51 protein-coding genes and 3 pseudogenes (1 of these 54 running past the window's edge) are annotated in these 55832 nt (G+C 73.2%); 21 read left to right on the plus strand and 33 right to left on the minus strand.

What is annotated here, in order from left to right; all coding sequences use genetic code 11:
* The 11 genes and pseudogenes from ABZY20_RS20995 to ABZY20_RS21045 form a co-directional block, all read left to right on the plus strand.
* A pseudogene (locus ABZY20_RS20995) lies at positions 1 to 247 on the plus strand (IS200/IS605 family accessory protein TnpB-related protein); the annotation flags it as partial.
* A gap of 141 nt (positions 248 to 388) precedes the next feature.
* Positions 389 to 844 carry a fluoride efflux transporter CrcB gene (crcB, locus tag ABZY20_RS21000; protein ID WP_356443015.1) on the plus strand — a complete coding sequence of 152 codons (456 nt, stop codon included), beginning with the start codon at positions 389 to 391 and terminating at the stop codon, positions 842 to 844.
* A gap of 99 nt (positions 845 to 943) precedes the next feature.
* Positions 944 to 1327: a DUF190 domain-containing protein gene (locus ABZY20_RS21005; RefSeq protein WP_356443016.1), complete on the plus strand. Its 384-nt coding sequence runs from the start codon at positions 944 to 946 to the stop codon at positions 1325 to 1327.
* The gene (locus ABZY20_RS21010) at positions 1324 to 1671 is read left to right on the plus strand and encodes a CrcB family protein (RefSeq protein WP_356443017.1); all 348 of its coding nucleotides are present in this window, start codon (positions 1324 to 1326) and stop codon (positions 1669 to 1671) included. Before ABZY20_RS21005 ends, ABZY20_RS21010 begins: the two co-directional genes overlap by 4 nt.
* A gap of 236 nt (positions 1672 to 1907) precedes the next feature.
* Complete coding sequence (locus tag ABZY20_RS21015) at positions 1908 to 2585, plus strand: FadR/GntR family transcriptional regulator (RefSeq protein WP_356443250.1); 678 nt, start codon at positions 1908 to 1910, stop codon at positions 2583 to 2585.
* Positions 2582 to 4024 (plus strand): amino acid permease, encoded by a 1443-nt coding sequence (locus tag ABZY20_RS21020; protein WP_356443018.1) that lies wholly within the window; start codon positions 2582 to 2584, stop codon positions 4022 to 4024. The genes ABZY20_RS21015 and ABZY20_RS21020 overlap by 4 nt, the downstream gene beginning before the upstream one ends.
* A gap of 32 nt (positions 4025 to 4056) precedes the next feature.
* Positions 4057 to 5073, plus strand: a complete 1017-nt coding sequence (locus ABZY20_RS21025) for an asparaginase (RefSeq protein ID WP_356443251.1) — start codon at positions 4057 to 4059, stop codon at positions 5071 to 5073.
* Between the two features lie 121 nt (positions 5074 to 5194).
* Positions 5195 to 6604: an aspartate ammonia-lyase gene (aspA, locus tag ABZY20_RS21030; RefSeq protein ID WP_356443019.1), complete on the plus strand. Its 1410-nt coding sequence runs from the start codon at positions 5195 to 5197 to the stop codon at positions 6602 to 6604.
* 37 nt (positions 6605 to 6641) lie between these two features.
* Positions 6642 to 7574, plus strand: a complete 933-nt coding sequence (locus ABZY20_RS21035) for a glutaminase (protein WP_356443020.1) — start codon at positions 6642 to 6644, stop codon at positions 7572 to 7574.
* Positions 7575 to 7676: 102 nt separating this feature from the next.
* Positions 7677 to 9071 carry a polyprenol phosphomannose-dependent alpha 1,6 mannosyltransferase MptB gene (gene mptB, locus ABZY20_RS21040; protein ID WP_356443252.1) on the plus strand — a complete coding sequence of 465 codons (1395 nt, stop codon included), beginning with the start codon at positions 7677 to 7679 and terminating at the stop codon, positions 9069 to 9071.
* The gene (locus ABZY20_RS21045; RefSeq protein ID WP_356443021.1) at positions 9068 to 10429 is read left to right on the plus strand and encodes a glycosyltransferase 87 family protein; all 1362 of its coding nucleotides are present in this window, start codon (positions 9068 to 9070) and stop codon (positions 10427 to 10429) included. Before mptB ends, ABZY20_RS21045 begins: the two co-directional genes overlap by 4 nt.
* An 83-nt stretch (positions 10430 to 10512) precedes the next feature.
* Here ABZY20_RS21045 and ABZY20_RS21050 read toward each other — a convergent pair.
* The 4 genes and pseudogenes from ABZY20_RS21050 to ABZY20_RS21065 form a co-directional block, all read right to left on the minus strand.
* Positions 10513 to 11349, minus strand: a pseudogene (locus ABZY20_RS21050) (serine hydrolase); the annotation flags it as partial.
* Between the two features lie 133 nt (positions 11350 to 11482).
* Positions 11483 to 12625 (minus strand): transcription termination factor Rho, encoded by a 1143-nt coding sequence (gene rho / locus ABZY20_RS21055; RefSeq protein WP_356443022.1) that lies wholly within the window; start codon positions 12623 to 12625, stop codon positions 11483 to 11485.
* Positions 12626 to 12884: 259 nt separating this feature from the next.
* Entirely contained in the window at positions 12885 to 13712 is an 828-nt protein-coding gene (locus ABZY20_RS21060) for a class I SAM-dependent methyltransferase (RefSeq protein WP_356443023.1), read from the minus strand.
* Between the two features lie 69 nt (positions 13713 to 13781).
* Positions 13782 to 14180: a nuclear transport factor 2 family protein gene (locus ABZY20_RS21065; protein ID WP_356443024.1), complete on the minus strand. Its 399-nt coding sequence runs from the start codon at positions 14178 to 14180 to the stop codon at positions 13782 to 13784.
* 76 nt (positions 14181 to 14256) lie between these two features.
* On the opposite strand from ABZY20_RS21065, the gene ABZY20_RS21070 reads away from it, so the two are divergent.
* Both ABZY20_RS21070 and ABZY20_RS21075 read left to right on the plus strand, forming a co-directional pair.
* Positions 14257 to 14820 (plus strand): PadR family transcriptional regulator, encoded by a 564-nt coding sequence (locus ABZY20_RS21070; RefSeq protein ID WP_356443025.1) that lies wholly within the window; start codon positions 14257 to 14259, stop codon positions 14818 to 14820.
* 4 nt (positions 14821 to 14824) lie between these two features.
* A complete protein-coding gene (locus ABZY20_RS21075) occupies positions 14825 to 15550 on the plus strand; it encodes a class I SAM-dependent methyltransferase (protein WP_356443026.1) in 726 nt (241 codons plus the stop codon).
* Here ABZY20_RS21075 and ABZY20_RS21080 read toward each other — a convergent pair whose 3' ends face one another.
* The 7 genes from ABZY20_RS21080 to ABZY20_RS21110 all read right to left on the minus strand — a co-directional run bounded on the left by ABZY20_RS21080 (position 15551) and on the right by ABZY20_RS21110 (position 22076).
* Positions 15551 to 16372, minus strand: a complete 822-nt coding sequence (locus ABZY20_RS21080) for an alpha/beta hydrolase (protein ID WP_356443027.1) — start codon at positions 16370 to 16372, stop codon at positions 15551 to 15553.
* A gap of 173 nt (positions 16373 to 16545) precedes the next feature.
* Positions 16546 to 17727: a serine hydrolase domain-containing protein gene (locus ABZY20_RS21085; RefSeq protein ID WP_356443028.1), complete on the minus strand. Its 1182-nt coding sequence runs from the start codon at positions 17725 to 17727 to the stop codon at positions 16546 to 16548.
* Between the two features lie 239 nt (positions 17728 to 17966).
* Positions 17967 to 18935 carry an acetylxylan esterase gene (locus ABZY20_RS21090; RefSeq protein WP_356443029.1) on the minus strand — a complete coding sequence of 323 codons (969 nt, stop codon included), beginning with the start codon at positions 18933 to 18935 and terminating at the stop codon, positions 17967 to 17969.
* Between the two features lie 252 nt (positions 18936 to 19187).
* Complete coding sequence (locus ABZY20_RS21095; protein ID WP_356443030.1) at positions 19188 to 19772, minus strand: hypothetical protein; 585 nt, start codon at positions 19770 to 19772, stop codon at positions 19188 to 19190.
* A gap of 424 nt (positions 19773 to 20196) precedes the next feature.
* The gene (locus tag ABZY20_RS21100; protein ID WP_356443031.1) at positions 20197 to 20952 is read right to left on the minus strand and encodes a ferredoxin reductase; all 756 of its coding nucleotides are present in this window, start codon (positions 20950 to 20952) and stop codon (positions 20197 to 20199) included.
* The gene (locus ABZY20_RS21105) at positions 20945 to 21550 is read right to left on the minus strand and encodes a sulfite oxidase-like oxidoreductase (protein WP_356443032.1); all 606 of its coding nucleotides are present in this window, start codon (positions 21548 to 21550) and stop codon (positions 20945 to 20947) included. The genes ABZY20_RS21100 and ABZY20_RS21105 overlap by 8 nt, the downstream gene beginning before the upstream one ends.
* Before the next feature lie 88 nt (positions 21551 to 21638).
* Positions 21639 to 22076 carry a MarR family winged helix-turn-helix transcriptional regulator gene (locus ABZY20_RS21110; protein ID WP_356443033.1) on the minus strand — a complete coding sequence of 146 codons (438 nt, stop codon included), beginning with the start codon at positions 22074 to 22076 and terminating at the stop codon, positions 21639 to 21641.
* A gap of 272 nt (positions 22077 to 22348) precedes the next feature.
* Here ABZY20_RS21110 and ABZY20_RS21115 point away from each other — a divergent pair, with 272 nt between their 5' ends.
* Positions 22349 to 23152, plus strand: a complete 804-nt coding sequence (locus ABZY20_RS21115) for a putative protein N(5)-glutamine methyltransferase (RefSeq protein WP_356443034.1) — start codon at positions 22349 to 22351, stop codon at positions 23150 to 23152.
* Positions 23153 to 23431: 279 nt separating this feature from the next.
* Here the strand turns inward: ABZY20_RS21115 and ABZY20_RS21120 are convergent, their stop codons facing one another.
* The 3 genes from ABZY20_RS21120 to ABZY20_RS21130 form a co-directional block, all read right to left on the minus strand.
* Positions 23432 to 25606 carry an FUSC family protein gene (locus ABZY20_RS21120; protein ID WP_356443035.1) on the minus strand — a complete coding sequence of 725 codons (2175 nt, stop codon included), beginning with the start codon at positions 25604 to 25606 and terminating at the stop codon, positions 23432 to 23434.
* Between the two features lie 319 nt (positions 25607 to 25925).
* Positions 25926 to 27101 carry a glutathione-independent formaldehyde dehydrogenase gene (locus ABZY20_RS21125; RefSeq protein ID WP_356443036.1) on the minus strand — a complete coding sequence of 392 codons (1176 nt, stop codon included), beginning with the start codon at positions 27099 to 27101 and terminating at the stop codon, positions 25926 to 25928.
* 309 nt (positions 27102 to 27410) lie between these two features.
* Positions 27411 to 28502 carry a hypothetical protein gene (locus tag ABZY20_RS21130; protein ID WP_356443037.1) on the minus strand — a complete coding sequence of 364 codons (1092 nt, stop codon included), beginning with the start codon at positions 28500 to 28502 and terminating at the stop codon, positions 27411 to 27413.
* 395 nt (positions 28503 to 28897) lie between these two features.
* Between ABZY20_RS21130 and ABZY20_RS21135 the strand changes: the two genes are divergently transcribed.
* Positions 28898 to 29347 carry a DUF1931 family protein gene (locus tag ABZY20_RS21135; protein WP_356443038.1) on the plus strand — a complete coding sequence of 150 codons (450 nt, stop codon included), beginning with the start codon at positions 28898 to 28900 and terminating at the stop codon, positions 29345 to 29347.
* A gap of 202 nt (positions 29348 to 29549) precedes the next feature.
* Positions 29550 to 29878, plus strand: a pseudogene (locus ABZY20_RS21140) (SpoIIE family protein phosphatase); the annotation flags it as partial.
* 503 nt (positions 29879 to 30381) lie between these two features.
* Here ABZY20_RS21140 and ABZY20_RS21145 read toward each other — a convergent pair.
* From ABZY20_RS21145 to ABZY20_RS21185, 9 genes are read right to left on the minus strand one after another with little or no spacing between them, the layout of a single operon-like run.
* Positions 30382 to 32163, minus strand: coding sequence for an FAD-dependent oxidoreductase (locus ABZY20_RS21145; protein ID WP_356443039.1), 1782 nt, complete (start codon positions 32161 to 32163; stop codon positions 30382 to 30384).
* Complete coding sequence (locus ABZY20_RS21150) at positions 32163 to 32426, minus strand: UBP-type zinc finger domain-containing protein (RefSeq protein WP_356443040.1); 264 nt, start codon at positions 32424 to 32426, stop codon at positions 32163 to 32165. The genes ABZY20_RS21145 and ABZY20_RS21150 overlap by 1 nt, the downstream gene beginning before the upstream one ends.
* Before the next feature lie 6 nt (positions 32427 to 32432).
* Positions 32433 to 32891 (minus strand): thioredoxin, encoded by a 459-nt coding sequence (trxA, locus tag ABZY20_RS21155; protein ID WP_356443041.1) that lies wholly within the window; start codon positions 32889 to 32891, stop codon positions 32433 to 32435.
* Positions 32888 to 35527: an ATP-dependent chaperone ClpB gene (gene clpB / locus ABZY20_RS21160; protein WP_356443042.1), complete on the minus strand. Its 2640-nt coding sequence runs from the start codon at positions 35525 to 35527 to the stop codon at positions 32888 to 32890. The genes trxA and clpB overlap by 4 nt, the downstream gene beginning before the upstream one ends.
* Positions 35518 to 35925: a chaperone modulator CbpM gene (locus tag ABZY20_RS21165; RefSeq protein ID WP_356443043.1), complete on the minus strand. Its 408-nt coding sequence runs from the start codon at positions 35923 to 35925 to the stop codon at positions 35518 to 35520. Before ABZY20_RS21165 ends, clpB begins: the two co-directional genes overlap by 10 nt.
* On the minus strand, positions 35922 to 36878 hold the full coding sequence (locus tag ABZY20_RS21170; RefSeq protein WP_356443044.1) for a J domain-containing protein: 957 nt from the start codon (positions 36876 to 36878) through the stop codon (positions 35922 to 35924). The genes ABZY20_RS21165 and ABZY20_RS21170 overlap by 4 nt, the downstream gene beginning before the upstream one ends.
* A 6-nt stretch (positions 36879 to 36884) precedes the next feature.
* Positions 36885 to 37502 carry a nucleotide exchange factor GrpE gene (gene grpE, locus ABZY20_RS21175; RefSeq protein WP_356443045.1) on the minus strand — a complete coding sequence of 206 codons (618 nt, stop codon included), beginning with the start codon at positions 37500 to 37502 and terminating at the stop codon, positions 36885 to 36887.
* Between the two features lie 9 nt (positions 37503 to 37511).
* Positions 37512 to 39422 (minus strand): molecular chaperone DnaK, encoded by a 1911-nt coding sequence (gene dnaK / locus ABZY20_RS21180; RefSeq protein WP_356443046.1) that lies wholly within the window; start codon positions 39420 to 39422, stop codon positions 37512 to 37514.
* Between the two features lie 52 nt (positions 39423 to 39474).
* The gene (locus tag ABZY20_RS21185; RefSeq protein WP_356443047.1) at positions 39475 to 39783 is read right to left on the minus strand and encodes a general stress protein; all 309 of its coding nucleotides are present in this window, start codon (positions 39781 to 39783) and stop codon (positions 39475 to 39477) included.
* 430 nt (positions 39784 to 40213) lie between these two features.
* Between ABZY20_RS21185 and ABZY20_RS21190 the strand changes: the two genes are divergently transcribed.
* Complete coding sequence (locus ABZY20_RS21190; protein ID WP_356443048.1) at positions 40214 to 41782, plus strand: helix-turn-helix domain-containing protein; 1569 nt, start codon at positions 40214 to 40216, stop codon at positions 41780 to 41782.
* A 66-nt stretch (positions 41783 to 41848) separates the two neighbouring features.
* On the opposite strand, the gene ABZY20_RS21195 is transcribed toward ABZY20_RS21190, so the two are convergent.
* Positions 41849 to 43927 carry a SpoIIE family protein phosphatase gene (locus ABZY20_RS21195; RefSeq protein WP_356443049.1) on the minus strand — a complete coding sequence of 693 codons (2079 nt, stop codon included), beginning with the start codon at positions 43925 to 43927 and terminating at the stop codon, positions 41849 to 41851.
* 248 nt (positions 43928 to 44175) lie between these two features.
* Here ABZY20_RS21195 and ABZY20_RS21200 point away from each other — a divergent pair, with 248 nt between their 5' ends.
* The 3 genes from ABZY20_RS21200 to ABZY20_RS21210 all read left to right on the plus strand — a co-directional run bounded on the left by ABZY20_RS21200 (position 44176) and on the right by ABZY20_RS21210 (position 47510).
* A complete protein-coding gene (locus tag ABZY20_RS21200; protein ID WP_356443253.1) occupies positions 44176 to 44547 on the plus strand; it encodes a hypothetical protein in 372 nt (123 codons plus the stop codon).
* A 343-nt stretch (positions 44548 to 44890) separates the two neighbouring features.
* A complete protein-coding gene (locus ABZY20_RS21205; protein WP_356443050.1) occupies positions 44891 to 46906 on the plus strand; it encodes an NADPH-dependent 2,4-dienoyl-CoA reductase in 2016 nt (671 codons plus the stop codon).
* Between the two features lie 31 nt (positions 46907 to 46937).
* Positions 46938 to 47510: a PadR family transcriptional regulator gene (locus ABZY20_RS21210; RefSeq protein WP_356443051.1), complete on the plus strand. Its 573-nt coding sequence runs from the start codon at positions 46938 to 46940 to the stop codon at positions 47508 to 47510.
* Between the two features lie 82 nt (positions 47511 to 47592).
* On the opposite strand, the gene ABZY20_RS21215 is transcribed toward ABZY20_RS21210, so the two are convergent.
* Both ABZY20_RS21215 and ABZY20_RS21220 read right to left on the minus strand, forming a co-directional pair.
* Positions 47593 to 48135: a hypothetical protein gene (locus ABZY20_RS21215; protein WP_356443052.1), complete on the minus strand. Its 543-nt coding sequence runs from the start codon at positions 48133 to 48135 to the stop codon at positions 47593 to 47595.
* A 169-nt stretch (positions 48136 to 48304) separates the two neighbouring features.
* Positions 48305 to 49282, minus strand: coding sequence for a fibronectin type III domain-containing protein (locus ABZY20_RS21220; protein ID WP_356443053.1), 978 nt, complete (start codon positions 49280 to 49282; stop codon positions 48305 to 48307).
* 406 nt (positions 49283 to 49688) lie between these two features.
* Here ABZY20_RS21220 and ABZY20_RS21225 point away from each other — a divergent pair, with 406 nt between their 5' ends.
* Complete coding sequence (locus ABZY20_RS21225) at positions 49689 to 50408, plus strand: glycoside hydrolase family 75 protein (protein WP_356443054.1); 720 nt, start codon at positions 49689 to 49691, stop codon at positions 50406 to 50408.
* 75 nt (positions 50409 to 50483) lie between these two features.
* Here ABZY20_RS21225 and ABZY20_RS21230 read toward each other — a convergent pair whose 3' ends face one another.
* The 7 genes from ABZY20_RS21230 to ABZY20_RS21260 all read right to left on the minus strand — a co-directional run.
* On the minus strand, positions 50484 to 50894 hold the full coding sequence (locus ABZY20_RS21230) for a PTS fructose transporter subunit IIA (RefSeq protein WP_356443055.1): 411 nt from the start codon (positions 50892 to 50894) through the stop codon (positions 50484 to 50486).
* Positions 50887 to 51486: a dihydroxyacetone kinase subunit DhaL gene (dhaL, locus tag ABZY20_RS21235; RefSeq protein WP_356443056.1), complete on the minus strand. Its 600-nt coding sequence runs from the start codon at positions 51484 to 51486 to the stop codon at positions 50887 to 50889. The genes ABZY20_RS21230 and dhaL overlap by 8 nt, the downstream gene beginning before the upstream one ends.
* A gap of 49 nt (positions 51487 to 51535) precedes the next feature.
* Positions 51536 to 52528 (minus strand): dihydroxyacetone kinase subunit DhaK, encoded by a 993-nt coding sequence (dhaK, locus tag ABZY20_RS21240; protein ID WP_356443057.1) that lies wholly within the window; start codon positions 52526 to 52528, stop codon positions 51536 to 51538.
* Between the two features lie 276 nt (positions 52529 to 52804).
* A complete protein-coding gene (locus tag ABZY20_RS21245; RefSeq protein ID WP_356443254.1) occupies positions 52805 to 53887 on the minus strand; it encodes an ABC transporter ATP-binding protein in 1083 nt (360 codons plus the stop codon).
* A 38-nt stretch (positions 53888 to 53925) separates the two neighbouring features.
* The gene (modB, locus tag ABZY20_RS21250) at positions 53926 to 54777 is read right to left on the minus strand and encodes a molybdate ABC transporter permease subunit (RefSeq protein WP_356443058.1); all 852 of its coding nucleotides are present in this window, start codon (positions 54775 to 54777) and stop codon (positions 53926 to 53928) included.
* Positions 54774 to 55583, minus strand: coding sequence for a molybdate ABC transporter substrate-binding protein (gene modA / locus ABZY20_RS21255; RefSeq protein ID WP_356443059.1), 810 nt, complete (start codon positions 55581 to 55583; stop codon positions 54774 to 54776). Before modA ends, modB begins: the two co-directional genes overlap by 4 nt.
* Before the next feature lie 158 nt (positions 55584 to 55741).
* On the minus strand, positions 55742 to 55832 hold the end of the coding sequence (locus tag ABZY20_RS21260) for a helix-turn-helix transcriptional regulator (protein WP_356443060.1). The gene runs 305 nt beyond the window's last position; 91 of the gene's 396 nt are visible here — the last part of the coding sequence; its start codon lies beyond the right edge, outside the window; it ends in the stop codon at positions 55742 to 55744.

Genomic DNA, 55832 nt, shown 5'->3' on the forward strand with positions numbered 1-55832 from the left:
GACGGCACCGCCCCCTGCACACCGGAGTGATGAGCAGGGGCATCGGACCGTCCAGGCCGGCCCGGCGGTCCCGGGGCGTGAGGAACCCCGCCCCCTCATCCCCGGACCACGGACACGATCCGTGCGTGCCGGACGCGGAGTGAAAGTGGGCAACCAGGACACCCAACACCGTTCGGGATGTCCGGCTGAGCATGAGCCCTGGCAACAGGACTCACTCCCGCTCAGTCTTCAGGAACGGTTAGCCTGAAACCCGGCCGCGGACGACGCCGCGGCGCGGCGGTGGGGCCCGCCGTACCCGAACCGCTGCACCGGCGCCGCCAACGGTCCCTACTTGCGACGGCACGCGCCCGCACGACCCCGGGCCCCGGCGAGTAGGAGTCGTACCACCATGGCGGTCCCCGAGAACCTCCGCGTCCAGGCCCCCGCCCCGCGCCTCACCACCTGGCGCGACCAGGCGCCCGTGGTCGCGGCCGTGTCGCTCGGCGGGGGAGCGGGGGCGGCCGCCCGCTACGCGGCGTCCCTGTGGTGGCCCGCGGCCGCAGGCCACTTCCCCTGGACGACTTTCGCGGTCAACGTCGTGGGCTGCGCCGTCATCGGCGTGTTCCTGGTGGTCGTCACCGAGGTCCGCACCGCCCACCCCCTGGTCCGCCCCTTCTTCGGCACCGGCGTCCTCGGCGGCTTCACCACCTTCTCGACGTACGCGGTCGACATCCGGTACCTGCTCGGCCACGGCCACGCCGGCACCGCTGTGGCCTACCTCGCGGCGACGCCGCTCGCGGCCCTCACAGCGGTGTGGCTCGCGGCCGGCGCGACCCGCCGCGTCCTGAACAGGAGGCAGCCATGACCAGGCCGAGGAAGGCAGTTGGAGGCAGCCATGACCAGGCCGAGGAAGGCACTTGGAGGCAGCCGTGACCGGGCGGAGGAACGGCACTCGGAGGCAGTCATGACGAGACCGGCCGGCAGAGCGCTGCGCCTGACCGTCATCGTCGGTGAGAGTGACACCTGGCACCACCGGCCCGTGTACGCGGAGATCGTCCACCGCGCGCACGCGGCCGGCCTGGCGGGCGCCAGCGTCTTCCGCGGTATCGAGGGCTTCGGCGCGTCCTCGCTGATCCACACCGCGCGGCTGCTGTCCCTCAGCGAGGACCTCCCGGTCGCCGTGGTCGTCGTCGACACCGAGCCACGCGTCCGGGCCTTCCTGCCGCAGCTGGACGAACTCGTCACCGAGGGGCTGGTGACGCTCGACGACTGCGAGGTCGTCCGGTACACCGGCCGCCCGTCCCGGCCGGCCGGCGGAACGGACGGGGAGGGTGAGAAGTCGCCGTGAACTGGCTGCTGGTCATCGGCGGCGCGATGGTCGGCGCCCCGCTCCGCTACCTCACCGATCGCGCGGTCCAGGCCCGGCACGACTCGGTCTTCCCCTGGGGCACCCTCGCGGTGAACGTCACCGGCTGCCTGCTCCTCGGCCTGCTCACCGGAGCCGCCGCCCACCTGCAGCTCCTGCTCGGCACCGGCCTGTGCGGCGCCCTGACGACGTACTCGACGTTCTCCTACGAGACGCTGCGGCTGGCGGAGACGGGAGCCCGCCTCCACGCCGCCGCGAACGTGGCGGCGAGTGTGACGGCCGGGGTCACGGCGGCCTTCGCGGGGGCCGCGCTCGCGGGCCTGTGAGGCGCGGGGAGGGCCGCGTCGGTGAGAACCGCACGTGCCCGCGCGCAGCAGAGGGTTTCCTCCGCGCGGTCGACCGCCGGTCCTCGTCAAGGGGCCGCAACACCGACCGCGGGTGTCCGGCTCCCCGTCCGCCCTCCCGCCACCCTTGACAGCCGCCTCCCGCGCCCCGCAGGATCACTCCCGTGAACCTGTCAGACAGCCGGACAGCCGGACAGCCCGTGCGGCGCATCAGCGCCATGGAAGCGGTGCTGGCGCACCTGCGCGGCGCCATCGAGCGCGGCGAGTACGCCATCGGCGACAAGCTCCCCTCCGAGGCGGAGCTGTGCCGCACCCTGGAGGTCTCCCGGCCCGTGCTCCGCGAGGCGCTGCGGGCGCTGCAGACCATGGGCCTGACCGTGTCCCGGACCGGCAAGGGCACCTTCGTGGTCGCCAGCGCCGTCGAGGACCCCACCTTCGGCGACTACTCGGCCAGCGACCTGCTGGAGGTGCGCCGCCACGTCGAGATCCCGGTCGCCGGGTACGCCGCCCGGCGCCGCACCCCGGAGAACCTCGACCACCTGGCCCACCTGCTGGACCGGATGGAGCGGGAGACGGACACGACCGCCTGGGTCGCCATGGACACGCTTTTCCACCTCGCGGTGGCCGAAGCCGCCCAGAACCCGGTCTTCCGCCGGGTCATCGAGGAGATCCGGGACGCGCTGGCCCGCCAGTCCGCCTTCCTCAACGAGCTGGGCGGACGCCGTGAGCAGTCCAACCGCGAGCACCGGGCGATCGTCGAGGCGCTGGTCGACGGTTCCGGGAACGACGCGGAGGAGGCCATGGCCCACCATCTCGACCGCGTCGAGACGACTCTCACCGACATCGTGCGCTCCGCGCGTACGGACACCCCCACGGAAGGCGGAACCGAGGCGTGAGCGAGCAGTCCCTGCACGAGGATGTGCAGAAACGTTCCGGCCATGTCGACGCCGGAGACGCGGGCTACAGCAAGTCCCTGAAGTCACGGCACGTCAACATGATCGCCATCGGCGGGGCCATAGGCACCGGCCTCTTCCTGGGCGCCGGCGGCCGCCTCGCCGAGGCCGGGCCGTCCCTCTTCCTCGCCTACGCGGTCTGCGGCCTGTTCGCCTTCCTCGTGGTCCGCGCCCTCGGCGAACTGGTGCTCTACCGGCCCTCCTCCGGCGCCTTCGTGTCGTACGCCCGCGAGTTCATGGGGGAGAAGGGCGCCTACACCGCCGGCTGGATGTACTTCCTCAACTGGGCGACCACCGGCATCGCCGACATCACCGCCGTCGCCACCTACACCCACTACTGGGGCATGTTCTCCGACATCCCGCAGTGGGTGATCGCGCTGATCGCGCTGGCGGTGGTGCTCACCGTGAACCTGATCTCGGTGAAGATCTTCGGCGAGCTGGAGTTCTGGTTCGCGATCGTCAAGGTCGGCGCGCTCGTCCTCTTCATGTGCATCGGCATCTTCCTGCTGGTCACCCAGCACCCCGTCGACGGCCACAGCCCCGGCCCGTCCCTGATCGGCGACAACGGCGGCGTCTTCCCGCACGGCCTGCTGCCCATGCTGCTGATCATCCAGGGCGTCGTCTTCGCCTACGCCTCCGTCGAACTGGTCGGCGTCGCGGCTGGCGAGACCGAGAACCCCGAGAAGATCATGCCGAAGGCGATCAACTCGATCATGTGGCGCGTCGGCCTGTTCTACGTCGGCTCGGTCGTCCTGCTGTCGATGCTGCTGCCCTGGAACAAGTACACCGCCGGTGAGAGCCCGTTCGTGACGGTGCTGTCCAACATCGGCGTCCCCGCGGCCGGCGGCGTGATGAACCTCGTCGTCCTCACCGCCGCCATGTCCTCGCTCAACTCCGGCCTTTACTCCACCGGACGCATCCTGCGCTCCATGGCCATGGCCGGGTCCGCCCCCCGGTTCACGTCCGTGATGAGCCGCAGCCAGGTCCCCTACGGCGGCATCCTGCTCACCAGCGGCGTCTGCGTCCTGGGCGTCGGCCTCAACTTCGTCGTGCCCGCCGAGGCGTTCGAGATCGTGCTGAACTTCGCCGCGATCGGCATCCTCGCCACCTGGGGCATGATCATGGTCTGTCACCTCCTGTTCTGGCAGAGGACCCAGAGGGGCGAGCTGACCCGCCCCGGCTACCGGCTGCCGGGCTCCCCCTGGACCGAACTCGTGACGCTGGCGTTCCTCGCCTCCGTCCTGGTCCTCATGTACGCCGACGGCGGCGCCGGACGCACCACCGTGCTGTGCCTGCCGCTGATCGCCGGGGCACTGGTCGCCGGATGGTTCGCCGTCCGCCGCCGTGTCGCCCACCAGTCCACCACCGGTGCCGGCGCGTGACCGACGCGCCGCTCCAGAAGAAGCAGGCAGTGATGTACAGCAGTTCCCTCGCGGACGCACCCCCTGTCCGTGAACCCGTCCACGCCCCCGTCGCCCACCTCGTCCGCGGCGGAATCGTCGAAGGCACCCACTACGGCTCCGTCGTCGTCCTCGACGCCGGCGGAGAGGTCCGGCTCCGGATCGGAGACACCGAGGCCGCCTTCTACCCGCGCTCCGCGCTCAAGCCCGTGCAGGCCGTGGCCATGGTGCGGGCCGGGCTCCCGCTCGACGGCGAGCTGCTGTCGCTCACCGCGGCCAGCCACTCCGGCGAGGAACGCCACCTCGCCGGCGCCCGGCGCATCCTCGAACTCGCCGGGCTCACCGAGGGCCGGCTGCGCAACGTCCCGGACATGCCGTTCGACCCGGTGGTGCGCGACAGCTGGGTGCGCGAGGGCCGGCTGCCCTCACGCCTCGCCCAGAACTGCTCCGGCAAGCACGCCGCCATGCTCTACACCTGCGCCCTGAACGGCTGGCCGCTGGACAGCTACCTCGACCCGGCCCACCCGCTCCAGCAGGCCATCGCCGAGATCGTCGAGGACCTCACCGGGCAGCGCATCGCCCGGGTCACGGTCGACGGCTGCGGCGCGCCCCTGTTCGCGGTCTCGCTGCACGGCCTGGCCCGCGCGACCGCCCGGATCACCACCGCGGCCCCGGGCACCCCCGAGGCCCGGGTCGCCGACGCGATGCGCGAGCACGCGGAGATGGCCTCCGGCTCCGGCCGCGACGTCGCCGCGCTGATGCGGGCCGTGCCGGGGCTGCTCACCAAGGACGGCTTCGAGGGCGTGCAGGTCGCCGCGCTGCCCGACGGGCGGGCCGTGGCGGTGAAGATCGCCGACGGGGCGAACCGGGCGCGGGTGCCGGTGGCCGCCGCCGCGCTGGCCCGGGCGGGAGTCGACCCGGAGCCGCTCACCGAGTTCGCGGGCGAGCCGCTGCTCGGGGGCGGCCGGGAGGTCGGGCGGGTGCGGCCCGCTCCCTCGCTGGAACCCCTCGCCGGTGCCGCCCGCGCCTGAGCGGGTGCCGGATTCTCCCGTCCGGCGGCCGCGGGTCCTCCGTGGCCGGTCGCGCCGTTCCCCGCGCCCCTGACGGGGCGCTCATCCACCCTCGCTCCTCAGAAAAGGGACCCTCACCCTCATGACCGCCGCCACCCGCACCGAGCACGACCTGCTCGGCGACCGTGACGTTCCCGCCGACGCCTACTGGGGTGTGCACACCCTGCGCGCCACGGAGAACTTCCCCATCACGGGGACGCCGATCTCCGCCCACCCGCACCTCATCGACGCCCTGGCCGCCGTCAAGGAGGCCGCCGCCCTCGCCAACGAGGAGCTGGGACTGCTGGAGCCGCGCAAGGCCGCCGCCATCGTCGCCGCCTGCCGCGAGATACGGGACGGCAAGCTCCACGACCAGTTCGTCGTCGACGTCGTCCAGGGCGGTGCCGGCACCTCCACCAACATGAACGCCAACGAGGTCGTGGCGAACCGGGCGCTGGAACTGCTGGGCCACGCCAAGGGCGAGTACCGGTACCTGCACCCCAACGAGGACGTCAACCTCGGCCAGTCCACCAACGACGTCTACCCGACCGCGGTCAAGATCGCGACGGTGTTCGCGGTGCGCGGGCTCCTCGACGCGATGTCCGTGCTCCAGGACGCGTTCGCGGCCAAGGCCGTCGAGTTCCGCGACGTGCTCAAGATGGGCCGTACACAGTTGCAGGACGCGGTGCCGATGACACTCGGTCAGGAGTTCTCCGCCTACGCCGTCATGATCGACGAGGACCGGTCCCGTCTTGCCGAGGCCGTCCAGTTGATCCATGAGATCAACCTGGGCGCCACGGCCATCGGCACCGGCCTCAACGCCCCCGCCGGATACGCCGAGTCGGCCCGCCGCCACCTCGCGGCCCTCACCGGCCTGCCCCTGGTCACGGCGGCCGACCTGGTCGAGGCGACCCAGGACTGCGGCGCGTTCGTGCAGATGTCCGGCGTGCTCAAGCGCATCGCCGTCAAGTTGTCCAAGAGCTGCAACGACCTGCGCCTGCTGTCCTCCGGCCCGCGCGCGGGCCTCGGCGAGATCAACCTGCCGCCCGTACAGGCCGGTTCGTCGATCATGCCCGGCAAGGTCAACCCGGTCATCCCCGAGGTCGTCAACCAGGTCGCCTTCGAGGTCATCGGCAACGACGTCACCATCACCATGGCCGCCGAGGCCGGACAGCTCCAGCTCAACGCCTTCGAGCCGATCATCCTGCACTCCCTGTCCGAGTCGATCACGCACCTGCGGAGCGCCTGCGTGACGCTCGCCGAGCGCTGCGTCGCCGGGATCACCGCCAACACCGAGGCGCTGAGGACGACCGTGGAGAACTCCATCGGCCTGGTCACCGCCCTCAACCCGCACATCGGCTACACCGCCGCCACCGACATCGCCAAGGAGGCGCTCGCCACCGGCCGGGGCGTGGCCGAACTCGTCCTGGAAAAGGGCCTGCTCCCCGCCGACACCCTCGCCGGGCTGCTCCGTCCCGAGGTGCTGGCGGGCAGCGGCCCCGCCCCGGCCTGACCCACCGCGAGCGCACCGGGACCGGCACCGAGGGAGAATGGTGATCATGACATCGTCGACGGACTTCGCGCCGGTCCTGGAGCGCATCGCCGAGGAGATCGAACGGACCCCCGGCCGCGGCCGGCCCGCCGGCTACATCCCGGCGCTCGCCGCCTGCGACCCGCGCCGGTTCGGCATGGCCGTCGCCGAACCGGACGGCACGGTGTACGGGGTGGGGGACTGGCGGCAGCCGTTCTCCACCCAGTCGATCACCAAGGTCTTCACCCTCGCCCTGGACCTCGCCCGCGAGGGCGACGCCCTCTGGGAGCACGTGGGCCGCGAGCCCTCCGGCAACCCCTTCAACTCCCTGGTGCAGCTGGAGTACGAGAACGGCATCCCGCGCAACCCGTTCATCAACGCCGGCGCCCTCGTCGTCACGGACCGGCTGCACACCCGCACCGGCGACGCCTCGGGCGAACTGCTCGCGTTCCTGCGGGCGGAGAGCGGCAACGCGGACCTGTCCTTCGACCAGGAGGTCGCCGCCTCCGAGTCGGCCCACGGCAACCGCAACGCCGCCCTGGCGCACTTCATGGCCTCGTACGGCAACATCGACAACCCGGTGCCGACGCTCCTCGAGCAGTACTTCCGCCAGTGCTCGGTCACCGCGTCCTGCGCCGATCTCGCCCTGGCCACGACGTTCCTGGCCCGCCACGGCACGCGCGCCGACGGCAGCCGCCTGCTCACGCGCAGCCAGGCCAAGCAGATCAACGCGATCATGCTGACCTGCGGCACGTACGACGCGGCGGGCGACTTCGCCTACCGCGTGGGACTGCCCGGCAAGAGCGGTGTCGGCGGCGGCATCATCGCGGTGGTCCCGGGCCGCTGCGCGCTGTGCGTGTGGAGCCCCGGCCTGGACGAGCGGGGCAACTCGGTGGCGGGCGTGGCGGCACTCGACCGCTTCACGACCCTGACCGGCCTGTCGGTGTTCTGACCGCCCCCGCGATCACCGGCCGGTCACACGCAGGCCGCCCGGCGGAGAGGGAGGCGTCCCCTTCCGGCCACACGGCGTTGCCACGCTGCCCGAGTGCTGGCCATGGCTTTCCCCGCCGATCTCCGCCGCTGCCAGATCCTCGGTCTGGCCGGTTCCGCCGTCCTCGCCCTGGGCGGTGAGACGGCCGGAGCCCTGCCCGTACGGGATCTCCTCCACCCGGCCTCGGCGGGCGCCGCCCTCGGAATGGTCGGCGTGTACTTCGGTCTCGTCCTGCTGATCGCGGCCTGGGTGCTGCTGGGCCGCCTGGTGCGGGGCCCGCGGCCGCCCGCCCCGCGTGCCCTGCTGCCCGTCCTCGCCACCTGGTGCGCCCCGCTGCTGCTCGCGCCGCCGCTGTTCAGCCGGGACGTCTACAGCTACCTCGCCCAGGGCGCGATGGTCCAGGCGCACCTGGACGTCTACGCCCACGGCCCGTCCCGGCTCGGCGGCCCGCTCGCCGACGAGGTCGCCCCGCTCTGGCGGCACACCGGCGCCCCCTACGGCCCGGTGTTCCTCGCGGTCTCCGCGGCCCTGTCGGGCCTGACCGGCGGCGAACTGCCCGCAGGTCTGTTCGGGATGCGGCTCGTCGCGCTCGCCGGGGTCGCCCTGATGGCCGCCGCGCTGCCCCGCCTGGCCCGCCACGGCGGCGCCGACCCGGCCGCGGCGCTCTGGCTGGGCGCCCTCAACCCGCTCGTGCTGCTGCACCTGGTCGCCGGAGCGCACAACGACGCCGTCATGCTCGGCCTGCTCGGTGTGGGCCTGGTGGCCGTGCTCGGCCGGTGGCCGGTCCTCGGCGCCGTCCTCGTCACGCTCGCCGCCCTGGTCAAGGCGCCCGCCGCGCTCGGACTGGCCGCCGTCGTCGTCCTCCAGGCCCAGGCGGGCCGCGGACCGGCGAAGGCCCTGCTGACCACCACGGCAGCGGCCGCCGGGACCACCGCCGCCGCCACGGCGGCGGCCGGCACCGGGTACGGCTGGATCGGCGCCCTCGACACCCCCGTCTCGCCGCAGAACTGGGCCCTGACCACCCTCCTCGGCCGCGCCACCGGGACCCTGCTGCACCACCTCGGCAGCGACCTCGCGCCCCTCGCCGTCCCCGCCTGGCACACCCTGGGCATCGTCACGGCCGTCGCCGCGATCGCGCTGATCTGGCTGAGGCTGCGCCCGCGGCCCGTCTACGCCCTGGGCCTGAGCCTCGCGGCGGTCGCCGCCCTCGGCCCGGCGATCCGCCCCTGGTACGCCTTGTGGGGGCTGTTCCTCGTCGCAGCCGCCGCGCCCAGCGCCTCCGTACGCCACCGCACCGCCGCCGTGACCGGGGTGCTCGCGCTGTGCGTGCTGCCCGACGGCGGCCCGGCGGACACCGGGCGGCTGCTGCTGGCCGTCTCCGGCGGCGCCCTCGCGATCGTCGTGCTGTGGCAGGCGCGCCAGGCCGAATCGGCCCCCGCGCCCGGACGCGCCGCATGACCCCGGCCCTGCCGCGCGGCGACCGCGGCCGGCTGCTGCTGGTGCTCGCCCTCGCCACGGCCGTGACCGTGTTCACCGCGACCGTTCCCCTGCTGCGCGACTGGTTCGACCTGCGCGTCTACCACGGCAGCGTCGACGCCTGGGTCCATCACGGCGGCCGCCTCTACGACTACCGCGTGCCCGGCACGGCGTACGGCTTCACCTACCCGCCCTTCGCCGCCGTCGCCATGCTGCCGATGGCCCTGCTGGACCTGCCCGCCACGATCGCCGTCACCCTGCTGCTCGACCTGGCCGCCCTGGCCCTGATCCTGCGTCTGCTCGCCGGGCCGGACCGGCGGCGCCCCGGCCCGTTCGGCTGGGCCCTGCTGGCCTGTCTGCTCGCGCTGTTCGAACCGCTGCGCGACACCGTCAGCTTCGGCCAGGTGAACCTGCTGCTGCTCGCCCTCGTGCTCGCCGACGGGGCCCTGCTCGCCGGCGGACGCGGACGGCTCGCGGGCGCCGGCATCGGGCTGGCGGCCGCGATCAAGCTCACGCCGGCGTTGTTCATCGGACTGCTGCTGGTGGCCAGGCAGTGGCGTGCCGCCGCTCTCGCCACGGCGGTGGCGATCGGCGCCACGGCCCTCGCGGCCGGGGTGGACCCGGACGCCTCGCGCTTCTACTGGACCGAGGCGCTGTGGGACACCGACCGGGTGGGCCGCCTCGGCTATGTCTCCAACCAGTCGGTGCAGGGCGTCCTGGCCCGGCTCGGCACGACCGACCGGGCGGTGTGGGCGGCGGCGGTGCTGCTGGTCCTCGGCGTGTGGGCGGTCCGGACGCGCCGGGCGGTGGCGGCGGGTGACGGTACGGCCGCGTTCGCCCTGACCGGCCTCGCCGCGTGCCTGGTGAGCCCGGTCACCTGGGTGCACCACCTGGTGTGGCTGCTGCCGTCCTTCGCCGTGCTGGTGCGCACCGGGCGCGTCCGGATCGCGGGCGCCCTGTACGCGGTGCTGTGCACCAGCGTGGTGTGGCTGTGGTTCGACGACACCTCCGGCGCCGACGGGTTCGCAGGCTCCAACGCCTATGTGTGGATCACCCTGGGGCTGCTGCTGTGGCTGCCGGCCGGTCAGCTCCGCCCGGGTCTGCGCACCGGGATCCGAAGCACCAGCACCACGACCGCGGCGCCCAGCCCGGTGGCACCGACGATCAGCCCGGCCTCCGTCCAGACGGACTCCGGTTCCTTCGGCACGGCCGCGGCGACGGCGGGAGGAGGCGTCGTCTCGGGAGGGGCGGTGGGCCGGGACGGGCCGAGCGAGCCCACCGCCTCGACCGTCCCGGCCGATCGGAACCCCCAGTCGAGCAGCGAGCGTGCCTCTTCGTAGACGGCGGAGCCGCCGCCCTCCTGCGGGTTCATCACCGTCACCACGAGGGTGCGGCCGTCCCGGCGCGCCGCTGCGACGAGCGTGCTGCCGGCCTTGCTGGTGTAGCCGTTCTTGATGCCGATCAGCCCCCGGTACGGCTTCACTCCGCGGGCGCCGCTCAGCAGCCGGTTGGTGTTGCGGATGGGGTACGACCAGTTGCCGCCGCCCGGGAACCGCGCCTCGACCGTGGCGCAGTACCGCGCGAAGTCCGGGTTGCGCAGCCCCACCCGGCCGAAGAGGGCCAGGTCGTAGGCCGAGGAGACCTGGCCCGGGGCGTCGTAGCCGTCCGGCGACACCACGCGCGTGTCGAGAGCGCCCAGCGACCGTGCCTTGGCCTGCATCCGTTGCGCCGTCGCCCGCCAGCCGCCGTTGAGTTCGGCCAGGACGTGCACGGCGTCGTTGCCGGAGTTGAGGAAGACGCCGCGCCACAGGTCGGCGACCCGGTAGGTGCGGCCCTCGGCGACGCCGACCAGGCTGCTGCCCGCCCCGATACCGCGCAGTTCCCGCTCACGGACCGTGTGCCGGATGCCCGCGGGCAGGGACGGCAGCACGGTGATGGCGAACAGCGTCTTGAGGGTGCTGGCCGGCGGCAGTCTGCGGTGCGCGTTGTGGGCGGCGAGCACCTCGCCGGTGCGGGCGTCGGCCACCAGCCAGGACAGGGCGGAGACCTTCGGGACGCGGGGAGTCCGGGCGCCCGGGCGGACGTGGACGCCGGGCCGGTACAGCAGCGAGGGATGCGGGGCGGCTGCCCCCGGCACGGCCGGCACGGTGGGCTCCGCCCCGCCGGGGACGGCCGCCGCGGCGGGCATCACCGCCAGGAGCCCCGCCGTGCAGAGCGCACCGGCCGACACGGCCACCCGGGAAGAGAATCCGATGATCATACGATCAACGTAGAAACGGCCCCGCTCTCCACCGTGACGGCGGGGCCGTCGGGCGCGCGCGAGCACCCGGATGCCGCACGGACGGAACGCCGGACGGCCGACCGCGAGGGCGCCCCGCCGCCCACGCACCTCGTCAGTCCGCGGGCAGCGTCGGCAGGACCCGCCGCAGGAACGTCGCGTTGTCCGGTGTCTCGCGCATCCGCTCCAGCAGGGTCTCCAGGGCGGACTGCCCGTCGCGGTTCCGCAGCACGCGCCGCAGGGCGTGGACGGCCGCCAGCTCGGCCGGGGGCAGCAGGAGTTCCTCGCGGCGGGTGCCGGAGGGGACGATGTCGACGGCCGGGAACACGCGGCGGGAGGCGGGGTCCCGGCTCAGGCGGAGCTCCATGTTGCCGGTGCTCTTCAGCTCCTCGAAGTAGAAGTCGTCGGCCCGGGAACCGGTCTCCGCCAGCGCGGTCGCCAGGATCGTGAGGGAACCGCCCTCCTCGGCCGAGCGGGCGGCGCCGAAGAAGCGCTTGGGGCCGGTCAGGGCGGAGGCGTCGACGCCTCCGGTGAGGATGCGGCCACCGGAGGCGGCCGCGTTGTTGTGCGCCCGGCACAGCCGGGTCAGCGAGTCGAGCAGGACGACGACGTCCTCGCCGGCCTCGACGCGGCGCTTGGCCCGCTCGATGACGAGTTCGGCGAGCGCGATGTGCTGCCCGGCGCCGCGGTCGAACGTCGAGGCGTACACCTCGCCCCGCACGCCGCGCCGCATGTCGGTGACCTCCTCGGGGCGTTCGTCCAGGAGCAGCACCATCAGCCGGCACTCGGGATAGTTGCCCGTGACGGCCGCGGCGATCTGCTGCAGCAGGACGGTCTTGCCGGTCTTGGGCGGCGCCACGAGGAGGCCGCGCTGGCCCTTGCCGACCGGTGCCACCAGGTCGACGACCCGCCCGGCGAGGCCCGCGGCGGGGTGTTCCAGGCGCAGCCGCTCGTGCGGGTGCAGGGGCGTCAGGTCACGGAAGTGGCGCCGGCCGCGCAGCTCGGCGGGCCCGGAGCCGTTGACCCGTACGACCTCGGTCAGGCCGCGCCGGTCGCCGCGCACGCCCTCGACGAGGTCGCCCTTGCGCAGGCCGTACAGGCGGATCAGGGCGGGGGAGACGGGCGGGTCGGTGGGCTCGGGAAGGAGTCCGGGGCCGCGCAGCTGCCCCTTCCCCGTCCGGTCGAGGTCGAGGACGCCGAGCACGGTCCGGCTCTCGGGCCGCTGCTGGGCGGGAGGGTTCTCGAGTGTGACGGTCATGGGAGGTGTCCTTTCACGGACGGCAGGCAGGAGCATGCGAAGGAAGGGGGGAGAGAGAGCCGCGAGGGGAGGGCCTGAGGCACGCCTGCGTGCGGCGGGGAACAGCACCTCGAACCCGGCGCGGACGCCGCGGTCCGGAACTGGTGCCGGAGAAGAGGAGAGAAAAAGAAGGGAACTGGCACCGGCGCCCACGACAGGGGGCGTGCACGAGTGCTCTTTCGACTGTAGCACCGAGCGCGGCAGGAGCGCGCCGGTCAGCTCATCGAGCGGCCAGCAACCCGTACAGCAACGGGATCCGCGGCTCGGGAAGCCGCCACCAGCCGGACTCCGTCCGGACCATCCGCGGCCAGCGCGGCCAGGGCAGTTCGTCGCCCTCGCGCAGGCGCCGCACGGTGAGTCCCGCCTCCGTCAACGCGGTGACGACCTCGCCCAATCCGTGCATCCACTCGTAGCTGTCCGTGGCCCCCTCGACCGCGGGGCCGTCCGTGTACGTGTGGGTCGCGTCCCGGTGCACGGGACCGCCGCCGCCCAGGTAGTCGTGACGCAGCAGCAGCTCGGGGCCCTCGCCCGGAGCGGGTTTCGGGCCCAGGGAGTTGAGCAGCGGGTGGAACTCGACGACGTACAACAGGCCGCCCGGGCGCAGCAGCCGGGCGGCCACCTGCGCCCAGCGGTCCAGGTCGGGCAGGTAGCACAACGCGCCCTTGCCGGTGTACACGACGTCGAACCGCCGTCCCTCCAAGGCCTCGACGGCGTCGTAGACGTTCGCCCGGACGTACCTCACGTCGGCGCCGGCCCGCGCCGCGATGTCCGTCGCGGCCGCCACGGACGCCTCGGAGAAGTCCAGGCCGACGGCCCGGGCGCCGCGCCGGGCGAAGGCGATCGTCTCCGTGCCGAGATGGCACTGGAGGTGCAGCACGTCCCGCCCGGCCAGTTCGCCGAGGTCCTCCCACTCGAAGGGGGCGAACCAGCGCTCGGGGTCGGGGTCCTGGTCGAGGCCGTAGAAGCGGCTGGCGAGATGGACGGGCGTGCGGGCGTCCCAGTTCGCCTGGTTGGCCCGCATCAGCCGGTCGTGCTCGGCGGACGTCATGAGGACATCCAACCGCGAACGGGGCGCGGACGCCGGGAGAACGCGGGAAAGGGACCCCGGGTGTGCCGCTCACACCGAGCGGGCCCGCGCCTCCTCGGCGATCCGCTCGAACTGCTCGCCCATGGCCGCCGCGAGCGCCTGGGCTCCCGACAGCGGACGCACCATCACCGTGAACTCGTCGATGAGCCCGTCGTCGCCGACGTGGAGGAAGTCGCAGCCGCTGACCTCCCGTTCGCCCACGCGCGCGGTGAAGAGCAGGGCGTGGTCGCGGCCGTTCGCGTCGTTGATCTCGCGCACGTAGCGGAAGTCCTGGAAGACGCCGGCGACGGCGCGCAGGATCGCCGCCGTGATCGGCTTGCCGGTGTACGGCTTGAAGACGACCGGGCTGGTGAAGACGACGTCCGGCGCCAGCAGCGCCTCGGCGGCGTCGAGGTCCTGCGCCTCGACCGCCTCACGGAATGCACGCATCGGAACCGCCTCACTGCATAGTCAACTAATTGATTAGGTGCGGATCAGATTAGTCAACGGTTGGTACGGTGTCCACATGTCGTTGAAGTACGCCGTGCTGGCCGCCCTGCTGGAGGGCGAGGCCTCGGGCTACGAGCTGTCCAAGGTCTTCGACGTGTCCCTGGCCAACTTCTGGGCCTCGACCCCGCAGCAGCTCTACCGGGAGCTGGAGCGCCTCACCCGGGACGGGCTGATCCGGGCCAGGGTCGTGCGCCAGGAACGGCGGCCCGACAAAAGGATGTTCACGCTGACCGAGGCGGGCCGCGAGGACCTGCGCGCCTTCGCCGCCACGCCGCCCCGGCGGCCCACCGCCATCCGCGACGAACTCCTCATCAAGATCCAGGCCATGGACACCGCGGACCCCGAGGCGATCCGCGCGCTGATCGAGGAGCGCGCGGCCTGGGCCCGTGGCAAACTCGCCCGGTACCAGCGCGTCCGTGACCGGCTCCTGGCCGGCCGCGACGAGGAGGAGTACCTCCGCGAGGCCGAGCGCGTCGGCCCCTACCTCACCCTGATGGGCGGCATCGCCTTCGAGGAGGAGAACCTGCGCTGGTGCGCACGCGTACTGGCCGTCGTCACACAGCGGGCTCCCCTAGGCTGAGCCGATGTTCAGCCCCGAAGGCCCCACCCTGCGCGAGCTCGCCGTCCAGGCCCTGTCGTCCGTCGAGCGCGGCTACGACCTGCTCGCGCCGAAGTTCGACCACACCCCCTTCCGGACGTCCGACGCGCTCCTGGACGCCGTCGGCTCGGTCCTGCGGCGCCTGGGTCCCTTCGACGCCGGGCTCGACCTGTGCTGCGGCACCGGCGCCGGGGCCGGTGTGCTGGCCGGAGTGTGCCGGGAGCGCGTCACCGGGGTCGACTTCAGCGCGGGCATGCTCGACGTCGCCCGCCGGCGGGTCCGGCCCGCGCGGCCGCCGCTCTCCTGGGTGCGGGCCGACGCCCGCGCCCTGCCCTTCGGGCCCGCCTTCGACCTGGTGGTGAGCTTCGGGGCCTTCGGGCACTTCCTGCCGCGCGAGGTGCCCGGGCTGTTCGCACAGGTGCGTTCCGTGCTGCGCCCGGGCGGCTGCTTCGCCTTTCCGCTGGCCGCGCCGGCCCGCCCGGGCTCGCGCGGCTACTGGACGCTGCTCGGCTTCGACACGGTCATGCGGGTGCGCAACGCGCTGTGGCGGCCTCCGTTCGTGATGTACTACCGCGCGTTCCGCCTCGGGGAGGTGCGCCGCGAGCTGGTGGCGGCCGGCTTCCGTGTGGAGCTGCACGCCCTGGAGGAGTTCGGGCGGCGGGCGGACGGCAGTCCGCGGGTGCGGCTCGTGGTGGCCCGGCTGCCGGGGTAGTCAGCCGCGCAGGAAGTTCAGCAGGTCGTCGTTGAACGCCCGTTCGTAGTCCCCGACCAGGCCGTGCGGGGCGCCCTCGTACACCTTGAGCGTCGCGTTCCCGACGAGCTGCGAGGTCCGGTGCGCCGCGGCCGCGATCGGCACGATCTGGTCGTCGTCACCGTGCGCGACGAGCGTCGGCACGTCGATGCGCCGCAGGTCCTCCGTGAAGTCCGTCTCCGAGAACTGCTCGACGCAGTCGTAGGCGCCCTTCAGCCCGGCCTGCATGCTCCACAGCCAGAACGCGCGCCGCATGCCTTCCGAGGCGGCCGCCCCGGGCCGGTTGAAGCCGTAGAAGCTCTCGCTGAGCTCCCAGTAGAACTGCGCACGGTCGGCGGCCACGGCCGCGCGGATCTGGTCGAAGGCGTCCTTCGGGGTGCCCTCCGGATTGGCCTCCGTGCGCAGCATCAGCGGCGGCACCGCCCCCAGCAGCACGGCCTTCGCGACCCGCCCGGTGCCGTGCCGCCCCATGTAGCGCACCACCTCGCCGCCACCGGTCGAGTGGCCCACCAGGACCGCGTCGCGCAGGTCCAGGGCCTCGATCAGCTCGGCGAGGTCGTCGGCGTACCGGTCCATGTGGTTGCCCTGCCACGGCTGGCCCGAGCGGCCGTGGCCGCGCCGGTCGTGCGCGACCGCGCGGAAGCCGTGCTCGGCGACCAGCCGCGCCTGGCCGTCCCACGCGTCCGCGTTGAGGGGCCACCCGTGGCTGAACACCACGGGCTGCCCGGCACCCCAGTCCTTGTAGTACAGCTCGGTGCCGTCGGAGGTCGTGAACGTGCTCATGGGGGTCCTCTCGGAGAAAGGCAGCACTGTCGTACCTCGATGATCGCCGTGATCGCCGGATCGCGCCGATCGGCCGCTCGCGGGACGGGGGAGGGGACGGCAGCTTCGGTGGCGCGGGCACACGGCGGGCGGCACGGCGGGGAGGCGGCCCGCCGAGGCCCCCGGGCCTGCCGTCACAGCGCGCTGTACAGGGCGTTGACCAGCGCCATCTTGCGCGGGTCGTCCGCGATGTGCGGCCCCATGCTGTTCATCACGTACCCGAGGGACACCCCCGCCTCCGGGTCGGCGAGTCCGCAGGAGCCGCCGAACCCGTCGTGCCCGAATGCGCGCGGGTTCGGCCCGTAGGAGCCGTGGGCTCCGCTCAGCCACAGCCCGAGCCCGACCTCCGTCTCGCCCTCGAACCCGGCGCCGAGCACCAGGTCGCGGCAGGCGCCCTGGCCCTCGCGCACCCGCTCGGCCGCCTCGGGGGACAGCACCCGGTGGCCGCCGTACGTGCCGCGCCCGGCGAGGACGCCGTACAGCGCGGCGACCGCACGCGCGGTGCCGTGCCCGTTCGCCGCGGGGATCTCCGCGGCGCGCCACTGCGGGCTGTTGGCCCCCTCGGCCCCCACCGGGGGATTGGTCAGCGCGGCGACGGCCGCGGGCGCCAACCGGGCGAGGGCCGCCGCCTGTTCACCGCTGCGCGCGACCGGCTGCTGCACCAGCTCGGCCGCTCGGGCGAAGTCCGGCTCCGGCAGGCCGATGCGGAAGTCGAGGCCGAGCGGCCCGGTCACCTCCCGTTCCAGGAAGGCCGTGGGACGCAGCCCCGACACCCGCCGGACGACCTCGCCGACCAGGTGGCCGTAGGTCAGCGCGTGGTAGCCGGAGCAGGTGCCCGGCTCCCACCAGGGCGCCGTCGCCGCGAGCCGCTGCGTGGTCAGCTCCCAGTCGCAGAGCTGCTCCAGCGAGTGCGGTTCCCGCAGGCCGGCCAGGCCGGCGCGGTGGGACAGCAGATGCCGCACCAGGACCTTCTCCTTGCCCGCCGCCGCGAACTCCGGCCAGTACACCGCCACCGGCGCGTCGAAGTCCAGCAGCCCCCGGTCGGCGAGGACGTGCGCGCACAGTGCCACCGGTCCCTTGGTCGTGGACCACACGTTCACCAGCGTGTCCCGCTCCCACGGGCGGGTGCGCGCCCCGTCGGCCCAGCCGCCCCAGAGGTCCACCACCGTCCGGCCGCCGACGGTCACGGCCACCGCGGCACCCAGCTCGCCGCGCTCGCGGAAATTCTCCTCGAACGCCCGGTGCACCGCTGCGAACCGCGGGTCGCAGTGGCCGTACACCTGTGTGTCGTCCCCGTGCGTCCCGTTCCCGGACATGGATGTCACCGACATGGGCGTCCCGGACATGGGCGTCCCGGACATGGATGTTCCGGACACGGATGTCCCGGCCACCGATGTTCCAGACGCCGATGTTCCGGATACCTCGTTCGCGGGCATGGGCCCCACCCCTTCGCCGGCCGTCGTGTGCCCCGGGGCCGTCAGGTCGCGCCCCGGGCGCCAAGAACGTACCGACTGGTCGGACCAGAGCGGAAGGCCGCCGCCGGTGAACGGCCGGATCAGATGTACGAGCGCATCCAGCGCAGCTTGGCCGCCTCCTGGAAGGGGCCGCCGCCCTCGTGGTCGTTGAAGTCGTACACCTCGATCCGCTTGTCCTCGTGGCTCCAGGCGTTGAACGCCGCGAAGACGGTCGAGGGCGGGCAGGTCTGGTCCTCCAGCGCGGCGGAGAACAGCGCCGGGGACCGCCCGCGGGCGGCGAAGTGGACGCCGTCGAAGTAGGAGAGCGTGCGCAGGACCTCTTCGGTGCGGCCGCGGTGCGTCTTGAGGAACAGGCCGAGCTCGCGGTACGGGTGACGGTCCGTGAGCGTGGCCGCGCGCGGGTAGTCGCACAGGAACGGCACGTCGGGCGCGATGCCCGCCAGATCGGGCACCAGGCCGCCCACCGCTATCGCGAGGCCGCCGCCCTGGCTCACACCGGCGGCCACCGTGCGCGCGGCGTCGGCCAGCGGATGCGAGCGGGCCGCCTGGACCGCGCGCACCGCGTCCGTGATCACCCGGCGGTAGTAGTAGTTCTCCGGGGCGTCGAGCCCGCGCGTCATGAAGCCGGGGTACGCCGGCGCGCCGCCCACCGGGTCCGCCGTGGCGCCGCCCCCGCCCCAGACGCTGCCCTGGCCGCGGGTGTCCATCACGAAGTGCGCCCGGCCCGTCGACGCCCACAGCAGGTTCTCGTGCGGCAGACCGCGCCCGCCGCCGTAGCCGATGAACTCCACGACCAGCGGCAGCGGACCCTCCGCCCCGGCCGGCACCCTCAGCCAGCCCTTGACCGGGTGGCCGCCGAAGCCGGCGAACGTCACGTCGAACACCTGGACGGTGGTCAGGCCCGTGTCGACCGGTTCGAAACGGGCGTTCAGATCGTGCTCGCGCGCTTCCCGCAGCGTCGTCGACCAGAACCCGTCGAAGTCCTCGGGCTCGGTGGAAGCGCTGCGGTACGCGCGCAGTTCGTCGAGAGGAAGGTCGAACAGGGCCATGCGGGACCACCTTGGGTGAGAACAGGTGAGGAGACGGTGCGGATGATCACATTACGTCGGTGGTCGGAGGACTGGCCAGGTCCGTGCACCGGGCCGGCCGGGGCGCGAGGGCGGTCCGGGACGGGTGAGGCGCTGGTCAAGAGCGTCTGAGCGGGAAGGTCCGCGGTCGCGGCGGGTGAGGCGCGGGACACGGGTGGTCGGGTCACCGGGCGCCGGCCGGGCCGCTCAGGCGTGGCGCGCAGGGCGGGCCGCTCAGGCGCGGCGGTGGGTCCACTGTGGTTCCGTACGGGCCCACGCGTACTCCCACTCGGCGAGGCGCCGGCGCAGGGCGGCCCGGCGTACCACGGAGTGGACGAGGAGCACCGCGAGCACGGTGCCGCCCCCGGCGCAGATCGCGACCGTCAGGGTGTGCTGCCAGACCGCCGTGCCGTCCACCGGCGGCGGAACGTTTCGTCCCCGGGCGTCGAACCAGACGTCCACGACCTCGCCGCGCTGCGCGTTCACGGGCACCCGGGCCGTCGCGGTGCGGGTGCCCTCGCCCGGTTCCGTCCAGCGCACGCTCGCCCGGTAGCCGCGCACTCCGCCGGCCTGCGCCGTCGGCCGGGAGCCGTCCGTCCTGCCCATGACCTCTGCGCGGACGCGATGGCGTTCGGCACGCTGCTCGGCCGCCACGGCCTGCGCCTGGCCGTGCGCCCACGAGCCGGCCGCGATCCCCACCAGGGGCGCGCCCACCAGGACCAGCACGGCGACCGCCAGCACCGTCCACGCCTCGACGACATCGGACCTGCGCCGCAGCGGACTGTGCCGCCAGCGCCAGCCCCGCACCCGGGTTCGCATGTCGACCTCCTCGCCGTCAACCGCGGCCGGGGGGCCGGACCGGCCGTGCGGTGGCGGCTGCGCCGCCCCTCCGCGTCACGCCACACCTGCGCGTGCCACACGGATCTGGTGCCACGGATCTGGTGCCCCCTCCGCCTGCAACGATCGCCCACCGCCCCCTCGTTGGGGCGTCCGGTGCGGCCACGCCCGTCAAGGGCGCCGCGCCGTCCGGAGAGCGGGGCCGTCGGTCCGCCTCCCCGGCGGCGCTCGTGGCGCGCGCCCGGAAGGCACCGGCGGCGCGCCGCGCGGCGCGCCGTGGCCCTCCGGCTGGGTGCCCGGCCCGATCCCGGCGAAACAGCCGGGATACGAAACACGGCGCACGGCCCGGCCGGCACGTTCCCCGCCGCACCCGGCCCGCGGCGCCGGGACGGCGGCCGCCGGCGCGTCAGCCGAACCGCTCGATCCGGATGCGGTCCACGGGCTGACCGGCCGTCACCAGCAGCCGGGAGGCGTGCTCGGCGAAGGAGTTGGAGCCGCACACATAGGCCTCCCACCCACCAGGAGGCGGATCGGCCAGGAGCGGTGCCACATGGGCGGCCGCCATACGTCCCACCGCGACACCCTCCGGCGCGCTGCGCGTGAACACCGGTGTCGTCTCGGCACCCAGTTCCCGGGCGTAGATGAGGTCCTCGGGGCTGCGCGCGGACACCAGCAGCCGCACCGGCACGTCCAGGTCGCGCGCCCGGTGGTGCCGGACCATCGACATCAGCGGCACGACCCCCGAGCCGGCGCCGATCAGCAGCGCGGGCCGGTCGCCGGGCCAGGCGAAGAAGCCGCTCACCGGGCCCCGCATCCCGACCCGGTCGCCCGGCCGGGCCACGGTGTGGAACCAGCCCGACACCTCACCGCCCTCCACGTGGTCCAGGGTGAGCTCGACGTGCCCGGAGTCGTCCGGCGCGGACGCGATCGAGTAGTGGCGCTGGGCCGCGTAGCCGTCGTCCGCGGTCAGCCGCACCATCAGATGCTGCCCGGGCAGATGGCCCGGCCAGCCGGGCACGGCGAACCGGAAGGTCGACACCCGCGGGGTCTCGCGGCGGATCTCGGTGAGGGTGGCGGTCCGCCACACGGAGGCGGCCTGCTCGCTCACGGCGATCCGCCCGGGCACGGCGAACCGCGTGGGAGGCACGAAGGTCTCAGTCACCGGAGTACCTCTGCTCCTGCCAGGGGTTGCCCCGCTCGTGATAGCCGTTGCCCTCCCAGAAGCCGGGCTCGTCGTGGTCGAGGATGCGCAGGCCCGCGATCCACTTGGCGCTCTTCCAGAAGTACAGGTGCGGCACCAGCAGCCGCGCCGGGCCGCCGTGCTCCGGGGCGAGCGGCTTCCCGTCGTACTCCCACGCGATCCAGGCGCGCCCGCCGGTCAGGTCGGCGAGCGGGAGGTTCGCGGTGTAGCCGGTGTGCGCGTAGGCCACGGCATGGGTCGCCGACGCCCGGGGCCGGACGGCGTCGAGGAACGCGTCCAGGGACACGCCCGAGAACCGCGTCCCGAACTTCGACCACCCCGTCACACAGTGGATGGCCCCCTCGTACGCCGACGGCGGCAGCCGGTGCGCCTCGTCCCAGTCCCAGGTGCGGGGCTCCTCGACCAGCCCGTCGACGCGGAAGGTCCAGTCGGCGGGTGCCAGGTCGGGGGTGACCTCGGCGGACAGGACGGGCCAGTCGTCGCGGGCGTCGTACTGGCCGGGCGGCAGGCCGGGGTCGTCGGCGCGCGGGCGCCCCGTGAAGCCTCGGGTGATGTGCATGGCGGTGGTGCCTCCGGACCGGACCGGCGGTGCCCCGCCGGGCGGCTGTGCTCGGTGTCTGCGTACTCCACCGTACGTGCGGTGCGTCCTAGCCCCGCGGGCCGGGCCCGGATCCCGCGTTGTACCGCACCAGGTAGTCCGCGAACCGGGACAGGTCCTCCGCCGGCCAGTGCGCCAGCCGCTCCCCGAAGGCCGCCCGGCGGCTCTCGGCGACCCGGGCCAGGACACGGCGCCCGTCCCGCGTCAGACGCAGCACCTGGACGCGGTGGTCCCGCTCGCCGGGGCGGCGCTCGACGAGCCCGGCGCGCTCCAGCGCGGTCACCTGGCGGCTGACGGTGGACTTGTCCAGGGCGTAGTGGGCGGCCAGGTCGGTGGCGCGGCAGCTGCCGCTCTCCTCCAGGTGCCCCAGCAGCGTGTACGACACCAGCGACAGCTCGGGATGCATGCGTGCGGCCGCGGCACGGGCACGGCGGGCGAAGGCCGTCATCTCCCGCTGGATGGTCTCCACGGCGTCGGCGGTGTGCACGGGACCTCCCTCACGGCGCTGCCTGCTCCCTCCATGGTTGCATGCCCCAACCACGCCCCCTCGGCGACGGGCGGCCTGCCGGGCCGTGCCGCGCGGCGGGGTCGTCGGGTAGGGTTGCCGCCGGCTGTGGACGGACCCAGCCGCCGGGACCGGGGAGGTGAGACCCATTACCGCTGTGTCAGCTCGGGTGCTCACGTCCCGTCGTCGAGCGGATCGCCGGCCCTAGGCGACCGCAGGAGCGCCCTTCGGTTCCCGAAAGGCTCCGGGTTTCCATGCCGTCTGTGTCCTCCGTTCCTCCCTCCCCACCGTCCCCCCGTGACTCCGTCGTCGCCGCGCTGCGCGCGGCGGGCTGTGTCTTCGCCGAGGACGAGGCCGAGTTGATCCTCTCCACCGCGCGCACCCCGGCCGAGACCGCCGCCATGGTGGCGCGCCGCGTCAGCGGACTGCCCCTCGAACTCGTCGTCGGCTGGGCCGGGTTCATGGGTCTGCGCATCACCGTCACACCGGGCGTCTTCGTGCCGCGCCGCCGCACCGAGTTCCTGGTGGAGCAGGCCCTCGCGCAGGCTCCCGGTGCCACCGTCGTGGTGGATCTGTGCTGCGGCTCGGGCGCCGTGGGCGCGGCGCTGGCCGCCGGGCTCGGCCCCGTCGAACTGCACGCGGCCGACATCGACCCGGCGGCCGTGGACTGCGCCCGCGGCAACGTCGCCGCCGCCGGCGGCCGCGTCCATCAAGGCGACCTGTTCGAGGCGCTGCCCCCTGAGCTGCGCGGCCGCGTCGGCATCCTCGCGGCCAACGTGCCCTACGTCCCCAGCGACGAGATCGCCCTGCTGCCGCAGGAGGCCCGCGACCACGAGCCGCTGGTCGCCCTCGACGGCGGCACCGACGGCCTCGACGTCCTGCGGCGGGTCGCGGCCGAGGCGCCCCGCTGGCTCGCGCCGGGCGGCTGCGTCCTGGTGGAGACGAGCCGGCACCAGGCGCCGACCGCGGTGGACGTCTTCGGGCGCAGCGGCCTGACCGCCCGTCTCGCGGTCTCGCCGGAGCGCTGCGCCCATGTGGTGATCGGCGTCGCGCCCTAGCAGCCCCGCACCGGCTGGAGCCCGGTCGGTCCAGGGGCCGTACCGCGAGGAGGCGGTCGTTCTCTCCGCCCCGGACAGCGGCCTGGTGCGTTCATCGTGGACGAACTGCTCCACACCGTCCGCCTCACCACCAGGAACCGGACCGAGCCGTTTCTCGTCGGCCTGATTGCCGGCATCCGCAGAGTGATGACGACAGCGGTGTGCGTGTGGCGGCGCTCGACGCGGCCGGGAGTCCGCTTCCCGTTCCAGGAGGCGCGGCGCTCCCGGTCGCCGGAGCCGTCACCCACCCCGGTGCGCGGGTCCTGATCCGTCACCCCCAGCCGCGGCCGCCCGCACCCGATGCTCCTCGCGAGCGGAGCTGACGTCCCGTTCCAAGGGTGTGCGGCTCACTGCTGCCGCGAGGTCCTCCAGGGCCCGCTTCTGCAGTTCCGCCCCGCGTCGCAGCACCGGGCTCCGGTCCCCGGCGGTGCCCTCCCACGCGTCGAGCGCCTCCTCCACGCGCCGTCCCCAGTCCGGATTCCTGTGCTCGCGCACATCCTCCGCCGCCTGCGCGGTGTCCGCCTCCAGGGCCTCGGCGAGCCGCTCCGCGTCCGGGGCGAAACGGCTGCCGGCCCGCGGGACGTGGCTCTCCAGGAGCATCACTGCCCGGTCGAGTCCCTCGAGCGCCTCCTGCGCCTCCTCGGCCTCGCGCGATGTCAGACCTCTGGGGCCGACCGGTTCCTGCCTCGCCTGGTCGTAGGCCTCCTGCCAGGCGGCACGTGCCTGCCTGCTCGCCAGCAGGGCCCTGCGCATGTCGGCCCGATGCTCCCGGGTCGGTTCGGCGTGGCTGCGGAGCACCGCGGCCGCGTAGCGGCCGTCGGCGGCGAGCCAGTCCGCCAGCCGGCCCGGCAGCCGAGGGGTCTCCCATGCGGGGAACGCCACGTACGCCAGCATGGCCAGGGCCCCGCCGAGCAGGGTGAGCACCACCCGCTCCGGGACCGTCTGCTCCCACGCCTGGCCGCCCATGCCGAGCAGGAAGACGACGTACGCGGCAGTGAAGCACTGGGAGTAGGCGTAGCCGGTACGGAACAGCGTGTACGACAGGGCCGCCGCGACCACCGCCAGCGCGCCGAACACCTCGGCGTCCGGGCCCAGGGCCCGCACCATCCCGGTGGCGAGCGCGACCCCCGCCAGGGTCCCGGCGAGACGGCCCACCGCACGCGCGTACGTCCGGTGGAAGTCCGGCCGCATCACCATCACCGAGGCGATGGGCGCCCAGTAGCCGTGTTCCACGGGCAGCCGGGAAGCGATGAGATAGCCGAGCGTGGCCACCGCCGCCAGGCGGACGGCGTGCCGGAACACGGGCGAGTCCCGGCGGAGCTCACGGCGGACCGCACGGAGGACGACCGGGAGCAGCCTGAACATGGTCGGGCGCACCAGGAACCGGGCGCTCGCGGGGCCGGGCGGCGTAGGCGCCTTGTCGCGCGCCCCGCCGCTCCCGGCGATCTCCAGTGCCTCGGCGAGCAGTTCCACGAGCCGTTCGGCGGCCTGCCGGGCGGGCCCCTCCAGCACCTCGCCCTCCTCGTCAACGCGCAGGACGCCCGCGCTCGGGGGAGGTATCTCGGCGGGAGTGCCGCGGCGGATCGAACGGGCGGCCGCGTCCAGGACATCGGCGGCCGCGCCGAGCAACTCCCGTGCCCGGTCCCGCCCGGGTCCCTCCGCCGGGGCGCCGACGTGCGGATCGGCGAGCGCGGCGACGACCGGCAGAATGCGCTCGGCGAGGCCCCGGGGGCCGTGGAGGACGGGCGGCCGGGTGCGGGCCTGTGATGGCGTCACGGCGGCCGCGTCCCGGGCCGTCATCAGCGGCTCCGGGTCGAACGGCGCGGTCGGGTCGTGCCGCAGCCGGCGGGCGTGGTCAGCCACGGCGGCCAGAGCGTCGGCCAGCGCGTCCCGATGCGCCCCCCAGCGGCGCATCGGAAACACCAGGATCAGCACGGCCTGCGCCACCCCTCCGAGCGCGATGACCCCGGCGTGTTCCAGAGCTCGCCCGACGCTCGTGGGCAGGGTGATGGTCACCAGCATGCTGCCGACCGTCGTCGCTGCGACGATCCCCGCGGTCGATCCGAGGGCCCACGCCATCCCCGCGGCGAAGGCCCACACGCCCAGCACCGGGAGGAACGTCACGAGGCGCCCCGCCGCCAGGTAGCCCACGAAGGTACTGAGCGCCAGGCCCACGCCCGCGCCGAGCGCGATCACCTTGCGCGGACGCCAGCTGCGCTGGAAGGTGGCCGCACCCGCGGAGTAGGCACCGAGGGCAGCGGACGCGGCATACGCGGGGGAGACCAGCCACAGCGCCGGTCCGATGACGAGCGCCACCCCGGCAGCCGTGCGCAGCGCGAGCAGGGGCTCCAGCCGCGTCTCCTCGATCGTGAGCCCGGAGCGCGCGACCTCCCCGAAGGTCCGCAGCCACCTCACGGTGTGAGCCCGGCCGGAACGCTTTGCCGGGTCGAGGCGGCCCGGTCGGGGTGCGGCCGCCGGGCGAGGAAGCCTCCCGCCGGGCCCGAGAGCCGAGCGTCGGTGCATTCGCGGCACATCACCATGCGGCCTCACCAGTCCCCGGGTCTGCCTCGCACGGTCTTCGCCTCCGGCCCGGCGAGCATGCGGGGCCGCGGTCCGTCCTGCCGGGCCGGACTCCGGTGCTCGCCGCTGGTCCAGCCCCTGCCGGAATCAGGGTGACTGCCACCCGTCACCCGGACTGGTCCGGGGAGACAGACGGGCGGCGGTCCCTGGGTTCTTATCGCCTGCTGCCGTTGCCGTGTCCGTTCGGATGCAGGACCACCTTGGTCCAGCCCTCGTCACGGGCGTCGAAGTGCTCGTAGGCGGTGGGGGCCTCGTCCAGGCCGAGTTCGTGCGAGACGACGAAGCTCGGCTTCGCCTTGCCGCCGGCGATCAGATCCCGCAGCGCCCGGTTGTACTTCTTCACCGGCGCCTGCCCCGTGCCCATGCGCTGGCCCTTGAACCACATCATGCCGAAGTCGATCGGAACCTTCCCCTGCGCCTCCAGCTCGCCCTGGGCCTCTTCGCCGCCGGGGTCCTGGGGCAGGAACACGCCCACCACGCCGATGTGGCCCGTGAACCTGACCGAGTCGATCAGGCCGTTGAGCGTGATGCTGGCGTCCTCGTGTCCCTCGTGGTCGTGTGCCTGGTAGCCGACGCATTCACAGCCGTTGTCGGCGCCCAGACCGAGGGTGGCTTCCTTGACGACCTCCGCCGGGTCCTGCTCGGCGGTGTTGATCGGGATGGCCCCGAGCTCCTCCGCCTTGCGGAGCCGGTCGGGCTGGTGGTCGGCCACCCAGACGCGCCCTGCGCCCTTGAGCAGGGCCGAGTAGGCCGCCATCAGCCCGACGGGACCGGCCCCGAAGACGATGGTCTGGTCGCCCGGCTTGACGCCGGCCATCTCCGTGGCGTGATAGCCGGTGGGGAAGATGTCGGCGAGCATCACGTAGTCGGTCTGCCGCTCGGCGGCGTCCTCGCCCAGGCGCAGCGCGTTGAAGTCGCCGTAGGGCACGCGCAGCAGTTCCGCCTGGCCGCCCTGGTAGGGGCCCATCTCCGCGAATCCGTAGGCGGCTCCGGCGAGGGCCGGTTCCGGCTGCATGGTCAGGCAGTAGTTGGTCAGCCCCCGCTCGCACTGCTTGCAGAAGCCGCAGGCGATGTTGAAGGGCAGCACCACATACTCGCCGACCTGGACCTTGCGCACGGCCGAGCCGACCTCCACGACCTGGCCCATGTTCTCGTGTCCCAGGGTGCGGCCGGACTCGAACGAGGTGCGGCCCTCGTACATGTGCAGGTCCGAACCGCAGATGTTGGTGGTGGTGATCTTGACGAGGATGTCGCAGGGGTGCTCGATCCTCGCGTCCGGTACGTCCTTCACCGCGACCGTTCGCGGGCCTTCGTATACCGCTGCTCTCATGACTGCAGTCCCTTGCTGTGGCGGCATGACCGCACCAATGCGGTGACGAGACGGCGCGAAAGGCCTCACTCCCGGGCGTGGAACGCCGGGGGCGTGGGAGGCGGTCCGTGGCTCCGGCATGCCTCTGCGGGTCGTTCACCCGGATCAGGTGCAACGGCGCGGCCGGCGGCCTGCGATGCGGACTGCCGGCGGCGTGCCGCCCGGGTCCCCGTCGACCTCGACGCGAAACGAGCACGCGCGCATCGATCAGCAGGATCTTCTCATCCGGACGACCACCGGCCACCGCCGTGTCCCCGACTCGTACTCCGGCTAGTCCTCGTGGTCGTTCTCAAGCGTGCGGCGACGTTCCTGTTCGCGCTTGGAGTAGGCGGCCGCCCGGATCGCCTCGTCGCTCTCCAAGCCCGATCCCAGCGCGCCGCCCACGGTGGCGACCGAAGCGACGAACCAGGCCAGCGTCAGGTACTCCTCGGCGTGCAGCGGGGTGCGCGTCAGGGAAGCGAACACCTGGTCGTTGAGGATGAACAGCGCCCACACCAAGTTGATGACCATCAAGCCCACGTAGCAGACGAGCACCCCGACACCCACGGTCACGACCGTCGAGACGTTGTAGAGCCTGGCCCTCCGTCTCGCTTCCGGTGCGCCTTCTGCTGAGCGATGCCAGAGCTCCCCGTCCACGATCAGCCAGCCGATCATGAGCCCGACGGACCCGACCATGGCGATCACGAGCCGTGGCGCGCTCAGGGCCTCCGCGATGCTCCAGGTGGTGGAGTCCAGGGTGGCGATGGCCCCGGTGGCGAGTGCGGCCGCCAGGGCTTTCGACAAGCCCGTCACCAACCGCCACGGCCGGTTGGCGCGAACCATGCCGAAGAGTACTCGCAGGTAACCGCGCGGCCCCCTGGCGACGTACCGAAGATCGTCGGTCCCCTCCTCACCGATCGGGCCCGGACGAATGGGCGCGAGACGATTGACGAAGGGCCCCAGAGTCGTCCGACGTCGCGGAGGTGCCTCAGCGCCGGTGGTGTGCGGGCCCGCCAGGTCGAGCACGGCTTCTTCGACGGCCCGCCGGGCCCTCGTCAGCAGCCGCAGGCCCCCCAGTGAGGGAAGCGAGAGCAGCGCCAAGCCGTGTTCGTGATTCAGGTTCACCGCGAGCCTGCGGCCGTGTGAGTGCAGCGGAAGGTCGGTGAGGGCCACGACGATGTCCCAGTTCTCCGTGCTCCCACGGTCCATGATCCGGCGCATCAAAGTGGGCGGGTCCTCCGTCCCCGAGGTGAAGGGCTCACTGACCACCTCGACATCGAACCGTCGCCCCTGGCCCGACCTGTCGGCGAGCCGGGCGGAGAGTGTCCGGGCCATGCGCTGTGCGATCTCCGTCGGCGCGTACGGATCCGCCAGCAGAGCCACGACCGTAACGCCCTGAGACGACACCCGCATGAGTGGATCCTCCTCGCCGGCTGCCCCGCGATCCCAAGTGCCCACAGACGTCACCTGGGTAACGCCGACGCCGCGTGACACGCGGGCCCCCGCCTGCATCCGGCGGGACGGCCGGTGGGCGGGAAGAGCCGTGTCGACGGCGCGGGCCGCCGCTCACCGGCCTCTCCCCAGCGCTCTCCGGCCCTGCCGTCGGTCCGCACGCCCATCCAACGCCCCGGGCAGCCGGACGCCTGGGCCTGGCAGGGCAAGACGGAGAGGCCGATTGGGCCCGACATGCGCATGCGTTCGCGCGTCCCCGTCGGCCAGGCTGACTGAGAAGCCCAGGAGCCGGGAGCCACCCGGCTCCGCAGCCGGAGGTTGCCGTCATGACCGTGATGTCCATCGCCAGGTTCGAGAAGTTCTTCCGTGCGGCCGCAGGACTGAACGTCGACAAGAACGATCTCAAGCGCTACAGCGACTTCGTCGACGCCAAGCTCTACGATCTGCTGACCGTCGCCCAGGCCACCGCCAAGGCCAACGGGCGCGACGTCATCCGGACCTGTGACCTGCCGATCACGAAAGGTCTGCAGGAGAGCATTCACCACTTCCGGAAGATCGACCAGGAAGTAGAACTCAAGCCGATCCTGGAACAGCTCGCCACCCACCCCGCTCTGGACCGTACGCCCGATGAGGAGACCGAGGCGGCCTATCCGGACATCATCGGCGGACTCAGCCTGGCCCTCGCCGAGAGTTTCAAGATCCTCCACCCCGACCTGAAGAACCCCCGGACTCAGCACTGGGACGAGGCACGAGCCGTCTTCGACCTCCTGCTGTGAGGGGCGACCGCACCCGGGGGCGCAGGCACGGCAGGGCACATCCCAGCCTTCCGGACTGATCGGCCACCAGTTCGAGTGCCGGAGAGCTCAGATCGTGACGGCTCGAAGGTGTGGCTGCCCCTGACCGACGGGGCGGAGCGGCTGGGCGTCGTGAGGCTGAACATGAGCACCCTGAGGGCTCATACCACGGCGCTGCCGAACGGCGGCACTGCTCCTCGCACTGAACATGGGGCACGATCTGGCGTCCGGCCTTGCCACCTCTGCCGCCATGGCAGGCTGCCGTAACGCCCGACGCAGCGGGGCAGACCTGAACGAACTCGCGGGCACCACGGACGAGGCGCTCGCGACGTGGCTTCCGGAGCAGTTCTGGTGCACGACGTCAGCCTCGAACCCGGTGACCGGATTCTGCTCTACTCGGACGGCGTGGTGGAGTCACGCGACGAGGCGGGCGAGGAGTTCGGCCTGCAGCGCTTCACCGACCACATCATCCGGTCGACCGCAGCAGGGCAGAGCGCCCCGGAAGCGCTGCGCAAGAGGAATCCGTCGTATTTCATCGCTGCCTCTTTCTGCCGGGGTCACCGCTGGTCATAGGGCTCGCCCGGTGCGCTGCCGGGCCGGCCGCGTCCGTCCGTCGGCGCGTGACCGCCGCCGGCAGAGCTGCCTGGGGGGCCATGACAGGCCGGCATGAGCCATGTCCTCGTCCGCCAGGAGGGCGACGCGCTGCCCTGACGCTGCGCGCGTGGGTGCGGAGCAGAGGGGGGCAAGCGTTGAAGACGGGCAGAGGTGTGGCACGGGACGTCATTCACGAGTCACGTCATCCACGAGTCACCCCGGACGTCGGGCCTCGCCGGTCCGGCCGCGGTGCCGGACGGGGTCCGGAACCGCGGCGTTCGCGTCTCAGCCGCTGCTCCCGGTGCCTTCACTCGCCTCGCTGATCTCGACGTGACGGGGCTTTGCGACCCCGTTGGTACCGAACGGGCGCGGTCACTCCCATCGCCTCCTTCTCCTTCTGGTGATCTCGTCGCTCTCCGGGGTCATGCGAGCCAAGCGGACCCCTTCGGACGGGTGCGCGGGGCGCTGTCGGTGCCGCCGGGCGCGGCCGTGCGGCCCAGGCAGCGGTGCACGAAGTGGATGCTCATCGCGCCCTCGCCGACCGCGGAGGCCACGCGTTTCACCGAGCCGCTGCGCACGTCGCCGGCGGCGAAGACGCCGGGCAGGCTGGTCTCCAGGGTCATGCAGTCGCGGCCCTGGCTCTGCCACACGTCGGGAACGGAGCGGGCCTGCGCCTCCGGGCCGGTGAGCACGAAGCCCCGCGCGTCGAGGGCGAGCACGCCGGACAGCCACTCGGTGTGGGGGTCGGCGCCGGTGAAGACGAACAGGGCCCGCACCGTGAGCCGGCGGTGCTCGCCCGTACGGTGGTCGACCACGTCGACGGCCTCCAGCGTCGTGTCGCCGAGTGCCTCGGTCATCTCGGTGCGCAGCAGCACGCGCACCCGCGGGTGGCGCTCGACCTGATCGATCAGGTAGCGGGACATGTGCGCCTCCAGGCTCGGCCCACGGACGAGCAGATGCACCCGCGGTGCGTACCCGGCCAGGAAGAGCACGGCCTGGCCCGCGGAGTTGCCGCCTCCGACGACGGCCACCGGGTCGGTGCGGCACTGCTGGGCTTCGTAGACGGTCGCCGAGTAGTGGACGCTCGTTCCCTCCAGGCGTTCGATGCCGGGCACGTGGAGGCGGCGGTAGCGGGCGCCGGTGGCCAGGACGACGGCGCGGGCGGTGATCTCGCTGCCGTCGGCGAACCCGACGGCGTAGTGGCCGTCCCGCGGTTCGAGGCGGGCCGCCTCCGCCGGGACGCTGATCCGGGCGCCGAACTTGCCGGCCTGGAGCACGGCGCGGTCGGTGAGTTCGGCGCCGGAGATGCCGGAAGGGAAGCCGAGCAGATTCTCGATGCGGGACGACGTCCCGGCCTGGCCGCCGGTGGCCATCGCCTCGACCAGGGTCGTGCCGAGGCCCTCCGAGGCGGCGTTCACCGCGGCGGCGAGACCGGCCGGACCGGAGCCGACGATGAGGAGATCGCCGCGGCCGTTGCCCGACGGCAGGGGCGGCAAGCCGATCAACCGGGCCAGTTCGGCGTTGCTCGGATTGCGCAGCAGGGTCGTGTCACGCCAGATCACCAGCGGTGTCTGCTCCGGACCGACCGCGAAGCGGCGCAGCAGCGCCTCGGCCTCCTCGTCCGTCTCCAGATCGATCCAGCGGTACGGCAGCCGGTTGCGGGCGGCGAACTCACGCAGCCGCCGGGTGTCGGGCGAATAGCGCGAGCCGACGATGCGGAATCCGGCGCCCTGCCCGACGAGCAGGGCACGGCGGCCGAGGCAGGCGCGCAGCACCAGATCGCCGAGGACGGAGTCCCGGGTCACCAGGTCACGCAGCTGGTCCATGGACAGGGCGAGGACCTCACCGGGGTCCCTGACCGTCGCGGTGTAGAAGGCCACCTGCCCGTTCAGCAGGCCGAGTTCGCCGATGAAGCGGCCGGGGCCGTGCACCCGCAGCAGCCGTTCGTCGGGTGTGCCGTAGCCCTCGACGATGGCGACCGAGCCGCCGAGGACGACATAGAACGTCTCGCACCGCTCTCCCTCCCGGATGAGCACGTCGCCGGCGTCAACCGCGCGCCGCCGGCCACGCTGCGCCAGGCGGTCGATCTGCTCCTCCGGCAGGCGGGGATAGGCGCCGTAGATGTCGGCGGTCTCGAAGGGGACGCTCTCCTGCGTCTCGTCCGGCACCTGCGCTGCGCCGGGCCGCGTCTCGTGGCCGGACATCACACGAACGCCTCGTGGACGAAGCACCATCGCCAGTCCTCGCCGGGCTCCAGCGACGCCACGATCGGATGGCCGTCGGCGGCGGCGTGACGGCGCGCGTGCCGGTTCGGCGAGGAATCGCAGCAGCCGACGTGGCCGCAGGTCAGGCAGAGCCTCAGGTGGACCCACGGGGAGCCGAGCAGCAGACACTCCTGACACCCTTCGGGGGTGAGCGGCCGGACCGGCCGGACGAGCGCGAGGTGGGGGTCGGTTCTCAGGGTCATGGCTGTTCACCCGTTCCCGGCCGGTTCGCGGGGGGCGATCGACTGCTCCACCCACCGCCGCAGGACAGGGGCAGGTGCGGCACCCGCCTGACGGGCGATGGTCCGCCCTTTGTCGAGGACCAGCAGCGTCGGTACCGCCTGGACCTCGAACCGCTGCGCCAGGCGCGGGTTCTGGTCGATGTCGACCTTGACCAGCTTGATCTTTCCCGCGAGATCGGCGGCGACCTTCTCCAGCGCGGGGCTCACCATGCGGCAGGGGCCACACCAGGTGGCCCACAGGTCGACGACGACGGGCACGGTGGCCTGCTCGACGACCTCGGTGAAGTCGTCGTCACCCGCGTCGGCCGTCCACGGCAGCGGCTGTTTGCAGTTGCCGCACGTGGGGCGGCCCTCGGCGGCCACGGGCACCCGGTTGGTGCGCCCGCAGTGCGGGCAGGTGACGTTGGTGGCTTGCACGGTACTCATGCCGCCCTCGCTCCCTTGATGCCCTCGGGCTGGTCGTAGGTGACGACCAGCTCTCCGTGCTCGGCGTCCACACGGACCGTCGCGCCGTCCTGTACGTCGCCGCGCAGCAGGGCGCGCCCGACCAGCGTCTCCACCTCGTGGGAGATGTAACGCCGCAGCGGCCGGGCCCCGTACACCGGGTCGTAGCCCTGGTGGGCGATCAGCTCGCGTGCCGCCTCGGTGAGGTCGACGGTGATGCGGCGCTCGGCCAGGCGGCGGCGCAGTTCGTCGAACTGCAGCTCCACGATCCGCTCGATCTGCCGCTCACCGAGCGGCTTGAACAGCACGATGTCGTCGACGCGGTTGAGGAACTCCGGGCGGAAGTGCCCGCGCAGCTCACCCATGACCAGGGCGCGGGCGTCCGGCTTGATCTCGCCCTCGGCGGTGACGCCGTCGAGGAGGTGCTCGGAGCCGATGTTGGACGTCATGATGATCACGGTGTTGCGGAAGTCGACGGTGCGGCCCTGGGCGTCGGTGATGCGGCCGTCGTCGAGGATCTGCAGCAGGGTGTTGAAGACGTCGGTGTGCGCCTTCTCGATCTCGTCGAACAGCACGACCGAGTACGGCTTGCGGCGTACGGCCTCGGTGAGCTGACCGCCCTCCTCGTAGCCGACGTACCCGGGCGGTGCGCCCATCAGCCGGCTGACGGTGTGCCGCTCCTGGTACTCGCTCATGTCGAGGCGGACCATGTTCTCCTCGGAGTCGAACAGGGCCGCCGCGAGGGTCTTGGCCAGCTCGGTCTTCCCGACGCCGGTCGGGCCGAGGAAGATGAACGAGCCGATGGGGCGGCGCGGATCCCGGATGCCGGAACGGGCGCGGATGATGGCGTCGGCGACGAGCTTGACAGCCTCGTCCTGGCCGATGACGCGCTCGCGCAGGATCTCGTCGAGGCGCAGCAGCTTCTCGCGTTCGCCCTCCTGGAGGCGGGCGACGGGAACGCCGGTCCAGGCGGCGACGATCTCGGCGATCTCCTCCTCGGTGACGACCTCGCGCAGCAGCCGGTTCTGCCCCTGTTTGGCGGCCAGTTGCTCCTCCTCGGCCTTCAGCCGGCGTTCCAGGTCCTGGAGGCGGCCGTAGCGGAGTTCGGCGGCGCGGTTGAGGTCGTAGGCGCGTTCGGCCTCCTCCGCCTCGTGGCGGACCTGTTCCAGTTCCTGGCGCAGTTCCTGCACACGGCGGATCGCCTGCCGTTCGGCCTCCCACTGGGCGTGTTTGGCGTCGGCCTCACCGCGCAGGTCGGCCAGTTCCTTGCGCAGTTCCTCCAGGCGGGTCTTGCTGGCGGGGTCGGTCTCCTTGGAGAGGGCGGCCTCCTCGATCTCCAGGCGGGTGACGCGGCGGGTGATCTCGTCGAGTTCGGCGGGCATCGAGTCGATCTCGGTACGCAGCCGGGCGCAGGCTTCGTCGACGAGGTCGATGGCCTTGTCGGGCAGGAACCGGTCGGTGATGTAGCGGTGGGAGAGGGTGGCAGCGGATACCAGGGCGGTGTCCTGGATCTTCACGCCGTGGAAGATCTCCAGGCGTTCGCGCAGTCCGCGCAGGATGGAGATGGTGTCCTCCACGCTCGGCTCGTCGACCAGGACCTGCTGGAAGCGGCGTTCGAGGGCGGCGTCCTTCTCGATGTGCTTGCGGTACTCGTCGAGGGTGGTGGCGCCGATCATGTGCAGTTCGCCGCGGGCGAGCATCGGCTTGAGCATGTTGCCCGCGTCCATGGCTCCCTCGGCGGCGCCCGCGCCGACGACGGTGTGGAGTTCGTCGACGAAGAGCAGGATGTGCCCCTGGGCTGCCTTCACCTCGGACAGCACGGCCTTGAGGCGTTCCTCGAACTCGCCCCGGTACTTGGCGCCGGCCACCAGGGAGCCCATGTCGAGTGCGAACACGGTCTTGTCGCGCAGTCCTTCGGGCACGTCGCCGCGGACGATGCGCTGGGCGAGGCCCTCGACGATGGCGGTCTTGCCGACGCCGGGGTCGCCGATGAGGACCGGGTTGTTCTTGGTCTTGCGGCTGAGGATCTGGGTGACGCGGCGGATCTCGGCGTCCCTGCCGATGACCGGGTCGAGTTTGCCGTCCCTGGCCTCGGCGACCAGGTCGCGGCCGTACTTCTCCAGAGCCTCATAGGCCACTTCGGGGTTGGCGGAGGTGACCCGCTGGTTGCCGCGGATCCGGGTCAGCGCGCTCAGGAACGAGTCCCGGGTGATGCCGTGCTCCTTGAGCAGCCGTCCGGCGGCGGTGGACGAGCCCTCCTCGGCCAGGGCCAGCAGGAGGTGCTCCACGGACACGTACTCGTCCTTGAGGCGTTTGGCCTCCCGCTCGGCCGCGTCCAGCAGCCGGGACAGGCGCTGGGTGACGAACACCTGGCCCGGTGCCGCACCCGGGCCGGTCACCCTGGGCCGGCGGGAAAGCTCCTGACGCACAGCCGCACCGAGTTCCTCGGGCTCCCTGCCCGCCTGTTGCAGCAGCCGCGGGATCAGGCCGTCCTCCTGGTCGAGGAGCGCGAGCAGCAGATGCTCACCGTCGACCTCGGTCTGGCCCATGCGGACGGCGGCGGTCTGCGCCTCCTGGAGGGCCTCCTGTGACTTCTGGGTGAGACGGTTCATGTCCATGGGGGTGAGTCACTCCTCCTGCCGCGGTCGCGCAGTGCGGCTTCGAGCAGGCTGATGCGGTCGAGCAGGTCGAGCACCAGACCGATGGATGCGTAGTTGAGGCAGAGTCCTGAGCGCAGCCGCTGGACGCGGGCGAGGACCGCCGGGGCCGCGGGGTCGAACACCAGGTGCCCCGCGGCGTCGCGTTCGGCGTCGACCAGGCCGAGGGCGACGAACCGGCGGACCAGGTCGGGGTGGAGGCCCGCGCGGCGGGCCACGGTGTCCAGGGACAGCCTGGGCACGGGGACGAGCGCGTAGCGCACGGCCGTGGAACCGGCGCTCGTCCGTACGGGACGTCCGCCCGCCTCGGCCCGGGCGGTCCGGCCGCCGGTCGCGGCCCATGAGGGTCGGTCGCTCATGGCGTCCTCCTGGGGTCGTACGAAGAGGTGGCGGCGAGCTCCTCGAACAGCTCGCGCTCCCGGTCGCCGAGGGCGGGCGGCACCATGACGCGGAGTTCGGCGTACAGGTCGCCGTTCGCGCCGCGCGGGTTCGGCATGCCCTCGCCGCGCAGCCGCAGCCGCCGGCCGCTGGAGGAGCCCGCGGGCACCGTGACCTTGGCCGTGCCGCCGCCGGGGGTGGGCACCGGCACGGTCGCACCCAGGGCCGCCTCCCAGGGGCTGACCGGGACCTGTACATGGACGTCGCGGCCGTCCAGCCGGAACCGGGGGTGGGGCTGGATGCGCACCCGCAGGTACAGGTCGCCCGCGGGGGCGTCACCGCTTCCCCGGCCGCCCTCGCCCGCGAGCCGGATGCGCTGCCCGTCGGTGACGCCGGGCGGTACGTCGACCTCGTACCGCCGCGGCTGCCCGGTGGGGCCGGCGAGCGTGACGGTGCGGCGGCCGCCCCTGTAGGCCTCCTCGACGGTGAGCGGCAGCTCGGCCTCCTGGTCGGCTCCGGGGACGCCGCCCGGGGCAGCGCCGGCTCCGAACATGGAACCGAGCAGGTCCTCGATGTCGATGCCTTCCGCTCCGAAGCCGTCGCCGAAGCCGGCGTACCGCACACGAGAGCCGCCCGCGCCCGCGGTCCTTTGAGCGTGGAAGCCGCCGCCGGGTCCCGCGCCGGCGCCGACCCGCTCCTCCCAGTCCTCGGGGACCTTCCGGAAGTCCTCGCCGAAGCGGTCGTAGCGGGCCCGGGTCCTGGGGTCCGACAGGACGCTGTACGCCTCGTTGAAATCCTTGAAGCGTTCCTCCGCACCCGGGTCCTTGTTGACGTCGGGGTGGTACTTGCGGGCGAGTTTGCGATATGCCTGCTGGACCTCGTCCTGGCTCGCGGTCCGTGACACGCCCAGCACCTCGTAGAAGTCCTGTGCCATGACCGGTCACTCCCGCTTCGCGACCGTCACGGCGGCGGGCCTGAGCTGCCGTTCCCCGTCCCCGTAGCCCGGCCGCAGCACCTCCACGACCGTGCCCGGTGGGGCATCAGCGGCCTGGACGACGCCGACCACCTCGTGCCGGGCCGGGTCGAAGGCGACGCCGGTCTCCGCGTGCCGCGGGTAGCCGAGCAGTTCGAGGACGTTCACCCCCTGGTCGCGGACCGCCCGGACGCCCTCCACGATCGCGCCGGGGTCGGATCCCGCATGGGTCAGCGCCAGTTCGAGGTTGTCCAGGACGGGCAGGAAGGCGGCGGCGGTACGGGACCGCTCGGCCGTCCGCTCCCGCTCCAGTTCCCTGGCGTGGCGCTTGCGGAGATTGTCGAGGTCGGCGAGCGCGCGCCGCCAGCGGTCCTCGAGTTCCCTGAGCTCGGCCGTGTGCTGGTCCCCGGACGGTGCGGGGCCACCGGCCGCGTCGGGGCCGGGTTCCCCGGCCGTGCCGGACCCCGGCCCGGTCGGCGGGCTCGAGCGCGGAAGATCCCCTCGGGGAGGGCGCACGGCGCCCTCCGGAGCCGGGTCGGCCGGGTCCGGCACGGCCGGGTCGGATTCCCTGGGGTGGATCGGCATGGCGGTTCCTCAGTCCTTGTCGAACTCGGCATCGATGACGTCCTCGTCACCGCCACCGCCGCTCGGGCCGCCGCCGGTCGCACCGTCCCCGGTGGTGCCCTGGCCGGGACCGCCCGTGGCGGCGCCGGCCTGATGCGCCGCCAGCGCTGACAGCACCTGCTGGAGTTCGGAGGTCAGCGGACGCACCCGCTCCACGCCTGCCTCCTCCTTGACCGCCGCCCGGGCGTCCGACACCAGCATCTCGGCGCGTGCCTTCTCGTGCGCGGGCGCGGCGTCGCCCAGTTCGGCGAGGCGCTTGTCGACCTGGTAGGCGACGGCGTCGAGCTCGTTGCGGGCGTCGACGGCCTCGCGCAGGGCCTGGTCCTGGCCCTGGTTGCGCTCGGCCTCCTGGACCATGTGTTCGACTTCGCCGCGGTCGAGGTTGGAGCTCTCGGTGATGGTGATGCCCTGTTCCTTGCCGGTGTCCTGGTCTCCGGCCTTGACGTTGAGAATGCCGTTGGCGTCGATGTCGAAGGTGACCTCGACCTGCGGCTCGCCCCGCGGCGCCGGGCGGATGTCGGTGAGCTGGAAGCGGCCGAGCACCCGGTTGTCGGCGGCCCGTTCGCGCTCGCCCTGGAGGACGACGATGTCGACGGCCGGCTGGTTGTCCTCGGCGGTGGAGAAGGTCTCGGTGCGGCGCACGGGGATGGTGGTGTTCCGCTCGATGATCTTCGTCATCACACCGCCGCGTGTCTCGACACCCAGCGACAGGGGGGTGACATCGAGCAGCAGGACGTCCTTGACCTCGCCCTTGAGCACCCCGGCCTGGATCGCGGCACCCAGCGCCACGACCTCGTCGGGGTTGACGCTCATGTTGGGGTCCTTGCCGCCGGTCAGCCGGCGCACGAGGGCCTGGACGGCGGGGATGCGGGTGGAACCGCCGACGAGGATGACCTCGTCGATGTCGCTCTCGCCGACCTTGGCGTCGGCCATGGCCTGCTGGACCGGTTCCAGGCACCGCTCCACCAGGTCGCTGGTGATCTGCTCGAACGTGGACCGCATGACCGAGTCGGTGAGGTGCTTGGGGCCCGAGGCGTCGGCGGTGATGAACGGCAAGCTGACCTGTGTCTGCGTCACCGAACTCAGCTCGGTCTTGGCCTTCTCCGCCGCTTCGAACAGGCGTTGCAGCGCCTGCGGGTCCTTGCGCAGATCGATGCCGTTCTCCTTCTGGAAGTCGTCCGCGAGGTAATCCACCAGACGCCGGTCGAAGTCGTCACCGCCCAGGTGACTGTCGCCCGCCGTGGAACGCACCTCCACCACGCCGTCGCCCACGTCGAGGATGCTCACGTCGAACGTGCCGCCGCCGAGGTCGAAGACCAGCACCGTCTCGTGCTGCTTCTTGTCCATGCCGTACGCGAGGGCGGCCGCGGTCGGCTCGTTGATGATCCGCAGCACCTCGAGGCCCGCGATCCGCCCGGCGTCCTTGGTGGCGGTGCGCTGGGCGTCGTTGAAGTAGGCCGGCACCGTGATGACCGCCTCCGTGACCCGCTCCCCGAGCTGCCTGGAGGCGTCGTCGGCGAGTTTGCGCAGCACCTGGGCGCTGATCTCCTCGGGCGCGTAGAGCTTGTCGCGCACCTTGAAGCGGGCGACACCGCCCGGGCCCTCGACGACGTCGTACGCCACCGCCCTGGCCTCGTCCGGGATCTCGTCGAAGTGCCGGCCGATGAACCGCTTGGCCGAGTAGATGGTGCCCTTGGGGTTGAGGATCGCCTGGCGCCGGGCCAGCTGGCCCACCAGCCGCTCCCCGGTGTCGGTGAAGGCCACCACGGACGGTGTCGTACGGTTGCCCTCGCTGTTGGGCACGACGGAGGGTTCGCCGCCCTCCCACACGGCGATCACCGAGTTCGTGGTGCCCAGGTCGATGCCCACTGCCTTGGCCATGAGGAACTCCTCCCGGTGCGGCGGCACGCGCCGCACCTGCGGATCCGATCGTTCACGTACGGGCGGGAGGTCCGCCGACGTTGGTGGTCTGCGGCCCGCCGAGCAGCCGTACGGCCTCATCGGCGACCGCTTCGTCCACGACGCCGTCGTACCGGCTCGGCTCCATCGAGCGGAGCGAGGCGAAGTCCCGGCGGCCGCCCCGCAGGGCGTACGGCAGCAGACCGAACAGCGCGCCCGCGATCGCCCCGACGATGGCCACCCGCTCCATGGGAAACCCCTGGTCCGAGAGGTGGTCGACGGCGCGTTCGGCTTCCCGGTACGTCTCGTACGCGGCAACGGGCCTGCGAGGCTGCTCGGTCATCGCGCAGTCCTTCCTGCCTGTGTGCACGGCGGACCCGGCACACCTCAGACTCGCGAACCGGGCAGCTCCACGCCTGCACCCGGCAGGTCAAAGAACGAGGGAGCCCGTCCCCCCGCGAGCACGAGGCGAAAACCCCCGAGAACTCGGGTGAGCCGGTCTCAGCGGGGTAGGCGGAGTACGCCCACCTCCATGAGGGCTCGGGAAAGGGAGTGATCCCATGGTCGGCCGCTGGGCCCGGAACCCGCACCGAGGCCGTCCCGGCCAGGAAGGCAGCCTTCCGCGGAGCCGTCCGGGTGGCGCCCGGCGCTCTCGTGAAGCGGGTCCCGCCGGCACCTTCCCGGTCCGGGGGACCCGGCCCCCTCATGAACTGCTGGCAGTCTTCCGCGCCCTGTTCGACACCCGGAACGAAGGCGAGATCCTGCGCCTGGCCATGGACCACGTGTCGGCCCTCGGCCCGTACAGAGCCGAGGCCGGATACCTCAGGGTGCACGGCCACCTGGTCCCCAGCCCGCAGGGCGGGCCGGAGCACGCGGCAGCCGTCGACCGGACGGTGCGGGAGCTGACGGGGCGGGACGGCCCCGTGGCCGTTCCCGGCCGGTCACGGGGCCGGGCACTGGCCCTGCACGGACCCGGTGGACTGCACGGCTACCTCGTGGTGACGTCGCGCACCCGGCCCACCCATGCCCAGCACGTCCTGCTCGCCACGCTGGTACGCCTCACCGCCGCAGCCCTGTCGGTCGCCGTCGACCACCGCCGCCGGCAGGACGACGCGCTGGAACTGCACCGGCTGCGACGGGAACGCGCAACCCTCCAGCAGCGGCTGATCTCCCTCACGGCCGAGGCGGGATATGAGCGGGCCGTGCAGGACGCGTTCGCCGAGGCCGCGGCGTCGGGCGGCGGCGAGGAGGCCGTCACCAGCGCACTGCATGAACTCACCGGATTTCCGGTGCTGGTGGAGGACCGCTTCGGCCGGCTGCGGTCCTGGACCGGTCCCGGCCGGCCCGACCCCTATCCGGAACCGGACCCCGCCCGCCGTGAAGAGATGCTCCAGGAGGTCGCCCGCAGAGGCGGGCCCGTGCGCGTCAAGGACCGACTGATCTCCCTGGTACGCCCCCGCGGTGAGGTCCTCGGAGTGCTGGCCCTGGTCGACCCCCGGGACGACGCCGACGAGTACACCGTGTTCGCTCTGGAGCACGCCGCCACGTCCCTCGCCCTGGAACTGTCGCACCTGCGCCATCTGGCGGAGGTGGAGCTGCGACTGCGCCGCGCACTGGTCGACGACCTTCTGGGAGGCACGGACGAGGCGAGCGCCTACGCCCGGTCCGAGGCGTTCGGACACGACCTGCACCGCATCCAGTACGTGGTCGTCGTGCAGTGGAGGAGCCGGGCCCCGGACGACGCCTTCGCCCGGATCGTGGGCCGCGCGGCTTCGGCCGTGGGGATGCCGTCGCTGGTGACCCGGCGTTCCGACCACGTGGTCCTGGTCGCCGAGGGCAGGCCCGACGGCCACGCCTTGTACGAGACCCTCGCCCGGGAGACCGGCACACCGGACGGGACGATCGGGGTGAGTGCCCGCTGCGACACCCCGGGCGGTATTCCCGGCCGCTACCAGGAGGCACTGCGTGCCCTGGAGGTACGCCGCCGGTCTCGGAGCCGATATGGCACGACGTTCTTCGACGATCTGGGTCTCTACCGCATCCTGGGACCTGGGAACGAGTACCAGGAGCTGGACGGGTTCGTCAGGGAATGGCTCGGACAGCTCGTCGACTACGACGGCCGGCACCGTACGGCGCTCGTGGAGACCCTGTCCCGCTACTTCGACTGCGGCGGCAACTACACCGAGACCGCCGAATCCCTCGCGATCCACCGCAGCACGCTTCGCTACCGGCTCCAACGCATCCGCGAGATCAGCGGCCACGACCTCACGAACGTGGAGGACCGCCTCAACCTGCAGGTCGCGACCCGGGTGTGGAAGATCATGCTGGGCGGACCCCCTTGAGGCGCCCACGCACCGCAGGGCCGGCTCCACTCCGGGCCGGGGCGGAGCCTCCCGGTCCCGTGCCGGTCAGCCGGGTGCCGTGGCCCGCGCGATCAGCAACGCCACGTCGTCGAAGTTGTCCGGCTCGTGCAGCGTGCGCAGCAGCTCGTCGCAGACCTCCTCCAACGGCCGGTCGGGCCCGTCGAGCAGGGACAGCAGCGTGTCGAGCCGTTCGTCCAGCGGGTCGCGCCGGGTCTCGACCAGGCCGTCGGTGTAGAGCACCAGCCGGTCCCCGGCCTCCAGGTCGACGGTGGTCGTGGAGAAGGCCACCCCGCCCACGCCGAGCGGCACCCCCGTCGGCAGGTCGAGCAGCTCCGGAGGCCGCCCGGCCCGCAGGCGCACCGGCGGCAGATGCCCGGCGTTGGCGATCCGGCACTCCCGCAGATGCGGATCGTGGACGGCGTACACGCAGGTCGCGATGACCTGCTCGAGACCGGCCGTGATCCTGTCCAGGTGCTCCAGCAGCACGGCCGGGTCCAGGCCGAGGGAGGCCAGCGTGTTGGTCGCCGTCCGCAGCCGCCCCATGGCCGCCGCCGCGGGGATGCCGCTGCCCATCACGTCCCCGACGACGAGCGCGGTCCTGCCGCCGTCCAGCGGGATGACGTCGAACCAGTCGCCGCCGACCTCGCTCGTGGCCCCGGCCGGCTGGTAGCGGGAGGCGACCTCCAGCCCGCCCGTCACCGGCGGATGGCTGGGCAGCAGGCTGCGCTGGAGGGTGAGCGCGGTGTCGCGGGCGCTCTGGTACCAGCGGGCGTTGTCGATCTGCACGGCGGCCCGGGCCGCCAGCTCGCGCGCCAGCAGCAGGTCGTCCTCGGTGAACGGCAGGGGATTGCGGGTGCGTTTGAGGTCCAGGGCGCCCAGCACCTCGCCGCGCGCGATCAGCGGCACCGCCAGATAGGAGTGCACCCCGGCCCGGCTCAGCAGCCGGGCCGCCTCCGGGGACCGGGCGATGCGCGCCAGGTCCTCGTCCCCGACCTCCGGCAGCAGCACCGGGTTCGCCGTGCGCACGCACTGGGTGACGAGCCGGTCGGGCGCGTACCGGGCCACCTGCCCGGGCGGGTCGGCCGCCTCCAGCGCCTCCGCGGAGTCGTAGGCCTGGACCGCCAGGGCCCGGATCACCGCCGCCTCGGCCGGGCCGAGACTGGACTGCCGGCCCTGCACCACGGCGTCGAGCAGGTCGACGGCCGCGACGTCGGCGAGTTCCGGCACGGCCACCTCGGCGAGTTCGCGGGCCGTGTGGTCCAGGTCCAGGGTGGTGCCGATACGGCCCGAGGCGTCCGCGATGAGCGCCAGCCGCCGCCGCGCCGCCTCGGCCTCGATACCGGCCCGGTACTGCTCGGTGACGTCGACGATCGAGACGGCCACGCCCAGCACCGTCCCGAAGGCGTTCTCCAGCCGGTACAGCGAGACCGACCAGGCGTGGTCCTGGTGCGGGTCGGCCGGGGTGCGGCCGATGGTCGACTGGTCGACGACCGGCCGGCCCGTCCGCAGCACCCGGCGCGCCGCGGCCTCCAGGGCGTCGGCGTCCATCCGCGGCACCACCTCGCGCACCGTGCGGCCCAGGTGCTCCTCGGCCGGCACGCCGTTGATGTCCTCCAGCGCGGGGTTGACCGAGACGTACCGCAGGTCGGTGTCCAGCACCGCCAGGCCGATCGGGGACTGCGCGATCATCCGCGTCGACAGCGCCACCTCCCGCTCCAGCCGGCGCACGGTCGACTGGTCGGCGCACAGCCCCAGCGCGTAGACGTCGCCCTGGTCGTCGAGCAGCCGCATGTTGCGGAACTCCACGAGCCGGGTGCTGCCGTCCTTGCGGCGGACCGGGAACGCCCCGGCCCAGCTCTGCCCGGTGCCCATGACGTCCGCGAACAGCTTCACCACGAGGTCGACGTGCTCCTCGTGGACCATGATCCGGGCGGCGTACTGCCCGAGCGCCTCCCGCGCCTCGTACCCGAACAGCTCCTCGGCCTGCGGGCTCCACAGCACGATGCGGCCCGCGGAGTCCAGGACCACCGAGGCCACGCGCAGGACGTCGAGCAGCCCGCTGGGCCGCGCCGACCCGCCGGCCGAACGGTCGCCGCCGGCTTCGGCAGACCCGCTCGCACTCATCCCACGCCCCGCCTTCGCCGTTCCTCGCGGCACGCCGTCACGGTGCCCACACCCCAGTTCTACCGCGCGGAGCCGTCCCTCCGAGGCCCCTTCCGTCACCTTTCCGCATCTCCCACCCCGGCACGGGCCGCCCCGCGGCTTCGCCCTCATGGCGGGGCGGCGCCGGTAGTGCTCCCCGGAAGGTGGTGCTTTGCTGGGTAGGTCGGGCAAGGCGGCGGGGCGCCACGAGAGGAGCGATCACGATGGCCATGGACGAGGCACGAGCGCGCCCCCACTCCGTCTCGGTCGAGATCAGCGGGTGCAGTGTGCAGGACGCGCGGGTCGTGTTCGACACGCTGTGCGCCTGCTTCGAGTCCGACCGGTGCGCCGACGACGTCCCCGAGGAACTCGACGAGACCCGTCCCACCGTGTGGCTCGGCACCTTCGACGTCGCCGACGCGCACGAGGGCGCCCGCCCGGAGGCCCGGCTGTCCTCCTCGGTCGACGCCGACCTGTACGGCGGGTACTGGGCCGTCGAGCGGCTGCGGACCACCCTGGACTCGCTGTTCGACGTGCACGACCTGAGCACGGCCTCCGGCGACCAGGAGGAGGAACTGCACGTACGGCTCCAGAGCCGCTGACCGCCACCGACCGCCGCTGGACTCCGTAGCGGCGCCTCCGCAGCGCCGTCCGGCGTGCCCGCGTCGCGTCCGGACTGCCGGCAGGTCCCCGCCCTCGCCCCGCCCCCCGTCACGTCTCCGGGTCGGCGCGGCACACCCCGGCGCCCGGGGAACCGCCCGTGTGCTGCGCGGCACCGCCCGGCACGCGTGCCCGCGCCGCAGCTCACCGCGCCCGCCGTCCCCGGTTCCACCGCCCTCGCCACCCGGCCCTGCTGTGCCCTCTCCCACACCTTGTGCAACTAGTTGCATAAACCGGCGGTAGTCCTCTACAACTACGGGAACGACACCGCGCACGGAGGGCCCGATGAGCCGTTACCCGCACCTGCTGAGCCCCCTCGACCTGGGCTTCACCACCCTGCCCAACCGCGTCCTCATGGGCTCGATGCACGTAGGCCTGGAGGAGGCCGAGGGCGGGTTCGCGCGCATGGCCGCCTTCTACGCCGCCCGGGCCCGCGGGGGAGTGGGCCTCATCGTCACCGGCGGCATCGCCCCCAACGACGAGGGGCGGCCCTACGAGGGCGGCGCCAAGCTCACCACCGAGGCGGAGGCCGAGCAGCACCGCGTCATCACCGACGCCGTGCACCAGGCCGGTGGGCGCATCGCGATGCAGATCCTGCACTTCGGCCGCTACGCCTACCACAAGGACCTGGTCGCCCCCAGCCCCCTCCAGGCGCCCATCAGCCCCTTCCCGCCCCGCGAGCTCACCGACGCCGACATCGAGCGCACGATCGAGGACTACGTCCGTGCCGCCCGCCTCGCCCGGCAGGCCGGGTACGACGGCGTCGAGATCATGGGCTCCGAGGGCTACCTCATCAACGAGTTCATCGCCCGGCAGACCAACCAGCGCACCGACCGCTGGGGCGGCTCGTACGAGAACCGCACGCGCTTCCCGCTGGAGATCGTGCGCCGGGTGCGCGAGGCGGTCGGCGAGGACTTCATCGTCATCTACCGGCTGTCCATGCTCGACCTCGTCCCCGGCGGCTCGACCCTGGACGAGGTGATCACGCTCGCCAAGGCCGTCGAGGCCGCCGGGGCGACGATCATCAACACCGGCATCGGCTGGCACGAGGCCCGCATCCCCACCATCGCGACCTCCGTGCCGCGCGGCGCCTACACCTGGGTGACCAAGCGGCTCATGGGCGAGGTGTCCGTCCCGCTGGTCACCACCAACCGCATCAACACCCCCGAGCTCGCCGAGGAGCTGCTCGCCGAGGGCGCGGCCGACATGGTGTCCATGGCCCGGCCGATGCTCGCCGACCCCGACTTCGTCACCAAGGCCGAGGCCGGCCGCCCCGAGGCGATCAACACCTGCATCGGCTGCAACCAGGCCTGCCTCGACCACACCTTCAGCGGCCTGATCACCTCCTGCCTGGTCAACCCGCGCGCCTGCCACGAGACCGAGCTGGTGCTCTCCCCGACCCGGCTGCGCAAGCGCGTCGCGGTCGTCGGCGCCGGCCCGGCCGGACTGGCCTGCGCGGTCTCCGCCGCCGAGCGCGGGCACGAGGTGACGCTGTTCGACGCCGCGAGCGAGATCGGCGGCCAGCTCAACGTCGCCCGCAAGGTCCCCGGCAAGCAGGAGTTCGACGAGACGCTGCGCTACTTCCGCACCCAGCTCGACTGGCACGGCGTCGACGTCCGGCTGAACACGCACGTCACGGCCACCGGGCTCGACGGCTTCGACGAGGTCGTCGTCGCCACCGGCGTCACCCCCCGGACCCCGGACATCCCGGGCGTGGACCACCCGAGCGTCCTCGGCTACCTCGACGTGCTCCGCGACGGCGCCCCCGTCGGCGACCGGGTCGCGATCCTCGGCGCGGGCGGCATCGGCTTCGACGTCGCCGAGTTCCTCACCGACGGCGGCGACAAGGCCCACGAGGACCCGCGGACGTACTTCCGCCAGTGGGGCGTCGACATGGACTACCGCGGCCCCGGCGGCCTCGCCGCACCCGAGCGGCCCGCCCCGCCGCGCACCGTCCACCTGCTGCAGCGCAAGACGTCCAAGGTCGGCGCCGGCCTCGGCAAGACCACCGGCTGGATCCACCGCACCGAACTCAAGCACCGCGGCGTCACCATGGTCCCGGGCGTGCGCTACGACCGCATCGACGACGCCGGGCTGCACCTCACCGTCGGCGAGGAGAGCACGGTGCTCCCGGTCGACACGATCGTGCTGTGCACCGGCCAGGAGCCCCGGCGCGGCCTCTACGACGAGCTGCTCGCCGCCGGGCGCAGCGCCCACCTCATCGGCGGCGCGGACGTGGCGGCGGAACTGGACGCCAAGCGTGCCATCAAGCAGGGCACGGAGCTGGCCGCGGCCCTGTAGGGGCACCGCGGCCCGTCCCTAGGATGACTCCATGTCACTCCCGCACGCGATCCTCACCGCCCTGCTCGAGAGGCCGTCCTCGGGCCTGGAGCTGACCCGCCGGTTCGACCGGTCGATCGGGTACTTCTGGTCCGCGACGCACCAGCAGATCTATCGCGAGCTGGGAAGACTGGAGTCCGACGGGCTGATCAGGGCCCTGCCGTCCGAGCAGCCGGCCCGCGGGCAGAAGAAGAGCTACGAGGTCCTGCCCGCGGGCCGCGCCGAACTGGCCCGCTGGACCGCCGCCTCCCAGGACCCCAAGCCGCACCGCGACCCGCTGCTGCTGCGGCTGCGGGCCGCGGCCGTGGTCGGCACCGCCGGTCTGGAGGCCGATCTGCGCCGCCATCTGGAGCTGCACGAGAAGCAGCTGGCGGAGTACCGGGAGATCGACAAGCGAGACTTCCCGCCCGGCCGGGACAGCGCCGAGGACCGGCTGCGGCATCTGGTCCTGCAGGCCGGCATCGACCTGGAGACGTTCTGGACCCAGTGGCTCAGGCGGGCCCTGGCGGACTTCGCCGAGCTGCCCGAGACCCGGCCGGCCCGCCCCGCCCGGCCCCGGGCATGACGACGCCCCGCCCGGCCCCGGGCATGACGACGGCCCGCCCGGCCGGAGCGCTTCGGCCAGGCGGGCCGCCGTCCGCACCGGGTCAGAGCCGGTACGGCTTGTTGCGCCGGCGCAGGTACCAGGCGGTCGCGATGAGACCGGACCCGACCAGCGTGCCGCCCGCCACCAGGGTGACGGTGCCGTAGTCCGTCGAGCTGCCGCCGAACCCGCCCATGACGCCCCGCGACGGCGAGGGCGACGGGGTCGCGGACCGCGAGGGGGTGGGGGAGGCGGTGGACACCACGACGGACTGCGTGCCCGCGGTGGTGCCGTCGGAGCAGATGACGATGACGGTGTACGTGCCCGGGGTGACGTTCGACCAGGCGGCCGACTGGTTCGTGGCCGTCCCCGACAGGGTCACCTGGCGGCCCTGGGCGAAGCTGCCCTGGCTGCTGGTCAGCAGGGAGGCGGTGCCCCAGCTGCCGTTGATCTGGGTGCAGGAGGTGGTCGTGACCGACACCGTGGAACCCGTGGTGCTGACGGAGATGCCCGGGCCCGCGGCAGCGGGCACCGCCGCCAGAGCAAGGGGCAGCGCGGCGGCGGCCACGGTCAGGCCGGAGCGGAGAACTGACGATGAGTTGCGCATGTGGACTGCCCTCCGGCGGCACGGTTGGCGGTACATCCCTAGCGCCGCCGAGGGTCGGGAACGCCCGTGCTGCCTCAGGGTCAGCCAAAGCGCCCGGCGTCCGCGCCGCACGCCGGGTGCCGCCGTGCAGGTGACGGCGGGTCCGTCCGGGCGAGGGCCGGGGAGGTCCTCAGCGCTTCCCGCCGGTGGTCACGGTCCGCTCCTGCGAGAAGCCTCCCCAGGTGCCGTCCGGCAGCATCGCCCGGATGCGGACACGGTGGGTCCGGCCGGGCTCCCGCCCCACGTAGAAGCTGTAGGTCGCCCGGTCGCGCGGGGGGTTCCCGCCGAACACGAGGGACGTGGCCGTGCGGCCGTCCAGCCGCACCTCGTACTCGGTGACCACGCCGTCCACCCGCGGCGGCACCCAGCTCAGATCGAGGTGGTACGCCCCGTCCTCGCGGTGGCTCGCCGCCCGGAAGCCGGTGGGCGCGGTGCCGCGGCCGTCGCCGGTGCCCGGGGTGGTGAGGCGGACGGCGGCACTGGCGGGGGAGACGTTGCCGGCGGCGTCCCGGGCCCGGACGCTGAACACGTAGTCCGTGCCGGGCCGCAGCCCCGTGACCACGGTGGCCGTCTGGTTCCCGCCCACACTGTGGATCTTCGTGTCCCCCTGGTGGATGTCGTACGACACCACGTCCCGGTCGTCCGTCGAGGCGGACCAGGACAACTGGACGGCCCGGCTGCCGGCCGCCCGCCCGCGGGGCGCCGCCGGGCGGGCCGGGGGCGTGCGGTCGTCCGCCGCGGCCGCGGGTGTGGTCGCCCGGACCTCGCGGCTGGGCGGTCCGAGCCGCCCGTCGGCGTCGCGGGCCCGCACGGAGAAGACGTACGTGGTGGAGGGACGCAGCCTGGTGACGTCCACCATGTGCTCCGCACCGGGCACTTCCCTGACCTTCGTGGTGCCCCGATACACCTCGTAGCCCTCGGCCCGCGCGGTGGCGTTCCACATGACGTGCACGCTCGTCGCGCTGCCCGCCTCGGCGGTGACCCCGGTGGGCGCGCCGGGAGGTGAACCGCCGTCGCCGCGGCCGGTTCCGGCCCAGCCGCAGGAGGTGACGAGCGTGAGCGTCGCGCAGAGCACGGCGCAACGGCGAGGGGCGATGAGGCGTCGCACGGCACAGCCTCCCGGGACGGCACTCGGGAATGGTCCGGACCAATATGACGTGACTGACGCGATCACATCAAGAGGGCGTCGGGAGGCGCGGTGGGTGCTGTCCGTGCACAGGTGGCACCCCATGGTGCGCGACCACCCCCAGGGGTTACGTATGCTGATATTCCGTTCGGTCGAACTCCTGACGCACGTCGAGGAGTTCGGACCTGTCGCGCGGACCGCTGTCGTCGCAGATCCCGCGCCGGTGCGGGCGGCCGGGCGGCCCGGGTCTCACACGGACTCAGGCGCCCGGCCCCCGTCGTGGGTTGACGGGGTGCACCGTCCGGCCCCCCAGAGGTGGACGGGTGATCGCCCCGGGGCCAGATTGGGCTGAGTGCCCGTCAGGTCCCCGACGAGAGGCTCCCGTATCGTGCGTGTCCAGTCGCTCACCCTGGCCGCGGCCAGCGTCGCCCTGCTCGCCCCGTCCACAGCCCCCGCCCAGACCCAGGCGCACCCCCTGCCGGTGGAGTGGCGCGAGGGCACCGTCCCCGCCGCCGACCTGCTGGCCAAGGTGCGCGACTGCGCTCCCGTCTCCCGCGGCCGGTACCGCAGCGACAACGGAGCCCCCGCGAACATCCCCGTCTGCGGCACCCCGACGGCGGTGTTCTGGAAGGCGGACATGGACATCGACTGCGACGGCCGGCCCGGACCCCGCTGCAACCGCCGCACCGACCCCTACTTCGCGCCCACCACGGCGTTCGCCCAGTCCGACGGGCGCCCGCTGAGCGCCGAACGCCTCCCCTTCATCGTCGTGCCGGCGCCGAGCCGCATCTGGGACTTCCGGGAACACGGCATCACCGGCGGCTCGGTCGTGGCCGTCATCCACCGGGACCGGGTGCAGTACGCCGTCGTCGGCGACACGGGCCCGCAGGGCATCATCGGCGAGGCCTCCTACGCGACCGCCGAGGCACTCGGCATCCGGCCCGACCCGCACGGCGGCGGGGTGCCCTCCGGCGTGACCTACATCGTGTTCAAGAACAGCCGTGTGTCGCCCATCGAGGACCACGCGCAAGCCGTGGCGGCCGGAGAGCGGCTGGCACGGGAGTTCGTCGCCGGAGACCGGCCGGCCGAGGGCGCCGGGGCGGGGTGACGGCACGTCACGGACGTGCCGGAGGCCGGGCCCGCCGTCCTCCCGGCGTGCCCGGCCCCCTTGACCTGCGGCTGCTCACACCTTCCGGTACGTGTACGCCTCCGCGGCCGCCGCCTCCACCGCCGCCAGGTCGGCCCCGGTGGCGGCCGTGACGACCGCGGCCACGGCTCCCTCCAGGAACGGGGCGTCCACCAGCTTTGTCCCTTCGGGGAGTTCGTCGCCCTCCGCGAGCAGCGCCTTCACGGTGAGCACCGCGCTGCCCAGGTCGGTCAGCACGGCGACACCGGCACCGCGGTCGACGGACGCCGCCGCGGCGGCGATCAGCTCGGAGCTCGTCCCGAGCCCGCCGCCCTCGGTGCCGCCCGCCGGGGCCACGGGCACCGCCGTGCCGCCGCCCGCGAGACCCTTGGCCAGCGCGGCGACCGACGCGGCCACCTCCGCGCTGTGCGACACCAGCACGATCCCCACCAGCCGCTCGTCACTCATGGGAGGCCTCCACGAGGGCCGCGACGAGCAGCGCCGACGACGTGGCACCGGGATCCTGGTGCCCGATGCTGCGCTCGCCCAGATAACTCGCCCGGCCCTTGCGCGCCAGCATGGGCGTCGTCGCCACGGCACCCTCCTCCGCCGCGGTCCGCGCCGCCGCGAACGAGTCGCCGAGCGCGTCCACCGCGGGCACCAGCGCGTCGATCATGGTCTTGTCGCCCGGCGCGGCCCCGCCGAGTGTCATGACCGCCTCCACCCCGGTCCGCAGCGCCGAGGCCAGCTGCTCGGCGCTCACCTCGGCGGCGTCGCCGAGCGCCTTGCCGGTGCGGCGCAGCAGCGTCCCGTACAGCGGCCCCGAAGCGCCGCCGACCGTCGAGATGAGCTGCCGTCCGGCCAGCGTCAGGATCCCGCCGGGCGTGCCGGGGGACTCCTTCTCCAGCGCGGCCACCACGGCCCGGAAGCCGCGCTGCAGGCTGGTGCCGTGGTCGGCGTCCCCGATGGGGGAGTCGAGAGCGGTGAGCCGTTCCGCCTCGCGGTCGACGGACGCGGCGGCCGCCGTCATCCAGCGGCGGAAGAAGTCGGCGTCGAGCACTGGGTCTCCTTGCCTGGTAGGTACGTGCGGATCCTCTACCCCGTCCGTCTCACATGCCCCAGCGCAGGCCCGGTGTCTTCACCGGCGCGTCCCACAGGCGCAGCAGCTCCTCGTCGGCCTGGCACAGGGTGAGCGAGACGCCCGCCATGTCCAGCGAGGTGACGTAGTTGCCCACCAGCACCCGCGCCACGGGCACACCGCGCGCGGCCAGCACCCGGTGCACCTCGGCGTTGAAGCCGTACAGCTCCAGCAGCGGCGTCGCGCCCATGCCGTTGACCAGGACCAGCACCGGATTGCGCGGCCGCAGGTCCTCGACCACGGCCTCCACGGCGGCCTCGGCGATCTCGCCGGAGGTCATCATCGCCCGCCGCTCCCGGCCGGGCTCGCCGTGGATGCCGATGCCCAACTCCAGTTCGCCGGGCGGCAGATCGAAGGTCGGGCTGCCCTTGGCGGGCGTGCTGCAGGCGCTCAGCGCCACACCGAAACTGCGGGAGTTCTCGTTCACCTGCCGCGCGATCGCCTCCACGCGCTCCAGCGGCATGCCCTCGTCGGCGGCGGCCCCCGCGATCTTCTCCACGAACAGGGTGGCGCCGGTACCGCGCCGCCCGGCCGTGTAGAGGCTGTCGGTCACCGCCACGTCGTCGTTGACCAGCACCTTCGCGATCTGGATGCCCTCGTCCTCGGCCAGCTCGGCGGCCATGTCGAAGTTGAGCACGTCGCCGGTGTAGTTCTTCACGATGAACAGCACCCCGGCCCCGCTGTCCACGGCGGCGGCCGCGCGCAGCATCTGGTCGGGCACGGGGGAGGTGAACACCTCGCCCGGACAGGCCGCCGACAGCATGCCGGGACCCACGAAACCACCGTGCAGCGGCTCGTGCCCCGAGCCGCCGCCCGAGACCAGCCCCACCTTTCCGGCCACGGGAGCGTCCCGCCGCACGATCACCCGGTTCTCCACGTCCACGGTCAGCTCCGGGTGGGCGGCCGCCATACCGCGCAGCGCGTCCGCGACCACGGTCTCCGGGACGTTGATCAGCATCTTCACGGGTACCTCCTGGGAAGAGGAGCAGATAGGCCCTGGCCCTCATTTTCGCAAGCCGGGATGGGTTAGGCCAGTTGTCGATCTTGCCTGTCGCCGCCGACCGGGGTGACGGGTCATCAGCTCCTAGGGGGGTCGGCCACGGCCTGCCGACTCGGTGCCGTCGGAGCGTACCGACCCGGCGACACCGCGGTCACGCGTCCGGAGCGCCCCGGGCGTGTGGCGGCGCGTCAGAAACGCTGTCCTGCCCCGGGGAGGGCGGCTCGTGCGGCGGACGGGCCGTCACACCGGGTAGGCGTGGGTCTGCGCCGCCTTGACCGTCGCCCAGACCTCCGCGCCCGGGTGCAGGCCGAGTTCGGCCGCGGCGACGGTGGTCAGGTCCGCGGCCAGGGGGAGTTCGCCGGTGAGGTCGGCGCGGATCTGGTCGCCGTGGGTCTCCAGCCCGGCGATCTCGCCGTGCCAGAGGTTGCGGGCGCTGGAGCCGGTGGGCCGGTCGCGGTGCAGGGTGACCGCGCTGGGCGGGAAGGCCACGAAGACCGGCCCGGACAGCAGCTCCGCGGTGGTGAGCAGCGGCCCGTCGGCGAGCCGGACGGTGTGGCCGTCGGCCTCGCCCCGGTACAGGTTCAGACCGACCAGCCGCGCGATGTAGTCGGTACGGGGATGGCGGGCGATGTCGGACGGGACGCCCTCCTGGACGACCCGGCCGTGCTCGACGACCACCAGGCGGTCGGCCAGGACCATGGCGTCGAGCGGGTCGTGCGTGACGAGGACGGCGACCGCCTCGAAGTCGGCCAGATGTCGCCGCAGTCGGGCCCGGACCTCCAGCCGGGTGCGGGCGTCGAGGGCCGCCAGGGGCTCGTCGAGGAGCAGCAGCCGGGGGCGTGTGGCCAGGGCGCGGGCCAGGGCGACGCGCTGGGCCTGGCCGCCGGAGAGCCGGCGCGGCTTGGTGCCGGCGTGGTCGGCGAGGCCCAGCCGGTCGAGCCACTCGGCCGCCCGCTCACGGGCCTGCGCCTTCCGCACGCCCTGGCAGCGGGGCCCGAACGCCACGTTGTCGAGGGCGGTGAGGTGCGGGAAGAGGAGGTAGTCCTGGAAGACGACCCCGACCGGGCGCGACTCGGGCGGCGTGCGGTCCAACTCCGTCCCGTCCAGGCGCAGATGACCGCCGCCGAGCGGGGTCAGGCCGGCGAGCGCACGCAGGGCGGTGGTCTTGCCCGCCCCGTTCGGGCCGAGCAGGGCGACGACCTCGCCGGGGGCGGCGGTCAGGGCCACGTCGAGGCGGAAGCCGCCCCGGTCCACCACCAGCCGGGCGTCGAGCCCGTCCGCGGCGGTGCCGGCGGGGACGTCGTGGTCGTGGATCCCGGTCATGTCCGGCACGCACGGCTCCTTCGCATCGCGCGGCTCGTTCATCCGGCCCTCATCCACCGGTCCCGCAGTCCCGCCAGCACCGCGACCGACACCGCCAGCAGCACCAGGCTCAGGGCGATCGCCGCCTCCGGGTCGCTCTGCAGGGCCAGGTAGACGGCCAGCGGCATCGTCTGGGTGCGGCCGGGGAAGTTGCCCGCGAACGTGATCGTCGCGCCGAACTCGCCCAGCGCCCGCGCCCAGGCCAGGACCGCGCCCGCCGCGATGCCCGGGGCGATCAGCGGCAGCGTGACCCGGCGGAACGCGGTGAAGCGGGAGGCGCCCAGGGTGGCGGCGGCCTCCTCGTAGCGCGGGTCGGCGGCCCGCAGCGTCCCCTCGACGCTGATGACCAGGAACGGCATCGCCACGAACGCCTCGGCGACCACCACCCCGGCCGTGGTGAACGGCAGCGTGATCCCGAACCACGCGTCCAGCCACTGCCCGACGATCCCGTTGCGGCCGAGCGCCATCAGCAGGGCCACGCCGCCGACGACCGGCGGCAGCACCAGCGGCAGGGTGACCAGGGCCCGTACGAGACCCCGGCCGGGGAACTCGACCCGGGCCAGCAGCCAGGCCAGCGGCACGCCGACGACCAGGCTCACCGCGGTCGCCGCCGTGGCGCACAGCAGGGACAGCCTGAGCGCCTGCCAGACCTCCGCGCTGGTCAGCTGCTCGGGCAGGCTCTGCCACGGCGTGCGCACGAGCAGGGCGACCAGCGGCACGACCAGGAACGCCAGGCCGGCCAGCGCCGGGAGCAGCAGCGGCAGCGGCACGCCGCCGCGCACGGGCCCGCGCCGCGCACCGCCCCTGCGCGTCCCGGTCCCGGCACCCGACGGGCCGCTCGGCGCGGTCACGGCTTCAGGAACCCGTTCCCGGCCAGGACCTCCTGGCCCTCGGCGGACCGCACCAGCGCCAGGAACGCCTTGGCGGCGCCGGCGTTCGGGGCGTTCCTGAGCAGGGTGATCGGGTAGTCGTTGACGGCGTCGGCGGCCTCGGGGAACGTCACGCCCTCCACCTTGTCACCCGCGGCGTGCACGTCCGACGCGTACACGACCGCGGCGTCGGCCTCCTTCAGCTCGACCTTCGTCAGAGCGGCCTTGACGTCCTGCTCGTAGGAGACCGGGGTGAGCTTCAGCCCGCTCGCGTCCAGCGCCTTGCGCGCGGCGGCGCCGCAGGGCACCTCCGCGTCGCAGAGCACGACCTTGAGGCCGGGCCGGGTGAGGTCCCGCAGGCCGGTGATCCGGTCCGGGTTGCCGGGCAGGGTGGCGATCCGCAGCTCGTTGCGGACGAAGGTCGCGGGTGTGCCGGCGGCGTCGCCCGCGTCCGTGACGACCTTCATCGTCGCGGGGCTGGCGGAGGCGAACACGTCCGCCGGGGCGCCGCCGGTGATGGACGCGGCCAGGGAGTCGCTGCCGCCGAAACTGAAGGTGACCTCCGTGCCCGGGTGCGCCTTCTCGAAGCGCTCACCCAGGGCCGTGAAGCTCTCCTTGAGCGAGGCCGCGGCGAAGACGGTCACCTCGCCGGACACCCGGCCCGAGCCGGACGCCGGGGACGCGTCCGGGCCGGCCGGCGAGCAGGCGCTCAGTGCCAGCAGGGCGACCGAGCCCAGGGCGGCCGGGCGCACAGGGCGGCGGCGGGTCCGGCGCGCGATACGGCTCATCACGGGTGGCACTCCCTCTGCGGACTCTCGGCGACGCCCATGATACTGCCGCAGATGCCAGGGGCGAGTCACCTGTGTCTTCGCATAAGCGGTACAGGACGCTCGTCAAGCTGGCATGTGCGTTCCTACGGGGCGCGGCCGGTGTCGTGCGGCCCGTGTCACGCCCGGTCGATGTGCACGTTCGTCGACTTCACCCGGGCGGTGGCCTCCACGCCGACCTCCAGCCCCAGCTCCTCCACGGCCTCCCGG

Source organism: Streptomyces sp. NPDC006624 (assembly GCF_040611555.1).
In the GTDB taxonomy this organism is placed as follows: Bacteria; Actinomycetota; Actinomycetes; order Streptomycetales; family Streptomycetaceae; genus Streptomyces.

Coding starts and splice junctions, on each gene's coding strand:
- crcB (WP_356443015.1), top strand. CDS start 389: ATGGCGGTCCCCGAGAACCTCCGCGTCCAGGCCCCCGCCCCGCGCCTC.
- ABZY20_RS21005 (WP_356443016.1), top strand. CDS start 944: ATGACGAGACCGGCCGGCAGAGCGCTGCGCCTGACCGTCATCGTCGGT.
- ABZY20_RS21015 (WP_356443250.1), top strand. CDS start 1,908: ATGGAAGCGGTGCTGGCGCACCTGCGCGGCGCCATCGAGCGCGGCGAG.
- ABZY20_RS21025 (WP_356443251.1), top strand. CDS start 4,057: ATGTACAGCAGTTCCCTCGCGGACGCACCCCCTGTCCGTGAACCCGTC.
- aspA (WP_356443019.1), top strand. CDS start 5,195: ATGACCGCCGCCACCCGCACCGAGCACGACCTGCTCGGCGACCGTGAC.
- ABZY20_RS21035 (WP_356443020.1), top strand. CDS start 6,642: ATGGTGATCATGACATCGTCGACGGACTTCGCGCCGGTCCTGGAGCGC.
- mptB (WP_356443252.1), top strand. CDS start 7,677: ATGGCTTTCCCCGCCGATCTCCGCCGCTGCCAGATCCTCGGTCTGGCC.
- ABZY20_RS21045 (WP_356443021.1), top strand. CDS start 9,068: ATGACCCCGGCCCTGCCGCGCGGCGACCGCGGCCGGCTGCTGCTGGTG.
- rho (WP_356443022.1), bottom strand. CDS start 12,625: ATGACCGTCACACTCGAGAACCCTCCCGCCCAGCAGCGGCCCGAGAGC.
- ABZY20_RS21060 (WP_356443023.1), bottom strand. CDS start 13,712: ATGACGTCCGCCGAGCACGACCGGCTGATGCGGGCCAACCAGGCGAAC.
- ABZY20_RS21065 (WP_356443024.1), bottom strand. CDS start 14,180: ATGCGTGCATTCCGTGAGGCGGTCGAGGCGCAGGACCTCGACGCCGCC.
- ABZY20_RS21070 (WP_356443025.1), top strand. CDS start 14,257: ATGTCGTTGAAGTACGCCGTGCTGGCCGCCCTGCTGGAGGGCGAGGCC.
- ABZY20_RS21075 (WP_356443026.1), top strand. CDS start 14,825: ATGTTCAGCCCCGAAGGCCCCACCCTGCGCGAGCTCGCCGTCCAGGCC.
- ABZY20_RS21080 (WP_356443027.1), bottom strand. CDS start 16,372: ATGAGCACGTTCACGACCTCCGACGGCACCGAGCTGTACTACAAGGAC.
- ABZY20_RS21085 (WP_356443028.1), bottom strand. CDS start 17,727: ATGTCCGGGAACGGGACGCACGGGGACGACACACAGGTGTACGGCCAC.
- ABZY20_RS21090 (WP_356443029.1), bottom strand. CDS start 18,935: ATGGCCCTGTTCGACCTTCCTCTCGACGAACTGCGCGCGTACCGCAGC.
- ABZY20_RS21095 (WP_356443030.1), bottom strand. CDS start 19,772: ATGCGAACCCGGGTGCGGGGCTGGCGCTGGCGGCACAGTCCGCTGCGG.
- ABZY20_RS21105 (WP_356443032.1), bottom strand. CDS start 21,550: ATGCACATCACCCGAGGCTTCACGGGGCGCCCGCGCGCCGACGACCCC.
- ABZY20_RS21115 (WP_356443034.1), top strand. CDS start 22,349: ATGCCGTCTGTGTCCTCCGTTCCTCCCTCCCCACCGTCCCCCCGTGAC.
- ABZY20_RS21125 (WP_356443036.1), bottom strand. CDS start 27,101: ATGAGAGCAGCGGTATACGAAGGCCCGCGAACGGTCGCGGTGAAGGAC.
- ABZY20_RS21135 (WP_356443038.1), top strand. CDS start 28,898: ATGACCGTGATGTCCATCGCCAGGTTCGAGAAGTTCTTCCGTGCGGCC.
- ABZY20_RS21145 (WP_356443039.1), bottom strand. CDS start 32,163: ATGTCCGGCCACGAGACGCGGCCCGGCGCAGCGCAGGTGCCGGACGAG.
- ABZY20_RS21150 (WP_356443040.1), bottom strand. CDS start 32,426: ATGACCCTGAGAACCGACCCCCACCTCGCGCTCGTCCGGCCGGTCCGG.
- trxA (WP_356443041.1), bottom strand. CDS start 32,891: ATGAGTACCGTGCAAGCCACCAACGTCACCTGCCCGCACTGCGGGCGC.
- clpB (WP_356443042.1), bottom strand. CDS start 35,527: ATGGACATGAACCGTCTCACCCAGAAGTCACAGGAGGCCCTCCAGGAG.
- ABZY20_RS21165 (WP_356443043.1), bottom strand. CDS start 35,925: ATGAGCGACCGACCCTCATGGGCCGCGACCGGCGGCCGGACCGCCCGG.
- ABZY20_RS21170 (WP_356443044.1), bottom strand. CDS start 36,878: ATGGCACAGGACTTCTACGAGGTGCTGGGCGTGTCACGGACCGCGAGC.
- grpE (WP_356443045.1), bottom strand. CDS start 37,502: ATGCCGATCCACCCCAGGGAATCCGACCCGGCCGTGCCGGACCCGGCC.
- dnaK (WP_356443046.1), bottom strand. CDS start 39,422: ATGGCCAAGGCAGTGGGCATCGACCTGGGCACCACGAACTCGGTGATC.
- ABZY20_RS21185 (WP_356443047.1), bottom strand. CDS start 39,783: ATGACCGAGCAGCCTCGCAGGCCCGTTGCCGCGTACGAGACGTACCGG.
- ABZY20_RS21190 (WP_356443048.1), top strand. CDS start 40,214: ATGGACCACGTGTCGGCCCTCGGCCCGTACAGAGCCGAGGCCGGATAC.
- ABZY20_RS21195 (WP_356443049.1), bottom strand. CDS start 43,927: ATGAGTGCGAGCGGGTCTGCCGAAGCCGGCGGCGACCGTTCGGCCGGC.
- ABZY20_RS21200 (WP_356443253.1), top strand. CDS start 44,176: ATGGACGAGGCACGAGCGCGCCCCCACTCCGTCTCGGTCGAGATCAGC.
- ABZY20_RS21205 (WP_356443050.1), top strand. CDS start 44,891: ATGAGCCGTTACCCGCACCTGCTGAGCCCCCTCGACCTGGGCTTCACC.
- ABZY20_RS21210 (WP_356443051.1), top strand. CDS start 46,938: ATGTCACTCCCGCACGCGATCCTCACCGCCCTGCTCGAGAGGCCGTCC.
- ABZY20_RS21215 (WP_356443052.1), bottom strand. CDS start 48,135: ATGCGCAACTCATCGTCAGTTCTCCGCTCCGGCCTGACCGTGGCCGCC.
- ABZY20_RS21230 (WP_356443055.1), bottom strand. CDS start 50,894: ATGAGTGACGAGCGGCTGGTGGGGATCGTGCTGGTGTCGCACAGCGCG.
- ABZY20_RS21245 (WP_356443254.1), bottom strand. CDS start 53,887: ATGACCGGGATCCACGACCACGACGTCCCCGCCGGCACCGCCGCGGAC.
- modA (WP_356443059.1), bottom strand. CDS start 55,583: ATGAGCCGTATCGCGCGCCGGACCCGCCGCCGCCCTGTGCGCCCGGCC.